Annotated in this window: 61 protein-coding genes and 1 pseudogene (1 of these 62 running past the window's edge); 38 read left to right on the top strand and 24 right to left on the bottom strand. The window is 62.2% G+C overall.

The annotated features are described in order from the left end of the window. Positions 1-617 carry the 3' portion of a 4-hydroxythreonine-4-phosphate dehydrogenase PdxA gene (gene pdxA / locus AC1DIJ_RS28815; protein ID WP_112390869.1) on the top strand. It extends 409 nt beyond the left edge of the window, so only the last 617 of its 1,026 coding nucleotides appear in the window; the start codon falls outside the window, past its left edge; it ends in the stop codon at positions 615-617. Beyond that, positions 617-1,444 carry a 16S rRNA (adenine(1518)-N(6)/adenine(1519)-N(6))-dimethyltransferase RsmA gene (gene rsmA, locus AC1DIJ_RS28810; protein WP_112390868.1) on the top strand — a complete coding sequence of 276 codons (828 nt, stop codon included), beginning with the start codon at positions 617-619 and terminating at the stop codon, positions 1,442-1,444. Before pdxA ends, rsmA begins: the two co-directional genes overlap by 1 nt. 222 nt (positions 1,445-1,666) lie before the next feature. Here the strand turns inward: rsmA and gmk are convergent, their stop codons facing one another. From gmk to fabD, 7 genes are all read right to left on the bottom strand, one after another. Beyond that, positions 1,667-2,329: a guanylate kinase gene (gmk, locus tag AC1DIJ_RS28805; protein ID WP_112390867.1), complete on the bottom strand. Its 663-nt coding sequence runs from the start codon at positions 2,327-2,329 to the stop codon at positions 1,667-1,669. 3 nt (positions 2,330-2,332) lie between these two features. Further along, the gene (locus tag AC1DIJ_RS28800) at positions 2,333-3,220 is read right to left on the bottom strand and encodes a YicC/YloC family endoribonuclease (protein WP_112390866.1); all 888 of its coding nucleotides are present in this window, start codon (positions 3,218-3,220) and stop codon (positions 2,333-2,335) included. A 14-nt stretch (positions 3,221-3,234) separates the two neighbouring features. Continuing rightward, positions 3,235-4,455 (bottom strand): endolytic transglycosylase MltG, encoded by a 1,221-nt coding sequence (mltG, locus tag AC1DIJ_RS28795; RefSeq protein WP_112390865.1) that lies wholly within the window; start codon positions 4,453-4,455, stop codon positions 3,235-3,237. Between the two features lie 116 nt (positions 4,456-4,571). Then, positions 4,572-5,834, bottom strand: a complete 1,263-nt coding sequence (gene fabF / locus AC1DIJ_RS28790) for a beta-ketoacyl-ACP synthase II (protein ID WP_112390864.1) — start codon at positions 5,832-5,834, stop codon at positions 4,572-4,574. Between the two features lie 93 nt (positions 5,835-5,927). After that, a complete protein-coding gene (locus AC1DIJ_RS28785; RefSeq protein ID WP_003502080.1) occupies positions 5,928-6,164 on the bottom strand; it encodes an acyl carrier protein in 237 nt (78 codons plus the stop codon). Positions 6,165-6,451: 287 nt separating this feature from the next. Continuing rightward, a complete protein-coding gene (gene fabG, locus AC1DIJ_RS28780; RefSeq protein ID WP_112390863.1) occupies positions 6,452-7,189 on the bottom strand; it encodes a 3-oxoacyl-[acyl-carrier-protein] reductase in 738 nt (245 codons plus the stop codon). Positions 7,190-7,219: 30 nt separating this feature from the next. Then, on the bottom strand, positions 7,220-8,164 hold the full coding sequence (gene fabD, locus AC1DIJ_RS28775; RefSeq protein ID WP_112390862.1) for an ACP S-malonyltransferase: 945 nt from the start codon (positions 8,162-8,164) through the stop codon (positions 7,220-7,222). Between the two features lie 205 nt (positions 8,165-8,369). Here fabD and AC1DIJ_RS28770 point away from each other — a divergent pair, with 205 nt between their 5' ends. After that, positions 8,370-9,413: an aldo/keto reductase gene (locus AC1DIJ_RS28770; protein ID WP_112390861.1), complete on the top strand. Its 1,044-nt coding sequence runs from the start codon at positions 8,370-8,372 to the stop codon at positions 9,411-9,413. 13 nt (positions 9,414-9,426) lie between these two features. Here AC1DIJ_RS28770 and AC1DIJ_RS28765 read toward each other — a convergent pair whose 3' ends face one another. Beyond that, positions 9,427-9,603 (bottom strand): hypothetical protein, encoded by a 177-nt coding sequence (locus AC1DIJ_RS28765; RefSeq protein WP_162706092.1) that lies wholly within the window; start codon positions 9,601-9,603, stop codon positions 9,427-9,429. Positions 9,604-9,906: 303 nt separating this feature from the next. On the opposite strand from AC1DIJ_RS28765, the gene rpsF reads away from it, so the two are divergent. The 4 genes from rpsF (at position 9,907) to rplI (ending at position 12,360) form a co-directional block, all read left to right on the top strand. Continuing rightward, a complete protein-coding gene (gene rpsF / locus AC1DIJ_RS28760) occupies positions 9,907-10,365 on the top strand; it encodes a 30S ribosomal protein S6 (protein WP_112390859.1) in 459 nt (152 codons plus the stop codon). A 12-nt stretch (positions 10,366-10,377) separates the two neighbouring features. After that, complete coding sequence (gene rpsR / locus AC1DIJ_RS28755; protein WP_004680498.1) at positions 10,378-10,626, top strand: 30S ribosomal protein S18; 249 nt, start codon at positions 10,378-10,380, stop codon at positions 10,624-10,626. Between the two features lie 156 nt (positions 10,627-10,782). After that, entirely contained in the window at positions 10,783-11,766 is a 984-nt protein-coding gene (locus AC1DIJ_RS28750) for a DUF2232 domain-containing protein (protein ID WP_112390858.1), read from the top strand. Between the two features lie 15 nt (positions 11,767-11,781). Beyond that, positions 11,782-12,360: a 50S ribosomal protein L9 gene (gene rplI, locus AC1DIJ_RS28745; RefSeq protein WP_112390857.1), complete on the top strand. Its 579-nt coding sequence runs from the start codon at positions 11,782-11,784 to the stop codon at positions 12,358-12,360. 54 nt (positions 12,361-12,414) lie between these two features. On the opposite strand, the gene AC1DIJ_RS28740 is transcribed toward rplI, so the two are convergent. From AC1DIJ_RS28740 to AC1DIJ_RS28730, 3 genes are read right to left on the bottom strand one after another with little or no spacing between them, the layout of a single operon-like run. Next, the gene (locus AC1DIJ_RS28740; protein ID WP_112390856.1) at positions 12,415-13,482 is read right to left on the bottom strand and encodes an HlyD family secretion protein; all 1,068 of its coding nucleotides are present in this window, start codon (positions 13,480-13,482) and stop codon (positions 12,415-12,417) included. Between the two features lie 18 nt (positions 13,483-13,500). After that, positions 13,501-15,171, bottom strand: coding sequence for an MFS transporter (locus tag AC1DIJ_RS28735; RefSeq protein WP_112390855.1), 1,671 nt, complete (start codon positions 15,169-15,171; stop codon positions 13,501-13,503). Positions 15,172-15,181: 10 nt separating this feature from the next. Beyond that, a complete protein-coding gene (locus AC1DIJ_RS28730) occupies positions 15,182-15,625 on the bottom strand; it encodes a MarR family transcriptional regulator (protein WP_112390854.1) in 444 nt (147 codons plus the stop codon). A 323-nt stretch (positions 15,626-15,948) separates the two neighbouring features. On the opposite strand from AC1DIJ_RS28730, the gene AC1DIJ_RS28725 reads away from it, so the two are divergent. The 4 genes from AC1DIJ_RS28725 to alr all read left to right on the top strand — a co-directional run bounded on the left by AC1DIJ_RS28725 (position 15,949) and on the right by alr (position 19,412). Next, entirely contained in the window at positions 15,949-17,445 is a 1,497-nt protein-coding gene (locus tag AC1DIJ_RS28725; RefSeq protein WP_112390888.1) for a replicative DNA helicase, read from the top strand. Positions 17,446-17,494: 49 nt separating this feature from the next. Then, positions 17,495-17,785 carry a toxin-antitoxin system TumE family protein gene (locus tag AC1DIJ_RS28720; protein ID WP_477831727.1) on the top strand — a complete coding sequence of 97 codons (291 nt, stop codon included), beginning with the start codon at positions 17,495-17,497 and terminating at the stop codon, positions 17,783-17,785. Then, entirely contained in the window at positions 17,782-18,144 is a 363-nt protein-coding gene (locus AC1DIJ_RS28715) for an HVO_A0114 family putative DNA-binding protein (RefSeq protein ID WP_112390853.1), read from the top strand. The genes AC1DIJ_RS28720 and AC1DIJ_RS28715 overlap by 4 nt, the downstream gene beginning before the upstream one ends. A 104-nt stretch (positions 18,145-18,248) precedes the next feature. Next, on the top strand, positions 18,249-19,412 hold the full coding sequence (gene alr, locus AC1DIJ_RS28710; protein WP_112390852.1) for an alanine racemase: 1,164 nt from the start codon (positions 18,249-18,251) through the stop codon (positions 19,410-19,412). A gap of 6 nt (positions 19,413-19,418) precedes the next feature. Here the strand turns inward: alr and AC1DIJ_RS28705 are convergent, their stop codons facing one another. Then, positions 19,419-20,054, bottom strand: coding sequence for a LysE family translocator (locus tag AC1DIJ_RS28705; protein ID WP_112390851.1), 636 nt, complete (start codon positions 20,052-20,054; stop codon positions 19,419-19,421). Positions 20,055-20,227: 173 nt separating this feature from the next. Continuing rightward, on the bottom strand, positions 20,228-20,917 hold the full coding sequence (locus AC1DIJ_RS28700; protein ID WP_112390850.1) for a PDZ domain-containing protein: 690 nt from the start codon (positions 20,915-20,917) through the stop codon (positions 20,228-20,230). 247 nt (positions 20,918-21,164) lie between these two features. Between AC1DIJ_RS28700 and radA the strand changes: the two genes are divergently transcribed. The 4 genes from radA (at position 21,165) to AC1DIJ_RS28680 (ending at position 25,902) form a co-directional block, all read left to right on the top strand. After that, a complete protein-coding gene (radA, locus tag AC1DIJ_RS28695) occupies positions 21,165-22,568 on the top strand; it encodes a DNA repair protein RadA (RefSeq protein ID WP_112390849.1) in 1,404 nt (467 codons plus the stop codon). A gap of 94 nt (positions 22,569-22,662) precedes the next feature. Further along, complete coding sequence (locus tag AC1DIJ_RS28690; protein ID WP_112390848.1) at positions 22,663-23,292, top strand: CvpA family protein; 630 nt, start codon at positions 22,663-22,665, stop codon at positions 23,290-23,292. Between the two features lie 173 nt (positions 23,293-23,465). Beyond that, complete coding sequence (purF, locus tag AC1DIJ_RS28685; RefSeq protein WP_112390847.1) at positions 23,466-24,956, top strand: amidophosphoribosyltransferase; 1,491 nt, start codon at positions 23,466-23,468, stop codon at positions 24,954-24,956. Between the two features lie 205 nt (positions 24,957-25,161). After that, on the top strand, positions 25,162-25,902 hold the full coding sequence (locus AC1DIJ_RS28680; RefSeq protein ID WP_112390845.1) for an SDR family NAD(P)-dependent oxidoreductase: 741 nt from the start codon (positions 25,162-25,164) through the stop codon (positions 25,900-25,902). A 1-nt stretch (position 25,903) separates the two neighbouring features. Here AC1DIJ_RS28680 and AC1DIJ_RS28675 read toward each other — a convergent pair whose 3' ends face one another. Next, positions 25,904-26,638, bottom strand: a complete 735-nt coding sequence (locus AC1DIJ_RS28675) for a glycoside hydrolase family 25 protein (RefSeq protein WP_112390886.1) — start codon at positions 26,636-26,638, stop codon at positions 25,904-25,906. 340 nt (positions 26,639-26,978) lie between these two features. Between AC1DIJ_RS28675 and cysS the strand changes: the two genes are divergently transcribed. The 7 genes from cysS (at position 26,979) to rarD (ending at position 33,964) form a co-directional block, all read left to right on the top strand. Then, positions 26,979-28,355 (top strand): cysteine--tRNA ligase, encoded by a 1,377-nt coding sequence (cysS, locus tag AC1DIJ_RS28670; protein WP_112390844.1) that lies wholly within the window; start codon positions 26,979-26,981, stop codon positions 28,353-28,355. A gap of 205 nt (positions 28,356-28,560) precedes the next feature. Beyond that, entirely contained in the window at positions 28,561-29,037 is a 477-nt protein-coding gene (locus tag AC1DIJ_RS28665) for a GFA family protein (RefSeq protein ID WP_477831726.1), read from the top strand. Beyond that, positions 29,034-29,522 (top strand): GFA family protein, encoded by a 489-nt coding sequence (locus AC1DIJ_RS28660; RefSeq protein ID WP_477831725.1) that lies wholly within the window; start codon positions 29,034-29,036, stop codon positions 29,520-29,522. The genes AC1DIJ_RS28665 and AC1DIJ_RS28660 overlap by 4 nt, the downstream gene beginning before the upstream one ends. Continuing rightward, positions 29,519-29,995 (top strand): GFA family protein, encoded by a 477-nt coding sequence (locus AC1DIJ_RS28655; RefSeq protein ID WP_112390841.1) that lies wholly within the window; start codon positions 29,519-29,521, stop codon positions 29,993-29,995. Before AC1DIJ_RS28660 ends, AC1DIJ_RS28655 begins: the two co-directional genes overlap by 4 nt. Continuing rightward, complete coding sequence (gene pip, locus AC1DIJ_RS28650; protein WP_112390840.1) at positions 29,992-30,951, top strand: prolyl aminopeptidase; 960 nt, start codon at positions 29,992-29,994, stop codon at positions 30,949-30,951. The genes AC1DIJ_RS28655 and pip overlap by 4 nt, the downstream gene beginning before the upstream one ends. A 363-nt stretch (positions 30,952-31,314) precedes the next feature. Beyond that, a complete protein-coding gene (gene cimA, locus AC1DIJ_RS28645) occupies positions 31,315-32,931 on the top strand; it encodes a citramalate synthase (RefSeq protein WP_112390839.1) in 1,617 nt (538 codons plus the stop codon). A 118-nt stretch (positions 32,932-33,049) separates the two neighbouring features. Continuing rightward, the gene (rarD, locus tag AC1DIJ_RS28640; RefSeq protein WP_112390838.1) at positions 33,050-33,964 is read left to right on the top strand and encodes an EamA family transporter RarD; all 915 of its coding nucleotides are present in this window, start codon (positions 33,050-33,052) and stop codon (positions 33,962-33,964) included. A 15-nt stretch (positions 33,965-33,979) separates the two neighbouring features. On the opposite strand, the gene AC1DIJ_RS28635 is transcribed toward rarD, so the two are convergent. Continuing rightward, positions 33,980-34,603, bottom strand: a complete 624-nt coding sequence (locus AC1DIJ_RS28635; protein ID WP_112390837.1) for an LOG family protein — start codon at positions 34,601-34,603, stop codon at positions 33,980-33,982. 156 nt (positions 34,604-34,759) lie between these two features. On the opposite strand from AC1DIJ_RS28635, the gene AC1DIJ_RS28630 reads away from it, so the two are divergent. The 5 genes and pseudogenes from AC1DIJ_RS28630 to AC1DIJ_RS28610 all read left to right on the top strand — a co-directional run bounded on the left by AC1DIJ_RS28630 (position 34,760) and on the right by AC1DIJ_RS28610 (position 40,939). Beyond that, positions 34,760-36,835, top strand: a complete 2,076-nt coding sequence (locus tag AC1DIJ_RS28630; RefSeq protein WP_112390836.1) for a LysM peptidoglycan-binding domain-containing protein — start codon at positions 34,760-34,762, stop codon at positions 36,833-36,835. A 227-nt stretch (positions 36,836-37,062) separates the two neighbouring features. Then, positions 37,063-38,937: an ABCB family ABC transporter ATP-binding protein/permease gene (locus tag AC1DIJ_RS28625; protein WP_112390835.1), complete on the top strand. Its 1,875-nt coding sequence runs from the start codon at positions 37,063-37,065 to the stop codon at positions 38,935-38,937. Between the two features lie 136 nt (positions 38,938-39,073). Beyond that, a pseudogene (locus AC1DIJ_RS28620) lies at positions 39,074-39,775 on the top strand (phosphatidylserine decarboxylase); the annotation flags it as partial. A gap of 18 nt (positions 39,776-39,793) precedes the next feature. Beyond that, complete coding sequence (gene pssA / locus AC1DIJ_RS28615) at positions 39,794-40,639, top strand: CDP-diacylglycerol--serine O-phosphatidyltransferase (protein ID WP_112390833.1); 846 nt, start codon at positions 39,794-39,796, stop codon at positions 40,637-40,639. A 159-nt stretch (positions 40,640-40,798) separates the two neighbouring features. Then, the gene (locus tag AC1DIJ_RS28610; protein ID WP_477831724.1) at positions 40,799-40,939 is read left to right on the top strand and encodes a hypothetical protein; all 141 of its coding nucleotides are present in this window, start codon (positions 40,799-40,801) and stop codon (positions 40,937-40,939) included. On the opposite strand, the gene AC1DIJ_RS28605 is transcribed toward AC1DIJ_RS28610, so the two are convergent. The 3 genes from AC1DIJ_RS28605 to AC1DIJ_RS28595 are packed head-to-tail and all read right to left on the bottom strand — an operon-like array spanning position 40,936 to position 42,720. Further along, positions 40,936-41,559 (bottom strand): LysE/ArgO family amino acid transporter, encoded by a 624-nt coding sequence (locus AC1DIJ_RS28605; protein ID WP_112390832.1) that lies wholly within the window; start codon positions 41,557-41,559, stop codon positions 40,936-40,938. The genes AC1DIJ_RS28610 and AC1DIJ_RS28605 overlap by 4 nt on opposite strands. A gap of 31 nt (positions 41,560-41,590) precedes the next feature. After that, a complete protein-coding gene (locus AC1DIJ_RS28600; RefSeq protein ID WP_112390831.1) occupies positions 41,591-42,352 on the bottom strand; it encodes an SOS response-associated peptidase in 762 nt (253 codons plus the stop codon). Between the two features lie 47 nt (positions 42,353-42,399). Beyond that, the gene (locus tag AC1DIJ_RS28595) at positions 42,400-42,720 is read right to left on the bottom strand and encodes a YnfA family protein (protein ID WP_112390830.1); all 321 of its coding nucleotides are present in this window, start codon (positions 42,718-42,720) and stop codon (positions 42,400-42,402) included. Between the two features lie 91 nt (positions 42,721-42,811). Here AC1DIJ_RS28595 and AC1DIJ_RS28590 point away from each other — a divergent pair, with 91 nt between their 5' ends. From AC1DIJ_RS28590 to AC1DIJ_RS28550, 9 genes are all read left to right on the top strand, one after another. After that, positions 42,812-43,237 carry an NUDIX domain-containing protein gene (locus AC1DIJ_RS28590; RefSeq protein ID WP_112390829.1) on the top strand — a complete coding sequence of 142 codons (426 nt, stop codon included), beginning with the start codon at positions 42,812-42,814 and terminating at the stop codon, positions 43,235-43,237. 36 nt (positions 43,238-43,273) lie between these two features. Continuing rightward, the gene (locus AC1DIJ_RS28585) at positions 43,274-43,732 is read left to right on the top strand and encodes a TIGR02301 family protein (RefSeq protein ID WP_477831730.1); all 459 of its coding nucleotides are present in this window, start codon (positions 43,274-43,276) and stop codon (positions 43,730-43,732) included. Positions 43,733-43,832: 100 nt separating this feature from the next. Beyond that, on the top strand, positions 43,833-44,090 hold the full coding sequence (locus AC1DIJ_RS28580) for a hypothetical protein (RefSeq protein ID WP_112390884.1): 258 nt from the start codon (positions 43,833-43,835) through the stop codon (positions 44,088-44,090). A 14-nt stretch (positions 44,091-44,104) separates the two neighbouring features. Continuing rightward, on the top strand, positions 44,105-44,866 hold the full coding sequence (locus AC1DIJ_RS28575; RefSeq protein ID WP_112390828.1) for a hypothetical protein: 762 nt from the start codon (positions 44,105-44,107) through the stop codon (positions 44,864-44,866). 80 nt (positions 44,867-44,946) lie between these two features. Then, positions 44,947-45,786, top strand: coding sequence for a CAF17-like 4Fe-4S cluster assembly/insertion protein YgfZ (ygfZ, locus tag AC1DIJ_RS28570; RefSeq protein WP_112390827.1), 840 nt, complete (start codon positions 44,947-44,949; stop codon positions 45,784-45,786). 26 nt (positions 45,787-45,812) lie between these two features. Then, positions 45,813-46,385, top strand: a complete 573-nt coding sequence (locus AC1DIJ_RS28565) for a YfbR-like 5'-deoxynucleotidase (protein WP_112390826.1) — start codon at positions 45,813-45,815, stop codon at positions 46,383-46,385. A gap of 41 nt (positions 46,386-46,426) precedes the next feature. Beyond that, positions 46,427-46,915, top strand: a complete 489-nt coding sequence (locus AC1DIJ_RS28560; protein WP_112390883.1) for a tyrosine phosphatase family protein — start codon at positions 46,427-46,429, stop codon at positions 46,913-46,915. 61 nt (positions 46,916-46,976) lie between these two features. Then, positions 46,977-47,888, top strand: coding sequence for a mechanosensitive ion channel domain-containing protein (locus AC1DIJ_RS28555; protein WP_112390882.1), 912 nt, complete (start codon positions 46,977-46,979; stop codon positions 47,886-47,888). A gap of 54 nt (positions 47,889-47,942) precedes the next feature. After that, positions 47,943-48,518 (top strand): hypothetical protein, encoded by a 576-nt coding sequence (locus AC1DIJ_RS28550; RefSeq protein ID WP_112390825.1) that lies wholly within the window; start codon positions 47,943-47,945, stop codon positions 48,516-48,518. A 6-nt stretch (positions 48,519-48,524) separates the two neighbouring features. Here AC1DIJ_RS28550 and AC1DIJ_RS28545 read toward each other — a convergent pair whose 3' ends face one another. Together AC1DIJ_RS28545 and AC1DIJ_RS28540 are read right to left on the bottom strand one after the other, a co-directional pair. Continuing rightward, positions 48,525-49,040, bottom strand: coding sequence for a superoxide dismutase family protein (locus tag AC1DIJ_RS28545; RefSeq protein ID WP_112390824.1), 516 nt, complete (start codon positions 49,038-49,040; stop codon positions 48,525-48,527). 113 nt (positions 49,041-49,153) lie between these two features. Continuing rightward, the gene (locus AC1DIJ_RS28540) at positions 49,154-49,465 is read right to left on the bottom strand and encodes a hypothetical protein (RefSeq protein WP_112390823.1); all 312 of its coding nucleotides are present in this window, start codon (positions 49,463-49,465) and stop codon (positions 49,154-49,156) included. Positions 49,466-49,729: 264 nt separating this feature from the next. On the opposite strand from AC1DIJ_RS28540, the gene AC1DIJ_RS28535 reads away from it, so the two are divergent. Both AC1DIJ_RS28535 and AC1DIJ_RS28530 read left to right on the top strand, forming a co-directional pair. Next, complete coding sequence (locus AC1DIJ_RS28535) at positions 49,730-50,374, top strand: HD domain-containing protein (protein ID WP_112390822.1); 645 nt, start codon at positions 49,730-49,732, stop codon at positions 50,372-50,374. Between the two features lie 15 nt (positions 50,375-50,389). Further along, positions 50,390-51,247, top strand: coding sequence for an MOSC domain-containing protein (locus AC1DIJ_RS28530; RefSeq protein WP_112390821.1), 858 nt, complete (start codon positions 50,390-50,392; stop codon positions 51,245-51,247). Here AC1DIJ_RS28530 and AC1DIJ_RS28525 read toward each other — a convergent pair. The 4 genes from AC1DIJ_RS28525 to AC1DIJ_RS28510 form a co-directional block, all read right to left on the bottom strand. Next, positions 51,244-52,239, bottom strand: a complete 996-nt coding sequence (locus AC1DIJ_RS28525) for an aldo/keto reductase (protein WP_112390881.1) — start codon at positions 52,237-52,239, stop codon at positions 51,244-51,246. The two genes, AC1DIJ_RS28530 and AC1DIJ_RS28525, sit on opposite strands and share 4 nt — an antisense overlap. A 105-nt stretch (positions 52,240-52,344) precedes the next feature. Continuing rightward, positions 52,345-53,115: a DNA repair protein RecO gene (gene recO / locus AC1DIJ_RS28520; protein ID WP_112390820.1), complete on the bottom strand. Its 771-nt coding sequence runs from the start codon at positions 53,113-53,115 to the stop codon at positions 52,345-52,347. A gap of 66 nt (positions 53,116-53,181) precedes the next feature. Then, positions 53,182-53,541 carry a response regulator gene (locus tag AC1DIJ_RS28515; protein ID WP_112390819.1) on the bottom strand — a complete coding sequence of 120 codons (360 nt, stop codon included), beginning with the start codon at positions 53,539-53,541 and terminating at the stop codon, positions 53,182-53,184. A 232-nt stretch (positions 53,542-53,773) separates the two neighbouring features. After that, entirely contained in the window at positions 53,774-54,526 is a 753-nt protein-coding gene (locus AC1DIJ_RS28510) for a Crp/Fnr family transcriptional regulator (protein WP_112390880.1), read from the bottom strand. Positions 54,527-54,839: the final 313 nt, after the last annotated feature.

The raw sequence follows: 54,839 nt of genomic DNA, 5'->3' as shown, positions 1-54,839 counted from the left end.
TTCCCGGGCATACCGAGTTCCTGGCCGATCTCGCCGCACGCGCGACCGGAAAGCCTCTCACGCCCGTCATGATGCTCGCCGGACCGAAACTGCGCGCCATTCCCGTCACCATCCATATTCCAATCAAGGATGTGGCCCACGCGCTCACTGGCGAATTGATCGCTGAAACCTGCCGCATCGCCCATGCCGATCTCAGAGACCGCTTCGGCATAGCGCAGCCGCGTCTTGCCGTCGCTGGGCTTAATCCGCATGCTGGCGAAAGCGGGCTGATGGGGCGCGAGGACGAGGACATCATCCATCCGGCCATCCAGCAGCTGCGTTCGGAGGGCATCGACGCCATCGGCCCCCTGCCCGCCGATACGATGTTCCACGATGAGGCACGCGCCCGCTATGACGTCGCCATCTGCATGTATCACGATCAAGCGCTGATCCCGGCCAAGGCGCTCGGCTTCGACGATTCCGTCAACGTGACGCTCGGCCTCCCCTTCGTGCGCACCTCGCCGGATCACGGCACTGCTTTTGGCCTCGCCGGCACGGGTATCGCCCGTGAGCACAGCCTCGTGGCAGCGCTGAAGCTCGCTGCACAGCTCGGGCGCAATGCCGAGAGCCATCGCTGATGGCCGCACTCGACGGCTTGCCGCCGCTGCGCGACGTTATCCAGCGTCACGGGCTCGATGCCCGCAAGGCGCTCGGCCAGAATTTCCTACTCGATCTGAACCTGACACAGAAGGTTGCCCGCACCGCCGGCAACCTTGAGAATGCGACCGTCTTTGAGGTCGGCCCCGGCCCCGGCGGCCTAACGCGGGCGATCCTGGCGCTCGGCGCCAAGAAAGTGATCGCCGTCGAGCGTGATCCCCGCTGCCTTCCCGCTCTTGCGGAGATCGCCGATCATTATCCAGGACGGCTCGAGGTCATGGAAGGCGATGCGTTGAAGACCGATTTCGAGGGCATGGCGCCTGAAGGTCCGGTCAAGATCATCGCCAACCTGCCCTACAATGTCGGTACCCAGCTACTGGTGAACTGGCTGCTGCCGAGAGAATGGCCACCGTTCTGGCAATCGCTGACGCTGATGTTCCAGAAGGAAGTCGGCGAGCGGATCGTCGCGACCGAAGACGACGATCATTACGGTCGCCTTGGGGTGCTCGCGGGCTGGCGAACGCAGGCGCACATGGCCTTCGACATCTCGCCGCAGGCCTTCACGCCGCCGCCGAAGGTGACGTCGACCGTCGTGCATCTGACGCCTCGCGAAAATCCGATCCCCTGCTCCGTCGCCAATCTGGAGCGCGTCACGCATGCTGCCTTCGGCCAGCGCCGCAAGATGCTGCGCCAGAGCTTGAAGCCGATTGGCGGAGAGGCATTGCTGGCCAAGGCCGGCATCGATCCGCAGCGGCGGGCGGAGACGCTTTCGGTGGATGAGTTTTGTTTGTTGGCGAATAGCCTGTAAGGGGACTTTCTACGCCGTCCCCTCATCCTTGTGCCCTTAGGGCTGCGCCCACGGGACATCACAGGGATCCAGTGCGCCCAAGTCCTTGGGCGCAGAAGACACTTCTTCAAACTGGAAATGAGTCATTCACCGCGCAGACGCGCGGTGGCTGGATTCCTGTGACGAGCACAGGAATGAGGGAGGGAATCGGGCATGCCGTCGAAACCGGCGCTCCAGTCGACCTCAGAGAACCGGCGTCTCTTCCAGCAGCTTGGTGACGAAATCGAAGACGCCGTGGCCGCGGTCGCGGCGGAGACGCTCGGCCTTGACGATCGACTGCACGGAATCGAAAGCTTTCTCGAGATCATCGTTGACGATCACATAGTCGTATTCGCGCCAGTGGCCGATTTCGGCGCGGGAATTGGCCAGCCGCTGAGCGATGACTTCTTCGGAATCTTCCGCACGGCGGTGCAGACGGGACTGCAGCTCGGTCATGGTCGGCGGCAGGACGAAGATCGAGACGACGTCGGCCGACATCTTCTCCTGCAGTTGCTGGGCACCCTGCCAGTCGATGTCGAAGAGCATGTCGCGGCCCTCGCCCATCGCCTTTTCGACAGGCTGGCGCGGGGTGCCGTAGAAATTGCCGTGGACCTCGGCCCATTCGAGCAGCGAATCGGAATCGCGCAGCACCTCGAATTCGCGGATGCTGACGAAGCGATAGTGGATGCCCTCGACCTCGCTCGGGCGGCGCTGGCGCGTGGTGACGCTGACCGACAGACCGATCTGGCTATCCTGCGCCAGGAGCGTGCGGGCAATCGTCGATTTACCGGCGCCTGACGGCGACGAGATGACAAGCATCAGGCCGCGGCGTGCGATCTGAATGGGCGACGTTTTCGTCGGTTGCATGGATCACTCCAGATTCTGGACCTGTTCGCGGAACTGGTCGATGACGACTTTCAGTTCAATGCCGGCGGCGGTCACCGCCGAAGCATTCGATTTCGAACAGATCGTATTCGATTCCCGGTTAAATTCCTGTGCAAGGAAATCCAGCTTGCGGCCGACAGGGCCACCTTTTGCCAGCAATTCGCGGGCAGCGGCGACATGCGCCTTCAGCCGGTCGATTTCCTCGCGAAGATCGGCTCGCGTCGCCAGCAGTGCGGCTTCAGCGTGAAGCCGGTCGCGGTCGAATGCGGCTGAACTCTCCAGCAGCAGGGAGACCTGCGCCTTCAGCCGCTCGGCGATTTCCTGCGGCGAGCGCGACGGATCGCTCTCGATAGTCCTGGTCAGTGTCTCGATGGTCGAGACATGATCAAGAAGGATGCGCGACAGCGCCGCGCCTTCGTGCTCGCGCATGAGCTTCAGATCGGCAAGGGCGGCAATGAGGCCGTTCATCACCTCAGCGTCGCGCGCCGCAACCGCTTCTTCGCTGTCTTCGGTTTCGCGGAACTCCACGAGACCGCGGATCGACAGCAGCGTATCGAGCTTCAGTGGCGCCGGATCGATGATGCCGGCCAGCTGATCGCGCATCGCCAGGACGGTCGCCAGCGCTTCCTGATTTAGGACGGTTTCGAAGCGGTTCTCACCGGCCGAGACGGAAAGGTTGGCCTGCATGTTGCCGCGGCTGAAGGCCTCGCCCGTCATGCGGCGAACATCCACCTCCATGCGCTCGAGGCCAGGCGGCAGGCGCAGGCGCAGGTCGAGGCCCTTGCCGTTGACGGACCGCAGCTCCCATGCCCAGCGCCAGCGGCCGCTCGTTCCCTCACGCCGCGCAAAACCGGTCATGGATTGCAAAGCCATCCGAATCTCCGAAATCAGTTGGTTTTCTTTTTCTTCTGGGCGGCAGGCGCATCCGCCTGTGCTTCGGGCTGACCGTCGACGGCGATGTTCGGGTCGGCGCCCTTGTCAGACTCCAGCTTGCGCCAGCGCTTGACGTTGGAATTGTGCTCGTCGAGCGTTGCTGCAAAGACGTGACCGCCTGTGCCGTCCGCGACGAAATAGAGATCCTCGGTCTTCCACGGGTTGGCGACAGCTTCGAGCGCATCACGGCCCGGATTGGCGATCGGCGACGGCGGCAGGCCCTTGATGATGTAGGTGTTGAAGGGCGTGTCCTTCTTCAGGTCCGACTGGTAGATCGGCCGGTCGGCCGGCTTTCCATCGCCGCCGAAGAGACCGTAGATGATCGTCGGATCGGACTGCAGGCGCATGCCCTTGCCGAGACGGTTGAGGAAGACGGAGGCGACATGGGCGCGCTCATCCGGCACGCCGGTTTCCTTCTCGACGATCGAGGCGAGCGTCACCATCTCTTCCTTGGACTTCAGCTGCACCGAGGGATCGCGCTTGTCCCAGATCTGGTCGAGCAGCTTCGTCTGCGCCGCTGCCATCTGATCGACGATCTCGCTGCGCTTGGTGCCGCGGGAGAACTTGTAGGTATCGGGGCGCAGGCTGCCTTCGGCCGGCAGCACGGTCGGCAGCTCGCCTTCCAGCACCTGGTCGTCATTCATGCGGTTGAACATCTGGCGGACGGTCAGGCCTTCGGGGAAGGAGATCGAATAGAGGATCGACTTGCCAGACTTCAGAAGCTCCATGATGTCGTTCATGGAGGCCTTGGCCTTGATCTCGTATTCACCGGCCTTCAGGCTCTCGCCCTCGTTCAGATGGGTCGCCGTCAGATAGCGGAAGATACGGGCGTCGGAGATGATGTTGTTACGCTCGAGGTTGCTCGAGATCTCGGAGAGACCGGCGCCGCTGCGAACAATGAAATTGGTGTTGGTTTCCAGAGGACCGGGATCCTGGTAGCTCGAGATCGCGTAATAGAACGCGAAGACGGCCGCCGCGCAGCCGAGCACCACGATGGTCATGACGAAATTCAGGAAGATGACGACCTGGCTGCGGGCCTTCTTGGAGCGCTTCGGCGGCTCGGGAACGCGTTCCGGGCGCAGCGCTTCAGTCGGCGATTTCGGAATGATCCGGCCGTTCTGCGCCTGCTGGTCGCCCTGACCCGGCGTTTCGTTCCCTTGGTTCGTGTCGCTCACCCGGCAATCCTCTATATTTGGCCCCGTCTGCTTTTTAAGAAGCAATACGGCAAAAAACAGGTGGGCCGTCTCCACAAGGGGCCGGCCCTGCCTTCGTGCTGTGCCAAAAAGCGCCGTTACGCGCTGTAGCGGCGCAGAACCAGCGATGCATTGGTACCGCCGAATCCGAAGGAATTCGACAGTGCCACATTGATTTCCCGCTGACGAGCCTTGTGCGGCACGAGGTCGATCGCCGTTTCCCGCTCCGGGTTGTCGAGATTGAGCGTCGGCGGCGCGACGTTGTCACGGATCGAAAGTGTCGCGAAGATCGCCTCGATGGCGCCGGCAGCGCCCAGCAGATGGCCGGTCGCCGACTTGGTCGAGGACATCGAGATCTTCGACGCGGCATTGCCGACGAGCCGTTCGACAGCGCCGAGCTCGATCGTATCGGCCATGGTCGAGGTGCCGTGGGCGTTGATGTAATCGACATCGGCAGGCGTCAGGCCGGCGCGCTTCAGCGCCATGGTCATGCAGCGCTGTGCGCCCTCGCCGTCTTCCGACGGTGCGGTGATGTGATAGGCGTCGCCGGAGAGGCCGTAGCCGACGACTTCGGCATAGATCTTGGCGCCGCGCGCGAGCGCATGCTCGAGCTCTTCGAGAACGACGATGCCAGCGCCTTCGCCCATGACGAAGCCGTCACGGTCCTTGTCGTAAGGGCGCGATGCCTTGGTGGGGCTCTCGTTGTGCTGCGTGGACAGCGCCTTGCAGGCGGCAAAGCCCGCCAGCGAGATGCGGCTAACAGGCGATTCCGTACCGCCGGCAACCATGACATCGGCATCGCCGAATGCGATCAGACGGGCAGCATCGCCGATGGCGTGCGCGCCGGTCGAGCAGGCGGTGACAACGGAGTGGTTCGGGCCGCGCAGCTTGTGGCGGATGGAAACCTGGCCGGACACGAGATTGATCAGACGGCCGGGAATGAAGAAGGGCGAAATGCGGCGCGGACCCTTGTCGCGCAGCGTGTAGCCGGCTTCGACAATGCCTTCGATGCCACCGATGCCGGAGCCGATCAGAACGCCGGTGGCGATCTGGTCTTCGTCGGTCTGCGGATGCCAGTTGGCATCCTTGAGCGCCATGTCGGCGGCCGCCATGCCGTAGATGATGAAGGGATCGACCTTGCGCTGCTCCTTCGGCTCCATCCACTCATCGACGTTGAATGTTCCGTTGGTGCCGTCGCCGACAGGAATGCGGCAGGCGATCTTGGCGGGAAGGTCTTCGACCTCGAATTCGGTCACCAGGCGGGCACCATTTTGACCTTCGAGCAGGCGCTTCCAGGTAATTTCAGTTCCGCATCCCAAGGGTGATACCATGCCGGTACCGGTGATAACGACCCGTCTCATCGAGTGCCCCCGCCTATCGTCTTTCTTTGAGTTGGGCCTAGCCCCAAATAAAAAGGGCGGACTCGTGGCCCGCCCTTTGAAAATCGCTCAGGATTAAGCCTGGGCCTTCTCGATGAACTTGACTGCATCGCCGACCGTCAGGATCGAGTCAGCTGCGTCGTCAGGAATTTCAACGCCGAATTCTTCTTCGAATGCCATGACCAGTTCGACGGTGTCGAGCGAGTCAGCGCCCAGATCGTCGATAAAGCTTGCGCCTTCGACAACCTTGTCGGCATCGACGCCAAGATGATCAATAACAATTTTCTTTACGCGTTCTGCGATATCGCTCATGTCGGTTTCCTCGACCTTATGTCCTGATCAGAGTGCCTTCTGGCACCCCTACCCTGTTTTCAGCCTACCGCGCCTTCTCGACGCGTTCAGCAAACTCGTTGGCCCGGCTTGCGGTGTCCCTGGCTGGCTGAAAGCCTGCCGGTTCGCCTTGTTTCCCGGGACGACTGTTCACAGTCATTGGCCCGCTTAACATGGTTTATGTCTGCCGCAAAGCCAGAAAATCAACCCCGCCAGATTGGTCAACACGCTATTGACGTGAAAATCGCCGAGAGGGGCGGTTTCCCGTTTCAGATCATGGCCATGCCGCCGTTTACGTGCAGCGTCTGGCCCGTCATGTAGCCCGCTTCGTTGGATGCGAGATAGGCGACCGCGGATGCCACTTCGGCCCCCGTGCCCATGCGCTTCATCGGGATCGCGCCCATGATCGCGTCCTTCTGCTTGTCGTTCAGCTTACCGGTCATGGCGCTTTCGATGAAGCCCGGCGCAACGCAGTTGACGGTGACGTTGCGGGTGGCGATTTCCTGCGCCAGCGACTTGGTAAAGCCGACCATGCCGGCCTTGGAGGCGCAGTAGTTGGCCTGGCCCGGATTGCCGGTCACGCCCACGATCGAGGTGATGTTGATGATGCGGCCGAAGCGGCGGCGCATCATCGGATGCGTCAGCTCGCGGGTCAGCAGGAAGGTCGAAGTCAGGTTGACCTGGATGACGCTGTCCCAGTCCTCATCGCTCATGCGCACGAAGAGACCGTCCTTGGTGATGCCGGCATTGTTGACCAGGATATCGACGCCGCCAAGCTCCTCTTCCGCCTTGGCGCCGAGTGCCTTGACTTCGTCGCGGTTCGACAGGTTCGCCGGGAAGATCTTGACCCGATCGCCGAGATCGGCTGCCAGCGCTTCCAGCTTCTCGACGCGCGTGCCGTGCAGACCGACGATGGCGCCCTGCTTGTGAAGGAGGCGGGCGATTTCCTCGCCGATGCCGCCGGATGCGCCTGTGACGAGAGCCTTGCGGCCGGTAAGATCGAGCATGGGGGCGTTCCTTATGTCTGGTGGGGCCGATCAGGCCATGAGGGCGGCGATGGCCGCGTCGATATCGGCGGCCGTGTTGACTGCGATGCCATTGACCGTCTTGTCGATGCGGCGCGCCAGACCCGTCAGCACCTTGCCGGAGCCGAGTTCATAGAGCGTCGTGACATTGTTGGCGGCAAACCATTCCACCGTTTCGCGCCAACGGACCTGGCCAGTGACCTGCTCGACCAGCAGCTTGGCGATCTCATCGGCATTGGTGACCGGTGCTGCGCGCACATTGGCGATAACAGGCACAATAGGATCGGACTTCGAAACGCCGGCAAGCGCCTCGCGCATGGCATCAGCAGCAGGTGCCATCAGCGTCGAATGGAAGGGAGCAGAGACCGGCAGCAGGATGGCGCGCTTGGCGCCCTTTTCGGTGGCAAGCGCTGCCGCCTTTTCGACGGGCGCCTTCTCACCTGAAATCACCAGCTGGCCACCGCCATTGTCGTTGGCGATCTGCACCGAACCGAGGGCCGAGGCTTCTTCGCAAACGGCGATCACATCGGCATGTTCGAGGCCGATGATCGCCGCCATGGCGCCGACGCCGACGGGCACGGCTGCCTGCATGGCGTTGCCGCGGATGCGCAGCAGGCGCGCGGTATCGGCCAGCGAGAACGTGCCAGCGGCACAGAGAGCGGAATATTCGCCGAGCGAGTGACCGGCGACATAGGAAACCTTCGACTTGAGATCGAGGCCCTTGGCCTGCAGCACGCGGATCACAGCCATGGAGACGGCCATCAGCGCCGGCTGGGCGTTTGCCGTCAGCGTCAGCGTCTCTTCGGGACCTTCGAACATGATGGACGACAGCTTCTCGCCGAGCGCCTCGTCGACTTCATCGAATACCGCACGGGCTTCGGCGAAGTTTTCGGCAAGCTCCTTGCCCATGCCGACAGCCTGGCTGCCTTGGCCCGGAAATGTAAAAGCGACCGTCATTTCAATATCCCTATTATGTCATTTGGGCGATTTCGCCTCCAATTGACGTTCTTTCCTGAGGAGTCAATAGCCCGTCCGCGGTCTCCAGAGCCTTTTGCAGGTGCGAGAAACCGGGCTTTTTGCACTTGCGCTCGCTCAATTCCCGCCTAAATTTGCGCCGCCCTCCCGTAGAGTATCCCCCTCTCACTGCTTTCAAGGTTTTCCGATGAAGTTCAATACATTAGGCCGTACCGGCATTTCCGTCTCGCAAATCTGCCTGGGCACCATGACCTGGGGCACGCAGAACAGCGAAGAAGAAGCTCATGAGCAGATGAATTACGCTGTCGAAAAAGGCGTAAACTTCTTCGATACGGCCGAACTCTACCCGACGACGCCGCTTTCGGCCGAAACATACGGTCACACCGAGCAGTTTATCGGCAGCTGGTTCGAAAAGACCGGCAAGCGCAAGGACGTGGTTCTCGCCACCAAGGTTGCCGGTCATGGCCGCTCCTATATCCGCGGCGGCGAAGGTGCCGATGCCAAGAACATGACGCTCGCCGTCGAAGCGAGCCTCAAGCGGCTGAAGACCGACTATATCGACCTCTACCAGATCCACTGGCCGAACCGCGGCCATTTCCACTTCCGCCAGAACTGGCACTACGATCCCTTCAAGCAGGACCGCGCCAAGGCTGCCGCCAATATTCTGGAGATTCTGGAGACGGCGGGCACATTGGTGAAGGACGGCAAGGTGCGCGCCATCGGCCTTTCCAACGAGACGACCTGGGGTATCCAGAAATATCTGACGCTATCGGAGCAGAATGGCCTGCCGCGCGTCGCCAGCGTCCAGAACGAATACAACCTGCTCTATCGCCATTTCGATCTGGATCTGGCCGAGTTGTCGCATCATGAGGATGTCGGCCTGCTCGCCTATTCGCCGCTCGCCGCCGGCATTCTTTCCGGCAAGTACCAGAACGGCGAAAAGCCCGCGGGATCACGCGCCTCGATCAACGGCGACCTCGGCGGCCGGCTGCAGCCGCTGCAGGAAGCGCCGACCAGGGCCTATCTGGAGATCGCCGCCAAGCACGGCCTCGACCCGTCGGCCATGGCACTCGCCTTCTGCCTCACCCGCCGCTTCATGGCCTCGGTTATCATCGGCGCGACGACGATGGATCAGCTGAAGACCGATATAGGCGCCACCGACGTGAAGCTCTCGCATGAGGTGTTGGACGAGATCGAGAAAGTGCACCGGCGGTATCCGATGCCGCTGTAAAACGAACCCTAGGTTATCGCAGATCGATCCCCTTATGCGGCTTTCTGTGTTCTGCGATAACCTGCTCAAGATCGATATCGTCCTCACCAGGACTTGCAAGGCGCCTATAAAATTGCTCAGCGGGCTCCCGCGGAGGCATGTCATTACCCTGATTGCTTTTGCCGTATTCGGAGTTCTTCGTCTCGTTCAAGAGCGCCTCCTCTGCAATGCCCTTCGGATAGATATAGCACAGCCTGTCCATCGGCCCTTGCCTTCTCCCGAAAAACCCGTATAAGCGCCCCTGTTCGCAAACCCGGTCTTCTGGCTGGTGGCTGAACGGAGGGCCGGTTTCCGCGAGGGAATCGTCGGAACGGAAGCGTTCCAGCCTCCCGTGTCTCCGCTCTCGACCGTCTCGGAAACGCTTTTCTTGCCTGGGTTCGCCCATCAGGAGCAGTCGTTGAGGCTTAGCCGCCGAAGTTCGGGTTGAAACAAACGCAAGAAAGGCAAAGCTGTCATGGCTCTTTATGAACATGTATTCCTTGCCCGGCAGGATATTTCCGCTCAGCAGGTTGATGCCCTCGTAGAACAGTACAAGGGTGTCCTCGAAGCTAACGGTGGTAAAGTCGGGCGCGTCGAAAACTGGGGCCTCAAGTCCCTGACCTACCGCATCAAGAAGAACCGCAAGGCTCACTACGTTCTCGTCGACATCGACGCCCCGGCTGCTGCCGTGCAGGAAATGGAACGTCAGATGCGCATCAGCGAAGACGTCCTGCGCTACATGACGATCGCTGTTGAAAAGCACGAAGAAGGCCCGTCTGCCATGATGCAGAAGCGCGACCGCGACGACCGTGGCCCGCGTGAAGGCGGCGACCGTGGCCCGCGCCGCGACTTCGGCGACCGTCCGCCGCGCCGTGACGGCGACTTCCAGCGTGGCCCGCGTCCGGACCGCGCTCCCCGCGAAGACCGCGCTTAAGGAGATCTGATAATGTCTGAAGCTTCCTCCGCACCGGTTCGTCGCCCGTTCCACCGTCGTCGCAAGACTTGCCCCTTCTCTGGTGCAAACGCTCCGCGCATCGACTACAAGGACGTTCGTCTCCTGCAGCGCTACATTTCCGAGCGCGGTAAGATCGTTCCTTCCCGTATCACGGCTGTTTCCCAGAAGAAGCAGCGCGAACTCGCTCAGGCGATCAAGCGCGCCCGCTTCCTCGGCCTGCTGCCGTACGTCGTCGCCTAATCGGCTGACGAGACCAAATCGAGGGAAGGCAGAAATGCCTTCCCTTCTCCCTTTCGCGATGGGCGCGGATCGGAACTCTTAAAACCCATGTTGAGGTCTTTCTGAAACAGATTCAGAAAAATCCCTCTAACTGCTTGATAAAGCAGGACAGCGATCGTGAACAAACTGAACTCTAAAACGCTATTGATCGGCGCTCTGGCCGGTTTGACCGCCGCACTTCTGGTGCTCGGCGCGAGCGTTCAATTGTCGTTCAGCGCCGTGCTTTACGCGGCTTCCGCGCTCCCCATTCTTCTCGTCGGCCTCGGCTGGGGCAATGCCGCCGCCATCTCCGCCGTCGTGACTGCCGGTGTTCTCGGCGCCGCCGCCATCTCGCCGACCTTCGCGCTGATGATGACGCTGGTGACGCTGCTGCCCGCCGGCTGGATCAGCCACCTCGCCAATCTGGCGCGTCCGGCTTCCGAACTCGGCGGCCCCGACAATCTGATGGCCTGGTACCCGCTCTCCGACATCCTGCTGCATCTCTGCGGCCTGGTGACGCTTGCGGTCATCGTCACCGGCTTCATGATCGGCTACGGCCCGGATCTCGTCAGCCAGATGGTCGACACGCTGTTCACCTCCTTTGCCCAGCAGCAGCCGGAGCTGAACATCGACGCGGCCGCCGCTGCGCAGACCAAGTCGCTGCTGGTGCTGATGCTGCCTGCCATCCAGGGATCGATGTGGTTGGTTCTGCTGTTTGCGGCCTATTATATCGCCACGCGGATCGTGAATGCTTCCGGCCGCGCGCTTCGTCCGCGCGAGGACATTCCGTCGGCGCTGCGCATGAACCGCAATTCGATCTTTATCTTCCTCGCCGGTCTGGCCGCCACTTTCTTCGGCGGCGTTCCGGCAATGATCGGAGCAACCGTCGTCGGCACGTTCGGCGCGGGCTTCCTGCTCTCCGGCTTCGCCTCGCTGCATTTCCGCACGCGCGGCAAGGACTGGCGCCTGCCGGCGCTGATCCTCTGCTACCTGGCATCGCTTCTCCTGATGCTGCCAGCCTTTTTCATCCTGGTCGTTGGTCTGTCCGATACGCGCAAAGCGATCGCTCTGACCCCCAACAAGGATGGTGATGCCCCTAAACCAACAGATTCGAACATCTAAGAAAGGAACTCTAACATGGACGTCATTCTTCTCGAACGCATCTCCAAGCTCGGCCAGATGGGCGAAACCGTAAAGGTTCGCGACGGCTTTGCCCGTAACTACCTGCTGCCGCTCGGCAAGGCGCTGCGCGCCAACGAAGCCAACCGCAGGCGTTTCGAAGCCGAGCGTGCAACGCTCGAAGCCCGTAACCTCGAGCGCAAGTCGGAAGCCCAGAAGGTTGCCGACGTTCTCGACGGCAAATCCTTCATCGTCGTCCGTTCGGCTGGCGAAACCGGCCAGATGTACGGCTCGGTCGCTGCCCGCGACGTCGTCGAAATCCTGGCTGCCGAAGGCTTCAACATCGGCCGTAATCAGGTTCACCTGAACACGCCGATCAAGGCAATCGGCCTGCACAAGGTTGCGATCCAGCTTCACGCCGAAGTCGAAATCCACGTCGAACTCAACGTTGCCCGTTCTGCCGAAGAAGCCGAACGCCAGCTCAAGGGCGAGACCCTGACCTCGGTTGACGCGATCTACGGCGTTGACGAAGACGCACTGCGTCCGGAAGACTTCTTCGATCCGGAAGCTGACGGCGTTGACGAAGACGAAGCATAAGCTTCGCATTCATCTGCTGATACGGAAAGCCCGGCCTTGCGCCGGGCTTTTTCGTTACTCGTTCTCCGCAACACTCTTCAGCGGTGCGGCGCTCTTGTCGATGCGCACCTCCACCGAGAGGCCGGGTGCCAGATCCTTTGCCAGCTCCTGGCCGGGGTCGATGCTGATGCGGACGCCGACGCGCTGGGCAACCTTGGTGAAATTGCCGGTGGCGTTGTCCGGCTTGATGACGGCGAATTCGGAACCGGCTGCCGGCGAGAAGCGCTCGACGCGGCCGGTCAGGCGGTGGTGGCCGAGTGCATCAACCGAGACGGATACCGGCTGGCCGACCTGCATGCCATCGAGCTGGGTTTCCTTGAAATTGGCGATCACCCAGACATCTTCGGGGACAACCGCCATCAGCTGCGTGCCTGACGTCACGTACTGGCCGATACGCACGCCGACCTCTCCGAGATGGCCATCTCGCGGCGCAACGATCGACGTGTTCTGCAGGTCGATCTCGGCGAGCTGCACCGCTGCCTCGGCGCCCGCGACATTGGCTTCCAGAGACGCGCGGTTGACGATGATCGTCGCCAGGCTCTGCCTGGAGACTTCGAGGGCCGCCTGCGCCTGATTGAGCGCAGCCTTCGCCTGATCGAGGGTTGCCTGGGCGGCTTCGGATTCGCTGGCCGAGGCGATGCCGCGATTGCTGAGATTGTCGACGCGATCCCAGGCGAGCTGAGCGCGTTTCAGCGCCGCGTTGGCGCTGTCGATCTGCGCCTGGCTGGAGGCAATGGTGGCTTGCGCGGAGAGCTCCTGCTGGTGCGAATTGGCGAGCGAGGCCTTCTGGCCGTCGAGTGCGGCGCGCGATTGGGCCAGCTTCTGCGCATAGATGCGGTCATCGATCTTGGCGAGGACCTGTCCTTGCTTGACGTGCTCGTAATCCTTGACCGGGACGTCGACGACATAGCCGCTGACCTGCGGGCTCATCAGCGTGACGTAGCCACGGACATAGGCATTGTCCGTCGTCTCCACCGAGGTGACGAAGGGCGGCAGGCGCCAGGCATAGAGCACCAGCAGAATACCGGCGGCGCCGGCGATCAGCACGACCAGCGAGGTGGGCGAGCGGAGGGACTTGAACATGCGGACGGGGCCTCTGGCTCAGGATTGCGCAAGGGCTGCCTCCGGCCCGTTCTGCCGGGGCCGGCGCTTCCATGCGAGATGAAGAAGAAGGACGACGAGACCTGCCAGGCAGGACAGGAAGATCATGTAGAAGGCGTCGTTATAGGCAAGGACATAGGCCTCCCTCGTTACCTGCTGGCCAAGCAGCGAGAGGCCTTCGGCATTCAGCAGCGTCTTGTCGGTGATGACCTTGCCGTATGCCGCCGAAAGCTGTGACACCCGCTGGGCGACGATCGGATCGGTGAGCAGGATATGCTCGACGAGAACGTTCGAATGAAACTTCTCGCGGATAACCACGAAGGTGCCGAGCACCGATGAAGCAAAGAGCGAGCCGATCGACTGGGTGAACAGGAAGATCACCAGGAAGTTGACGATATAGGGCATGCCCTTAGCGAGCACGGCGGCAAAGCCCTTGGACATCACCGGCGGCAGGAACATCGCGGCACCGGCGGCGACCATCGCCTGGCTCAGATACATTTCCGGCGGGCGTGTCAGGCTGGTCGACTGGCTGTCGATATAGGCACCAGCTGCAATCAGGATCAGCGCCAGCACATGGGCGGTCTCGACATAGCGCGTCACCATCAGATAGGCGCAGAAGAGCCCGCCTGCGAGCGAAGACAAGAGGATGATCCCGTAGAGGTGGATCGTCTGGTCGTTGAGCAGGCCGAGCTGCTGATAAAAATTGGCGGCCGTCGTCGATTGCTCCGAGGAGACGAAGCGGAAGAGCAGTAGCAGGCCGGCCATGCGCAGGTTCGGGCCTGACAGAACCCAACGCAGATCGATCATCGGATTGGCGCGCGGCAGCTCGATCAGGAACATCAGCGTGAGGGCGCCGATCGAAACAGCCAGCACGACGCCGAGCCAGGGTACTTCGAACCACCAGTAGAGCCGCCCGAGCGTGAGCACGACGGCGAGGCAGCCGAAGCTTAAGGCGAGCAGCAGATAGCTCAGGATGTCGAGCCGCTGAATGACATTGGCGCGCGGCGGCGCCGTCAGCGGCAGTAGGTAGATGACCGGCAGCGCAATCAGCGCCAATCCCATCTCGAACGTGTAGAGCGCGCTGTAACCGCCGAGATCGAGCAGCGAGGGAGAGATGATGCGGGCTATCGGCGCAGCAAACAGCGTGTTCATCAAGGCAAGGCTAAGCCCCACCGAAAGCTTCTTCTCCGGCGGGAAGGCTTCCAGCATATAGAGGAAGCCGAGCGTCGAGAGCGGAGCGGCCGCCATGCCGCTGATAGCGCGCACGACGATTGCCGAATGCAGATCGGTGATCAGCAGGTTCATCATCGAGGCGAAGAGGAAGCATATGATGCTGAATTCCGCGAAGCGCCGCAGGCCATATTGCGTGCGGATCTTGAAGAGCGCGATGGCGAGGCTGGCATAGGGCGCCATATAGGCGGCCGAGAGCCAGGACACTTCGATCGTGGTCGCCGAGAAGGAGCCCTGCAGCTGATAGATATTGGCCGTCAGCAGGTTCATCCCCAACCCCTGGGTCAGGAAGAACAGCACCGAGGAGGCCATGTAGAGCGGCACCTTCCAGCGGGCCAGCGGCGCCGGCAGGACAGGCGCTGCGGGCGGCGGCATAACGGCCTCTTCCTCGCCCTTGCGGGCGGGCCCAGCATTGTCGTTGATTGTCTCGGCGAGGCTCATGCGAGCATCCTCATTGCCCGCGAACGGCCGCCAGGTTTGCCTGCATCGCGCGGATAACATTCAAGGTAGTCCGGAGATCGCTTTCGGGAATACCGGAGATGATCTGGCCGCGAATATCCTCGGCCAGCGCCTCGACTTCGCCGGCAACCACCCGCCCGGAATCCGTCATGTAGATTTCCTTGGCGCGCCGATCCGAGCCGGCGACGCGTCGCTCGACATAGCCCTGCCCTTCCATCGCATCGAGAATGCGCACCAGCGTCGGGGTCTCCAGCTCCAGCCGGTCGGCGAGCTCGCGCTGGTTGATGCCGTCCTTCTTGTTGAGATTGAAGAACACCCGGGCGCGCGGCAGCGTCATGTTGCGCTCCCTCACCTTGGCGTCGAAAGTCGCTCTCAGCTTGCGGGTGAAGGCAGCGATATCTTCGATCAGTTCGCGGCCAAGCAACTTATTCGCCATAGATTCCAGTCCATTTTTGTTAGTGCACTAATTATATTACTACTATCTAAATCAAAATTTGTATTTTTTCAAGTGCTAACTCCAGGCGCTTGCGGGTAAAATGACCGCTATGGAATAGGCGCCTGAGTCGCAGTCTTCCTGCCGTGTCCCCAAGGTGACACGATAGCATATTTTGTCCACAGGCCCGAAGCCGCTGTGGACAAGTCGAACAACGTGCAAAGCGCAATGGATTTTGACGACCGGCAGGCGCTGTTGCAGCCATGCACTTGCATTTGCGGGTGGCTGTCTTCAAATCCGGGATAGAAACGACAGAACGGATGACGATGAACGACGCAGCGCGAAAGATTGCCGCCGTTGCTCCTGCCGAGCAGCATTACCGCGAAGCCCCCAACAATATCGAGGCGGAGCAGGCGCTTCTGGGGGCGATCCTGATGAACAACGACGCCTATTACCGGGTGTCCGACTTCCTCAAGCCGATCCATCTCTACGAGCCGCTGCACCGCAAGATCTTCGAGGTCGCGGGCGACATCATCCGCATGGGCAAGATCGCAAACCCGGTGACGATCAAGACCTTCCTGAAGGCCGACGAGAAGGTCGGCGACATGACGGTGTCGGAATATCTGGCCCGCCTCGCCCGCGAAGCCGTCACCATCATCAATGCCGAAGACTATGGCCGCGCCATCTATGATCTTGCGCTGCGCCGGGCGCTGATCACCATCGGCGAGGATGTCGTCAACATCGCCTATGACGCGCCGCTCGACATGCCGCCGCAGGCGCAGATCGAAGACACCGAGCGCCGGCTGTTCGAACTGGCCGAAAACGGCCGCTACGACGGCGGCTTCCAGTCGTTCAACGACGCCGTGGCGCTGGCGATCGACATGGCCGCCGTCGCCAAGGAGCGTGACGGCGGTCTGTCCGGCATCTCCACCGGCATCCATTCGCTCGACGGCAAGATGGGCGGGTTGCAGCGCTCCGACTTGATCGTGCTCGCCGGACGTCCGGGTATGGGCAAGACCTCGCTCGCCACCAACATCGCCTATAACATCGCCGCCGCCTATGAAGGCGAAGTGCAGGCGGACGGAAGCTTCAAGGCGAAGAACGGCGGCGTCGTCGGTTTCTACTCGCTCGAAATGTCGTCCGAACAGCTCGCCACCCGTATCATCTCAGAGCAGACGGAAGTCTCCTCCTCGAAGATCCGCCGCGGTGACATCAATGACGCCGATTTCGAAAAGCTCGTCGCCTGCTCGATGATGATGCAGAAGGTGCCGCTCTATATCGACCAGACCGGTGGTATCTCGATCGCCCAGCTATCGGCCCGCGCCCGCCGCCTGAAGCGCCAGCGCGGCCTCGATTGCCTGGTGGTGGACTATATCCAGCTGATGACCGGCTCCGGCAAATCGGGCGAAAACCGCGTTCAGGAAATCACCCAGATCACCACGGGTCTGAAGGCGCTCGGCAAGGAACTCAATGTTCCGATCGTGGCGCTGTCGCAGCTGTCGCGTCAGGTCGAAAGCCGCGACGACAAGCGCCCGCAGCTCTCCGACCTTCGCGAATCGGGCTCGATCGAGCAGGACGCCGACGTCGTGCTCTTCGTGTTCCGCGAAGAGTATTACGTGAAGAACCTCGAGCCCCGCGATCCCGCCGATCCGAAATACGCGGAATGGGAAGCGCTGTTCGACAAGGTCAAGGGCACGGCCGACGTCATCATCGCAAAGCAGCGCCACGGACCGACCGGCACCGTCAAGCTCGCCTTCCAGTCGGAGTTCACCCGCTTCGCCGACCTCGCCGAGCCTTCGTTCACACAGTACGAAGAGCATTGATCTTCGCCGTAATTTGACACTGAGCCCTCATGTTGGCACAATCGCCAACATGAGGGCTCAATTGCTTCGGCGTTCGAAAACGATGCTGTCGGATGGTGCAATCGTCGAGATTGTGATCTGGAAATTGCCTCAGCCTTTGCTGGGAAGTCAGCATAGCTACAAATACAGCCTGTTTTATGGATATCCGGGCAAACGTGTCGTCGGCTACGACAACGAAAGAGGCAAAGGCGACCACAAGCATCTCAAAGACCACGAAGAGCCCTATGACTTCACCACGATTAGGAAACTGATCGCTGACTTTCTTCGAGATGTAGAGATCAGGAGGCAACGCCGCCAATGACCACCGCCATCATCCGAATTCAACGGAACGACGAAACGGCTCTGCACGATGCGCTGGAGGGATTTGCCGCCGCGTGGGAGACCGGCGAAGAACAGGAACATGTCTTCAGCTTCGCCTCCCCTGAACAGTTGTTCGGCGTCTTGACGCCCAAGCGCTGGACGCTGATCGAGACACTGCAGAAACTCGGACCTTCAACCTATCGCGCCCTCGCCTCCGCGCTCTCCCGCGATGTCAAACGGGTTCACGACGACACCGCACCTCTCATCGAGTGGGGTCTCGTCGAACTTAATGACGAAGGCCGCATCCATGTACCCTATGACGTCATCCACGCGGATTTCGACCTACGCAGCGTCGCCTGACGGGGACGACATTGCTGCAATGCAGCGCCGGGCTTCCCCTCTGACGTCATGCGCTTTAGACTGGCCGGAGACTCCTCTCCGGCCTTTCTTTTTTGATGTGTGCGATGACCGATATTTCCGATGCCTTTGAAGACGATCATTTTGAATCCGCCGGTCTGCGGCTGACGGTGGATCTCTCCGCGCTTGCCCAGAACTGGCAGGACATGGCGCGGCGGTCCGGCAAGGCGCGGGCATCTGCTGTCGTCAAGGCGGACGCCTATGGCATGGGGATCGAGGATGCCGGTGAGACGCTTTACATGGCCGGTGCGCGCGACTTCTTCGTGGCGACCGTCGATGAGGGCGTGACGCTCAGGCTCTATGCGCCGGAGGCCCGCATTTTCGTGCTGTCGGGCATCTGGCCGGGCACCGAGCGGCGCTTTTTCGAAAACGATCTGGTGCCCGTGATCTCCTCCGAGGAGCAGCTTGCCTTCTGGATGGCGGTGCTGTCGGAATATGGCGATTATCCCTGCGCGCTGCATGTCGATACCGGCTTCAACCGGCTTGGGCTCCACATCGATGAAGCCCTGGCGCTGGCCGACGACGTGTCGCGTCCGGCAAGCTTTGCGCCCGTCCTCGTCATGAGCCATCTTGCCTGCGGCGATGATCAGCTTTCGCCGATGAACAAGCAGCAGCTTGAATCATTCCGCAAGGTTACCGCCGCCTATGAAGGTATCGATTCAAGCCTGGCGGCTTCCGCCGGCATCTTCCTCGGCGACAACTACCACTTCGACCTGACCCGCCCCGGCATCGCGCTTTATGGCGGCGAGGCGGTCAACGGCATGGCAAACCCGATGCGTCCGGTCGCCACCGCCGAAGCGCGGGTGATCCAGGTGCGCACCGTGCGCGCCGGAGAGAGCGTCAGCTACGGGCGAGCACTGAAACTCACCCGCGACAGCCGACTGGCGATTGTCGCCGCCGGTTATGCGGATGGCTACATGCGCAGCCAGTCGAGCGGCGGCGTGCCGCTGCGCAATGCGCTACCGCAGGGCGGCCAGGGCTTCTTCGAAGGATACACGGTGCCCGTTGCCGGGCGGATCACCATGGACCTGACGATCTTCGACGTCACCGACCTGCCCGACAATCTGATCCGCGCCGGAGACTATATCGAGCTGTTCGGCAAGAATATTCCCGTCGATGACGCGGCGCGCGCCGCCGGCACGATCGGCTACGAGATGCTGACCAGCGTTGGTCTGCGCCACGAACGGAAATACGTCGCCGACGAGGAATAGGCGCGCTTAGCGGGTGGTGAGCGCCAGGCGGACGCCGAGCGCCACCAAGAGCGCGCCGAGCCCGCGATCGAGCCACAGGCCGATCTTGCGATTGCCCTTGACGAGTTCGGCGAGCTTTCCGCCAGCAAGGATCAACGGCGGCTCGATGAGCATCGCCACCGCGATGATCAGAACGCCATGGACGGCAAGCTGTAGCCAGACCGGGCCAGCGCCTTCGACGACGAATTGCGGCAGGAAGGCGAGGAAGAAGATCGCCACCTTCGGATTGAGCAGCGAGACCAGCACGCCCTGCCGGTAGATCCGGTGCCAGCTCATCGTTTCCGCCGCCGCCTTGATGAAGCCCCCCTCGCCGCCCGACCGCAGAGCCTGAATGCCGAGCCAGACCAGATAGCCGGCGCCGACCCACTTGACCGCCGAAAAGGCAAAAGCCGATGCGGCCAGCACCGCCGACAGGCCGAAGGCGGCAAACAGCACATGCATGAAGGCGCCGCTCCAGACGCCGAAGACGGCAGAAAAACCGGCGCGCGTGCCGCTCTTGATCGTATGGCCGAGGATGAAGGCCATATCAGGCCCTGGCGACAGGTTCAAAAGAACGGCGGCTGTCAGGAAAGTAATCCAATGGGCGAGCGAATAATCGAGCATGAGCAATGTTCCATAAAATGAGCATTGCAACCTGCCACCGCGGCCGATGATAGGAAAATCATTAGTTTTGATTGGTGCCGCCAGCCTCAATTGAGGGAGCGCCGGTTGACGGCGGAGGCGGCGGGAAATAGGTGGCCGCGCTCTCGTGCGGCCACCCCGAATTCAGTTCTGGATTACTCTTCGTCCGAGCCGCCGTCTCCATCATCGCCAGAATCGTCGTCGCCGCCGTCATCGGCGTCGCTGGCATCATCCGCACTGGACTCGTCGTCCGTGGCCGACTCTTCCTGCGTCATCGCTTCTTCGACAACACTCTCCTCGCTCTCGTAGGAGGACTCGATGGTCTCCGATTCTTCGGACACGTATTCCGAATAGGAGAACGACGCATCGGAAGTGTCGCTTTCCCAGCTCGAAACCTCGGTTACCGATACGGCTTCGCTGTAGGATTCCATCGTGATGACGGCGGCAACCGCGACCACCGCGCCATCGCGCTCCAGCGAAAGCGCGACATCCGAATGACCTGCCTTCAGATCGCGACGAACCGCGACATCGACGTCGACTGGCTTATGAACCTTATGGCCATGGACCTCGGAAAGAACGTCGCCCGGCTTGATCCCTTGCTTGTCGGCAATGCCACCCGGCTTTACGGATAATACCAGAACGCCATGCTCTCCCTTGGCGAGCTTGAACTTCTTGACGACGGCCTTGTTGACCGGCAGCAGAAGCGCATCAAGCGCCTTGGAGATCGAGGGTTTCGGCAATCCGTCTGCAGGGGGCGTTGCAGCGGCTGCGGGATATATTGCGAGCGGCGAAGCGATGTTCGCGGCAATGACAAGCGCGCGAACAGCAAGGTATGATTTTCTCAAGTCAATCTCCACCATAGACACGAGCCGGCCGATGCCGGACTCCGCGTGCTATAAATGGCCCTCTCGGCTTAATAATTCGCCAATAGATCAGCAGATCATTAAACTAAAGTCGCATGCACGTGTGCTGCTCTGACCGCATGCCTATCGCCTGTTGCGTCGGGCGCCGAACGGACCGACATATGGATGAAAGAGCGAATCATCCGCGACCGGATGGCGGCGCCAACTCCAGAATTGAAAGTCCAACCTGATGGCGAAGGCCAGAACTCAATTCACCTGCCAAAACTGCGGCACGGTTCATAACCGCTGGGCCGGAAAGTGCGAAGGCTGCGGCGAGTGGAATACCATCGTCGAGGAAGATCCGATGGGCGGCATCGGCGGCGGACCGGCCAAAACGCCGAAGAAGGGGCGTCCCGTTGCCCTCACCGCGCTTTCGGGCGAGATCGAGGAAGCGCCGCGCATCCATACCGGCATCTCCGAACTCGACCGGGCGCTCGGCGGCGGCTTCGTGCGCGGCTCGGCGGTGCTCGTCGGCGGCGACCCCGGTATCGGCAAGTCGACGCTGCTGATGCAGGCGGCGGCGGCATTGTCGCGCCGTGGACACAAGATCATCTATGTCTCGGGCGAAGAAGCCGTCGCCCAGGTGCGCCTGCGCGCCCAGCGGCTGAACGCGGCCGATACCGCCGTGATGCTGGCTGCCGAAACCAATGTCGAGGACATCCTCGCGACGCTTGCCGAGGGCAAGCGCCCCGATCTGGTGATCATCGATTCCATCCAGACGCTCTGGAGCGACCTGGCGGAATCGGCGCCGGGCACCGTCACCCAGGTCAGAACCGGCGTTCAGGCGATGATCCGTTTCGCCAAGCAGACGGGTGCCGCTATGGTGCTCGTCGGCCATGTCACCAAGGACGGCCAGATCGCCGGACCGCGCGTCGTCGAACACATGGTCGATGCCGTCCTCTATTTCGAGGGCGATCGCGGCCATCACTACCGCATCCTGCGCACGGTCAAGAACCGCTTCGGACCGACCGACGAGATCGGCGTCTTCGAAATGTCCGACAAGGGCCTGCGCGAAGTTGCCAACCCTTCAGAGCTGTTCCTCGGCGAACGCAACGAAAAATCGCCGGGGGCGGCGGTGTTTGCCGGCATGGAAGGCACGCGGCCGATCCTCGTCGAGGTGCAGGCGCTGGTGGCGCCTACCTCGCTCGGCACGCCGCGCCGCGCCATCGTCGGATGGGACTCGGCCAGGCTTTCGATGATCCTTGCGGTGCTCGAAGCCCATTGCGGCGTGAAGCTCGGCCAGCACGACGTCTATCTGAACATCGCCGGCGGCTACCGGATCTCCGAGCCGGCAGCCGATCTGGCAGTCGCATCGGCCCTTGTTTCCTCGCTTGCCGGTATTGCTCTCCCGGCCGATTGCGTCTATTTCGGCGAAGTCAGTCTGTCGGGGGCCGTCCGACCGGTTGCGCACACCGCCCAGCGCCTCAAAGAAGCCGAGAAGCTGGGATTTTCTGCAGCGCTGCTTCCAACAGCGACCGCCGATCTGCCGAAGGGCACGGGCGGACGCTGGAACGAGATAGAGAGCCTGCCGGACCTGGTCGCGCGCATCGCCGGATCGAAGGGTGCGCTACGACGTGTGGAAGACGACGGTTGATCCTTTCATTGCCGCAAACGGTAGTGATATAGGATGCACACGAATGAGGCGCGGCCCGCTTGCGGAAACGTAAGGGCCCTGGAGTTGAATTTATATGCCCATTACGATTTTCGACGGTATTGTCATCGGCGTCGTACTCTTCTCCGCCGTATTGGCGATGGTCCGCGGTTTTTCCCGCGAGGTCCTGTCGATCGCAAGCTGGGGTGGCTCGGCTGCCGCAGCCTACTACCTCTACCACTACCTGGTGCCCTACGCGAAGAAGTACACCGATGACGACCGCATCGCGATCGTCGGCTCGGCCGCCGTCGTGTTCCTGATCGCGCTGATCGTCATCTCCTTCATCACCATGAAGATTGCCGACTTCATCATCGACAGCCGCATCGGCGCGCTTGATCGTACTTTGGGCTTCCTCTTCGGTGCTGCACGCGGCATACTGCTGCTCGTCGTTGCCGTCGCCTTCTGGAACTGGCTTGTCGATGCCGATCACCGTCCGGGCTGGGTCAACAACGCCAAGTCCAAGCCGTTCCTCGACTCGATGGTCGTGAAGCTGCAATCGGTCCTGCCGGAAGAATTCGCCCAAATGGTACGCACGAGCGTGATGGACAAGGTTCTTCCGCCGAGCGAAAATACGGGCAACGCCAATGCACCGGCCGCCGATCAGGCGCCGGCGGACGATGCAGCACCGGCCGCACCCGCAGCCCCTGCGCAACCGCAGTCGAATTGACACAGTGTTCAACAGCTTGACCTGCGCAATGGCAATTGCCATTTGAGCGGGACGTACAGTAAAGGTCCGGCCGGGCAACCGCTCTGCCGGGCCTCAGCCGTTTAAAACGCATGATCACGGCGTCATGCTATGGAAAAGCCGATCCATTCTTGTGAGAGCAAAGGCCCGCATCGATGAACCAGTCCTATTCCCTGACGCTCAATGACGAACTCGACGGGGATACGCTCCACGAAGAGTGCGGCGTCTTCGGTATTCTCGGCCATCCCGATGCGGCAACGCTGACGGCGCTTGGGCTTCACGCCCTCCAGCACCGCGGGCAGGAAGCCGCCGGTATCGTCTCCTTCGACGGACTGCGCTTCCACTCGGAACGGCATATGGGTCTGGTCGGCGACCACTATACCAACCCGACGACGCTGGCCCGCCTGCCCGGCAATATCTCGATTGGTCACAACCGCTATTCGACGACGGGCGAAGTGGCGCTGCGCAACGTGCAGCCGCTATTTGCCGAACTCGAAGTCGGCGGCATCGCCATTGCCCATAACGGCAACTTCACCAACGGCCTGACCCTTCGCCGCCAGCTGATCGCCGGTGGCGCCATCTTCCAGGCGACCTCCGATACCGAAGTCGTTCTCCACCTCATCGCCCGCTCGCGCTACACCTCGACCGCCGACCGCTTCATCGACGCCATCCGCCAGATGGAAGGCGGCTATTCGATGGTGGCGATCACCCGCACCAAGCTGATCGCGGCCCGCGACCCCACCGGCATCCGCCCGCTGGTGATGGGCGAGCTCGACGGCAAGCCGATCTTCGCATCCGAAACCTGTGCGCTGGATATCATCGGCGCAAAGTTCATCCGCGACGTCGAGAATGGCGAAGTCATCATCTGTGAGATCCAGCCGGACGGCTCGATCACCATCGACGCCCGCAAGGCCGGTAACGGCCAGCCGGAGCGCCTCTGCCTGTTCGAATATGTCTATTTCGCCCGTCCGGATTCGGTCGTCAGCGGCCGCAGCGTCTATGTTGCCCGCAAAAACATGGGCATCAACCTCGCCAAGGAAGCGCCCGTCGAAGCCGACGTCGTCGTCCCCGTTCCCGATGGCGGCACGCCGGCGGCACTCGGCTATGCGCAGGAGAGCGGTATTCCCTTCGAATACGGCATCATCCGCAACCATTATGTCGGCCGTACCTTCATCGAGCCGACGCAGCAGATCCGCGCCTTCGGCGTCAAGCTGAAGCATTCCGCCAACCGGGCGATGATCGAGGGCAAGCGCGTCGTACTCGTCGACGACTCGGTCGTGCGTGGCACGACATCGCTGAAGATCGTGCAGATGATCCGCGATGCCGGCGCCAAGGAAGTGCATCTGCGCGTCGCCAGCCCGATGATCTACTATCCCGACTTCTATGGCATCGACACGCCGGATCGCGACAAGCTGCTCGCCAACCAGTACGAGAGCCTGGAAGCGATGTGCAAATATATCGGCGCCGATTCTCTGCAGTTCCTGTCGATCAACGGCCTCTACCGCGCCGTCGGCGGCGAAGACCGCAACAACGCCCGCCCGCAGTTCACCGACCACTATTTCACCGGCGACTACCCGACCCGCCTGCTCGACAAGGATGGCGAGACGGTAGGCCGCAAGGTCTCGCTGCTGGCGACCAACGGGTAATACGATCTCATCCTCATTCCTGTGCTTGTCACAGGAATCCAGTCACGGCGCGTCTGCGCCGTGAAAGACTCTCAAGCGCGCAAGGACTTGCGCGCGCTGGATCCCTGTGACAAGCACAGGGATGAGGGAAGCGAGGCAGCCGCCTGTACCCATCCCAAGAATTCGATGATGAAATAGCCGCCCGATGCGGCTTCAGGACGGACCTATGACGATTGATTTGACCGGCAAGATCGCACTCGTGACCGGCGCTTCGCGCGGCATCGGCTACTTCACCGCGCTCGAACTCGCCAAGGCCGGTGCGCATGTGATTGCCTGCGCCCGCACTGTCGGCGGCCTCGAGGATCTCGACGATGCGATCAAGGCCGTGGGCGGCAGCGCCACGCTGGTGCCCTTCGATCTTGCCGACATGGACGCCATCGACCGCCTCGGCGGCTCGATCTTCGAACGCTGGGGCAAGCTCGACATTCTCGTCGCCAATGCCGGCGTGCTCGGCGTCATCTCGCCGATCGGCCATGTCGAGGCGAAGACCTTCGAGAAGGTCATGAACATCAATGTCAACGCGACCTGGCGGCTGATCCGCTCCGTCGATCCGCTGCTGACGCGCGCCGAAGCCGGCCGCGCCGTCATCCTGTCCTCGGCCGCCGCCCACAAGTGTCGCCCGTTCTGGGGCCCGTACTCCGCCTCCAAGGCTGCCGTCGAAGCACTGGCCCGCACCTGGGCCGGTGAAAGCCAGTCGACGCCGCTGCGCATCACCAGCGTCGATCCGGGCGCCACCCGCACCGCCATGCGCGCCCAGGCCGTTCCCGGCGAAGACCCGGCTAGCCTGCCGCATCCGTCGGAAGTCGCCAAGGCGATCCTGCCGCTCACCGGCCCCGATGTGACCGAAACCGGCAAGCTGTTCATCGTCCGCGAAAACAAGCTGGTCGATTACCACCTGCCGTCGTGAGCTAGCCCGACGGCCCGGAAAAATACGGCGCCAGCCCGCTCTCCGGGCATAGCGCGTTGAGATCGACCGCGCCCTCGATGCCTTCCACCGTCCCATCATCGGCGAATTGCCAGAGCGACCAGCGGCTGCAATCCGGCCGGTGTGCGATGCTGCGGATCCAGAGGTCGTGTGGCGGAAAGCGGTTTTCGTTGCCGGCGAAATATTGCTCGAAGAAACTTTCGTTCATGTAGAACAGCGGCCGGCCGGGATAGCGGGTGCCGAGGCGCGTGTAGAAGGCCGATAGCTCGGCGCTGAGTTCGTCCAGCGTCGGCACCTTGCCGCAATTGCCGGTGAATTCGAGGTCGAGCGCCAGCGGCAGGGCATCAGCATCGGCGGGGATGGTGGCGAGCACGTTATCCGCCTGCTCTGCGCCCGGGCGGCAGAAGGTGAAGAAGTGATAGGCGCCGCGGATGATGCCGGCGTCTTTGGCCGCCCGCCAATTGTCTGCGAATTTCCGGTCGCGATGATCCCCGCCTTCGGTCGCTTTCATGATGACGAAGCGGATGTTGGGCTGACCCTTCAGCCTAGCCCAGTCGATGTCGCCCTGATGGTGGCTGATATCGATGCCCTGGATCGGATAGTCGGCAAGTGATGGCGGCGAGAATGGCGTCATGGCCCGATCGTATGCCAGATAGGCGCCGGCGGCGACAACCGTCAGGATGATGGCGGTGATGAGCAGGCGGAAGACGCGGCGCACGGGATTGATCTCATCTGTTTCAGTTGCGGTGATAGCATGGAAATGGCACGCATTGATGCCCTGCCCTTCGCTTGGCGCTTCGGGCATTCGGCCCTGCGATCGATTCACGGGATCGATCGCAGCGGCTTTGCCGCACCGGGCCTCACCCCCACTTGACCAATGCCCGTTCCCGCGCCATAAAACGCGCCATGAAAACGGTTATCTGCATTAACTGCCGGAAGATTATTCGCTAGCGCGCTCGCTGGCCTGGCCGTTTTCGTCTCCCAAATACGCAAAGAGATAAACGCCCCGGCCCGCCGGTGGTGGCATTTTTCGGAACATTGCATTGGGAGAACAAGACATGGCCGGTTCGGCTGAACTTCGACTGTACAACACGCTGACGCGCGAAAAGACGGTGTTTGCGCCGATCGATCGCGACAATGTCCGCATGTATGTCTGCGGCCCGACCGTCTATGATTTCGCCCATATCGGCAATGCCCGCCCGGTCATCGTCTTCGACGTGCTGTTCCGGCTGCTGCGGCATGTCTATGGCGCCGACAAGGTCGTCTATGCGCGCAACATCACCGACGTCGATGACAAGATCAACGCCCGCGCTTTGCGCGATTATCCCGGCCTGCCCCTGAACGAGGCGATCCGCCGCGTCACCGAAAAGACCGAGACGCAGTTTCTCGACGATGCCAGGGCGCTCGGCTGCCTGGAGCCGACGCATCAGCCGCGGGCGACCGAGAATATCGGCGGGATGATCGAGATCATCGAGAAGCTGCTGGCCAATGGCCACGCCTATCAGGCCGAGGGCGAAGTGCTGTTCGACACCCGCTCGATGCGGGATTACGGCCAGCTCTCGAAGCGCAATCTCGACGAACAGCAGGCGGGCGCGCGCATCGCCGTCGATGCCCACAAGAAGAACCCCGGTGACTTCGTGCTCTGGAAGCTCTCGTCGCATAACGAACCCGGCTGGGAGAGCCCCTGGGGCCGCGGCCGTCCGGGCTGGCATATCGAGTGCTCGGCGATGAGCCAGCGCTATGTCGGCGAGGTCTTCGACATTCACGGCGGCGGGCTGGACCTGATCTTCCCGCACCATGAAAACGAGATCGCCCAGTCGCGCTGCGCCCACGGCACCGAGGTGATGGCGAATGTCTGGATGCATAACGGCTTCCTGCAGGTCGAAGGCCGCAAGATGTCGAAATCCGAAGGCAATTTCGTCACCATCTATGAGCTGCTGCACACCGAAAAATTCGGCGGTCGGACATGGCCGGGTGAAGTTCTGCGGCTGGCGATGCTGATGACGCATTACCGCGAGCCGATCGATTTCTCGATCAAGCGGCTCGAGGAAGCGGAGCGTCTGCTGGCAAAGTGGCCGGCGGTTGATGCCGGAAATGCCGAGCCAGATGCAGCGGTGCTGGCGGCGCTGGCAGATGACCTCAACACGGTCGCCGCGGTGCAGGCGCTGCATGCGCTGGCGCAAGGCGGTGATCCCTCGGTGTTTGCGGCCAGTGCGGCGCTGCTCGGCGTTTTGCCGGAGAAGACCGAGGTGGACGAGGCCGTCGCCCTCGACATCGACCGGCGCGTCGCGGCGCGGCTTGAGCTGTTGAAGGCGAAGAATTTCGCCGAGGCGGACAAGCTGCGTGACGAACTGCTGGCGGAAGGCGTGCAGCTGAAGGACGGCAAAGATGCGGTGAGCGGCGAACGTGTGACGACCTGGGAGTTGAAGCGGTGAGATCATGGGTCTTGGCCAAGTCCCCTCCCCAGCCCCTCCCCACAAGGGGGAGGGGCTTAGCGCTCGCCTCGCCTGGTTCTCACCTTTCAAATTGCGCCGATGCGATGACGATGTCTGCAAGCGGTGCCACAAGTAAGCCCTCCCCCTCGTGGGGAAGGTCGGGAGGGGTCTTTTTTCAGGGCCTGGGATCGCGGAGGACGATGCAATGACAGTCTACACCGGCGGATGCCAGTGCGGTGCCGTTCGCTTCCGGGTGGAAGGCGAGCTGACGCATTCGTCGATCTGCCATTGCCGCATGTGCCAAAAGGCGTCGGGCGGCTATTACGCGCCGCTGGTCTCTGCCCGTGGCGCCGAGCTCACCTGGACGCGCGGGGAGCGCAAACGCTTCAAGTCTTCCAACTTCGCCTGGCGCGGCTTCTGCGGCGATTGCGGTACGCCGCTGACCTACGAGGCGCCGGACGGCTTGGCGATCGCGGCTGGCRCCTTCGACGATCCGGCCGCGCTCCCGCCGACCGTTCAGTACGGCATCGAAGCCAAGCTTCCCTTTACCGACCGGCTGCATGACCTGCCGGGCATCCGCACCGAGGACGACCTCGAGGCGGCGGAGTTCATCAACGAGATCGTCTCCTACCAGCACCCGGATCACGATACGCAGGTCTGGTCGCAGGAGGGCCGATCGTGAGCGAAGCGCTGGTCCAGAGCGGCGGGTGCCAGTGCGGCGCGGTGCGCTACCGCACTACCGGCGAGCTCGGCTATCCGCATGTCTGCCATTGCCGCATGTGCCAGAAGGCAGCCGGAAACTATTCGCTGCCGCTCGCCGGTGTCATGCGTTCTGATTTCGACATCACGCGCGGTGAACCGAAATGGTTTCATTCATCCGATCTCGTGCGCCGCGGCTTTTGCGGCGAGTGCGGTACGCCGCTGTTCTACGATGTTCCGGGCGCAGAGTTCATCAACCTTACACTCGGCTCACTCGACGATCCGCAATCCGTCAAGCCGGTCGCGCAGTCGAACATGGCGAGCAAGATGCGCTGGTCGCATGAGCTTGACGCCCTGCCCGTCGAGCCGGAACCCGAAAGCAGCGAGCGCGAAGACGCGATCGCATCCAGCAATCACCAGCATCCCGACCACGACACCGATCATTTGCCCCCTGGAGAATCAAGATGAGTGAACCCATTCGAACGGGCGGCTGCCAGTGCGGCGCGATCCGTTTCCGCATCTCCGGCAAGCTCGGCCGCCCGTCGATCTGCCATTGCCGGATGTGCCAGAAGCAGTTCGGCGGCTTCTTCTCGGCGCTGGTGACGGCGCCCGAGGACGGCATCGAATGGACGCGCGGCGAGATCAGCTATTTCCAGTCGTCGATCAATATCGAGCGCGGCTTCTGCAGCGATTGCGGCACGCCGATGACCTACCGGCATCCGGGCGGTCTGGAGCTGGCGATCGGCAGTTTCGACGAGCGGGACGATCTGCAGCCGCAGGTCCAGGTGAACCACGACGCCCGGCTTCCCTGGATCGAGAAAATCTTCGATGCGTCGGTTCACACGGATCCGGATTTCTACGCGCGGCAGGAGGCGATCATCTCCTTCCAGCATCCCGATCACGATACCGAAAACTGGCCGGCGAAAGGCTTCAAGGCATGACCGAAGTGTTGCGGACGCTCTATCCCGAAATCGAGGCCTATGCGTCGGGCCATCTCGATGTCGGTGACGGCCACAGGATCTACTGGGAGCGCTCGGGCACGCCGGGCGCCAAGCCGGCCGTCTTCCTGCATGGCGGCCCGGGCGGCGGCTTCTCGCCGGTCCATCGCCGCCTCTTCGATCCCAAGCTCTACGACGTGACGCTGTTCGACCAGCGCGGCTGCGGCAAGTCCACGCCGCATGCGAACCTCGAGGCCAACACCACCTGGGATCTCGTTGCCGATATCGAACGGCTGCGCGAGATGGCCGGCGTCGACAAATGGCAGGTCTTCGGCGGCTCCTGGGGCTCGACACTGGCGCTCGCCTATGCCGAAAAGCACCCGGAACACGTTTCGGAACTGATCGTGCGCTGCATCTATACGCTGACCAGGGCGGAGCTCGACTGGTATTATCAGTTCGGCGTCTCCGAGATGTTCCCGGACAAGTGGGAGCGCTTTATCGCGCCGATCCCGCCGGAAGAGCGCCACGAGATGATGCAGGCCTATAACCGCCGCCTCACCGGTTCGGACCGGGCCGTGGCGCTCGAGGCGGCGCATGCCTGGAGCATCTGGGAGGGCGAGACGATCACCCTGCTGCCGGAGAAATCGACCAGCGGCAAGTTCGAGGAGGCCGAGTTCGCCTATGCCTTCGCCCGCATCGAGAACCATTTCTTCGTCAATGCCGGGTGGATGGACGAAGGGCAGCTGCTGCGCGATGCGCACAAGCTGAAGGACATTCCGGGCGTCATCGTCCATGGCCGCTACGACATGCCCTGCCCGGCCAAATATGCCTGGCAGCTGCATAAGGCCTGGCCGAAGGCGGAGTTTCATCTGGTCGAGGGCGCGGGACATGCGTTTTCGGAGCCAGGGATACTGGATCAGCTGATCCGGGCGACGGACAGGTTTGCGGGGAAGGTGTGAGGTGGCCATCCTCGTCCTTCGAGGCCCTTCGGGCACCTCAGGATGAGGATGGAGAGAGCCGGCCGGGCGCCTCATTTCGAGGACCTTAAGCTTCTCAGGATGAGGATGGAGGCTCGCGCCGCCGTGGATACAGAGCCGGGTGGCACAACGATCAACCCTCATGGTGAGGAGGCCCCAAGGGGCCGTCTCGAACCACGAGGCCGGTGAGCATGAAGACGACCAGGGTCATATCGAGGCCTGAGAGACATGCGTGCCCTAGGGCACAACGACCAGCCCTCATGGTGAGGAGGCCCGCAAGGGCCGTCTCGAACCACGAGGGCTGGTGACAGACACTCAACACCCGCTCAGCCGGGAGGAACGACAATGAGCAGAGAACGCATCTACCTCTTCGACACGACGCTCCGGGACGGGCAGCAGACGCCCGGCATCGACTTTTCGGTCGAGGACAAGATTGCGATCGCGGCGATGCTCGATGAATTCGGCCTCGACTATGTCGAGGGCGGCTATCCCGGCGCCAATCCGACCGACACGGCCTTCTTCAGCGAGAAGCGCACCAAGGACGCCCGGTTCGTCGCCTTCGGCATGACCAAGCGCGCGGGGATTTCGACCTCCAACGATCCGGGACTGGCGACGCTGCTGCAGGCCGAGAGCGACGCGATCTGTTTCGTCGCCAAGAGCTGGGACTACCATGTGAAGGTGGCGCTCGGCTGTACCAACGAGGAAAACCTGGAATCGATCGCCGAAAGCGTCAAGGCGGCGGTTGCAGCCGGCAAGGAGGCGATGGTCGATTGCGAGCATTTCTTCGATGGCTACAAGGCCAATCCGGAATATGCCATCGCCTGCGCCAAGACCGCCTACGAGGCCGGCGCGCGCTGGGTGGTGCTCTGCGACACCAATGGCGGCACGCAGCCGCCGGAAATCCGCGCCATCGTCGACGCGCTGATTTCGGCCGGCATTCCCGGCGGCTGTCTCGGGATCCATGCGCATAACGATACCGGACAGGCGGTCGCCAATTCGCTGGCCGCGGTCGAGGCCGGCGTGCGGCAGATCCAGGGCACGCTGAACGGCATCGGCGAGCGCTGCGGCAACGCCAATCTGGTGACGCTGATCCCGACGCTGGCGCTGAAAGATACCTATGCGACCCGTTTCGAAACGGCGATCGACGCGGAGCGGCTGCTCAATCTCACCCGCCTGTCCCATGCCTTCGATGAGTTGCTCAACCGCTCGCCCGATCACCAGATGCCCTATGTCGGCGCCTCGGCCTTCGCCACCAAGGCCGGCATTCATGCCTCTGCGCTGCTCAAGGATCCCCGCACCTACGAGCATGTGCAACCAGAAAGCGTCGGCAATTTCCGCAAGATCATGGTCTCCGACCAGGGCGGCAAAGCGAATTTCATCAATGCCCTGAAGCGCCGCGGCATCGAGGTCGGCAAGGACGATCCGAAGCTCGACCTGCTGATCTCCATCGTCAAGGAACGCGAGGCTTCGGGCTATGCCTATGAGGGCGCCGATGCCAGCTTCGAGCTGCTTGCCCGCCGCACCCTCGGCACCATCCCGGAATTCTTCGGCATCGACGGTTTCCGGGTGATGATCGAGCGCCGCTTCGACAGCCTCGGCCGCGTCAAGATCGTCTCCGAAGCGGTGGTGAAGATCACCATCGACGGCCAGACGCTGATGTCGGTCGCCGAAGCCGAAGGCCCGGTCAACGCGCTCGACCTGGCGCTGCGCAAGGATTTCGGCAAGTACCAGCATGAGATCGACGACCTCGTGCTCGCCGACTTCAAGGTGCGTATCCTCAACGGCGGCACCGAGGCGATCACCCGCGTCCTGATCGAATCGATCGATTCCAGCGGTGTGCGCTGGTGGACGGTCGGAGTGTCCGAGAACATCATCGACGCCTCGTTCCAGGCGCTGATGGACTCCGTCATCTACAAGCTGATGAAGAACCGGCAGCTGGCGGGAAAGATCGCGGCGGAGTGAGCGTTTCGGCTTCTGGCAAATCAAAACTCCTTCACATCCATTCACGGAAATGAATTGGCCTATTCATAGCGGTTAGGTTAGAGCGGGTTCCATAACGATAAATTATGGAAACGCCCCCATGTCCGTCGATGCGACCGCGCCGATCATCAAGAACGAAGACAGCCCGCGCGGCTTTGCCTTTGCGCTGACTGCCTATCTGCTGTGGGGCCTGCTGCCGATCTACATGAAGGCGCTGGCGCATATTTCGCCGGCCGAGGTTATCGCGCATCGCGTCCTCTGGTCGGTTCCGATCGCCGGCCTCGTGCTCCTGGTGCTTGGCCGCACGCAGGAAATCCGTGATGCGCTGCGCTCGCCGCGATTGATCGCCATGGCGACGCTGACCGCCGCGCTGATCACCGTCAATTGGGGCACCTATGTCTGGGCGATTGGCGCAGGGCATTCGCTCGATGCAGCGATGGGCTATTTCATCAATCCGCTGATCAGCATCTTCATGGGCTCGGTTCTGTTGAAGGAAAAGCTGCGGCCGCTGCAGATCGCGGCGATCGGCCTTGCTGCCATTGCCGTCGTCGTACTCGCCTTCGATGGCGGTGGCCTGCCGTGGATCGCGCTGACGCTCGCCTTCAGCTGGGCTTTCTACGCCTTCTTCCGCAAGACGCTGCCGCTCGGCCCGAACCAGGGTTTTCTGCTCGAAGTGCTGATCCTCAGCGTTCCCGCAATCCTCTACATCCTCTACCTGGAGCTCGTGACCGGCGAGGGCCATTTCATCGAGACCGGATGGAGCGATACCGCCCTGCTGCTCGGCTGCGGCCTCATCACTGCCGCGCCGCTGATGATCTATGCCAATGGCGCCAAGCTGCTGAAGCTATCGACCATCGGCATCATGCAGTATATCGCCCCGACGATGATCTTCCTGATCGCCATCTTCGCCTTTCACGAGCCGCTCGGCACGGCGCGCATGATCGCCTTCCCGCTGATCTGGGCGGGCCTGGTGCTCTATACGGTGTCGATGCTGAATGCGACGCGCGGGCGCTGAGGCGCCCGCTCACCATCACATTTTCGAAAGAACCTCGTCCTCGCCGCCACGATCGGCGGCGATTTCGGCGGCCTGCGCCATGATCGCCGGAACGATATCGGCGATGTTGTCGATCACGAGCGGCTGAACGCGATGGGCCGTGTGAATGAAACCCTCGTCCGTCATATGCTTCAGGAGCTCCATCATCGGATCCCAGAAGCCGTTGATATTGGCGAAAACCATCGGCTTTTCGTGACGGGCGAGCTGCGCCCAGGTCATGATCTCGACGATCTCCTCCAGCGTGCCGATACCGCCCGGAAGCGCCACGAACGCGTCGGAGCGCTCGAACATCATGTGTTTGCGCGCATGCATGTCAGGCGTTACAATCAGTTCGTTGAGCTGGCCGAGAGAATGGCGCGTCGCTTCCATGTCGATCAGGAATTCCGGGATGATCCCCGTCACCTGACCGCCCGCCGAAAGCACGCCGCTGGCAACCGCCCCCATGATGCCTTTGGTGCCGCCACCGTAGATGAGCCTTAACCCATATTCGGCAATTTCCTTGCCGAGTGTGCGTCCGGCAGTCATGTATGCAGCGTCGCGTCCCGGCCTGGAGCCGCAATAGACGCAGATGGATTTTATCGAGTGTGATTGATCGGTCATTGGGCCAAACAACTATTCCGGGGCTGCGCAGTCAAGAAAAATGAGGCAAAACCTACGTCTTAAGCGTAGGTGACGGGCTTGGATGCTTGTGAAAAGCACAGGGAATCGCTAGCAATTTCTGATTACTACGGCACATTTGCCGCCTGGGGAGAATGAATGATGAGAAACCGCGCCGGCTTGCTGGCCCTCGCAGTGCTTGCAATTGCAATCCTTTTGATGGTCTTCGTGGTGATGCCCCGGATCGGCGGCGACGCGTCAAAAGTTGGTGATGCGATCAATCAGGCTGGCTCCGAAGTCAAGAATACGGTCGAAGAAGCCGGCAAGACGGCCCGTAACGCCGTTGCCGACGCTGCTGAAACCACCGGAAAGGTCGGCCGCCTGACGGCTGACGCCGGACAGTCTCTCACAGAACTTAAGGCGCTGTTTGCCGACGGCAAGACCCCGGCTGCCGATGCGCTCACAGCCGCCAAGACCAAGGCGACCGGCGCGCTGCAGGCGATTGCCGGTTTCGCCGCGCCTGACGGTATCGACCCGGCAACCTCTGCCATCATCACCAAAGCCAAGGACGGCGCTGCGAAGGCACTGGCGACGATCCAGGCGCTGCCTGAAAATGCGGCCGACGCGCTCGCCGCCCTCCTCAAGGCCGAAGCCGAACTGACCGGCGCTCCGGCGGCCCAGCCTGCAGCAACGCAGCCCGCCGCTGACGCTACGGCCCAGGAGCCGGCCGCCGATGCGAATGCTCCGGCAACCGCGGCTCCGGCCGCCACCGACCAGGCCAATGCGGGCCCGAAGGTTCCCGCCTTCGACGTTCTGCGTGTCGAGCCGGATGGTTCGACCGTTATCGCCGGCTCCGCTGAGCCGAACGGCAAGCTTGAAGTCGTCGATGGCGACAAGGTGGTCACCACCACCGATGTCGGCCCTTCCGGCGACTTCGCAGCCGTGCTCGACAATCCGCTCGGCCCCGGCGATCACCAGCTGGTGCTGAAGGTGACCGGCAAGGACGGCAAGGTTCAGACCTCGGAAGAAGTCGCGACAGTTTCCGTGCCGAAGGACGGCAGCGGTGCCGAGCTGCTGGCCATGGTTTCCAAGCCGGGTGAAGCAAGCCGCATCATCACCGCTCCGAAGGCCGAGCAGCAGACCGCTGCGGCAACGCCTGCGGCGAACGGTGCAACACCCGCCCTGCCCGCAGCTTCCACCGATATCGCCAATACGGCACCGGCCGTTCCGGCAACACCGGCTGAAGTCATGGTCAATGCGGTCGAGATCGAAGGCAACAAGATCTTCGTCGCAGGCACGGCCAAGGCAAATGCCAACGTGCTCGCCTATGCCGACGACAAGCTGATCGGCAAGGCGAAGGCCGGTGGCGACGGCCACTTCGTCATCGACGGCGCGATGGATCTCGCGGTCGGCGATCACAAGATCCGCGTCGATGTCGTCGATGGTTCGGGCAAGGTTCTCGTGCGCGCCGCCGTCAATTTCAACCGTCCGGAAGGCGACCAGGTGACCGTCGCGGCGCAGACCACGGCGCCTGCCACGGGTGCCGCCACGACGGCTCCGTCGATGGTGCCGCTCGAAGAGGGTGAACTGACCAAGCTGCGCATGGATGCCGGCAAGGCATTCGCGCTGCTGAAGGGCCTGTTTGCCGATGCCAAGGTGCCGGGAGCCGAACAGCTCGCCGCCGCCCGCTCGGCAACGGAATTCGCGCTGCGCTCGATCTCCGAGTTCCGTCCGTCGGTGGACGCAGGCGCACCGTTCAAGGAAACGGCGGCAAAGGCATCGCAGTCGGCAGCATCCGCCTTGTCGGCGCTGCAGGCCCTGCCCCGCGATGCGAAATCGGTCGGTGCAGCCCTCGAAAAGCTGTCGGCGATGATCGATACGCTGACCACGGTTCCGGCCGCTCCCGCAGCGCCGGCTCCGGCGACGGCCGCCGCACCTGCTCCCGCCACCAACGAAGTGGCGTCGGGCAACAGCAGCGAGCCGAAGACGATCGAACAGGCGCCGCTGACGACGAGCAACAACACCGTCATCATCCGCCGCGGCGATACGCTTTGGCAGATCTCGCGCCGCGTCTATGGCGCGGGCGTGCGCTATACGACGATCTACATGGCCAACGAGGACGAGATCAAAAACCCCGATCGCATCCTGCCCGGCCAGATCTTCGGCGTTCCCAAGGACGCGCTGCCGAATTCGGAAGAGCTGCATCGCAAGCTGAAGGCGGGCGAACACCTCTAAACAGTTCGAAAGATCTGCGACTATTGATAATAGGCCGGGCGAATATAGCGCCCGGCCTTTTCTCTTTGGCGGTTTGCCGTTGCATTCGCCGCCGTCAAATCCTATGTGGCGGGGGACGGCGAGACTGTCTGGCGGAGGCCCTCGAAAGGGCCGTTCCGCCTTTTGCAATTGCCGCTATCGAAACGATGCATTCGTGGTCAAAGCCCACCCCCGGGCTGGAGATGGGCATGGCAAACAAGACGGTTTCTGATTCCAACCTGCTGCGCACGCTGTTCAATCTCTGGCCCTATATGTGGCCGAACGAGCGGCCGGACCTGAAGATGCGCGTCGTCTGGGCGTCGGTCTACTTGCTGATCTCGAAATTCGTACTGCTGCTCGTCCCCTATTTCTTCAAGTGGTCGACCGATGCGCTGAACGGCAAGACCGATCTCCACACCAGTCTTCCGCCGCTGCTGACCGGCGCCATCGCGCTGATCATCGCCTATAACCTGACGCGGCTGATCCAGCTTGCGCTCAACCAGCTGCGCGACGCGCTGTTTGCCAGTGTCGGCCAGTATGCGGTGCGCAAGCTCGCCTTCAAGACGTTCGTCCACATGCACGAGCTGTCGCTGCGCTTCCATCTGGAGCGCAAGACCGGCGGCCTGTCGCGGATCATCGAGCGAGGCACCAAGGGCATCGAGACGATCGTCCGCTTCACGATCCTGAACTCGGTCCCGACGGTCATCGAGTTCCTGCTGACCGCTTTCATCTTCTGGTGGGGCTACGGCTTCTCCTATCTCGCCGTCACCGCGTTTACCGTCTGGGCCTATATCTGGTTCACGATCCGGGCCAGCGACTGGCGCATCTCGATCCGCCGATCGATGAACGACAGCGATACCGACGCCAACACCAAGGCGATCGATTCCCTCCTCAACTTCGAGACCGTCAAATATTTCGGCAACGAAGAGATGGAGGCCAAGCGCTTCGACAAATCGATGGAGAAATACGAGAAGGCGGCGACCGATGTCTGGACCTCGCTCGGCTGGCTGAACTTCGGCCAGGGCGTGATCTTCGGTCTCGGCACCACCGTCATGCTGGTTCTCTCGGGCCTTGCCGTGCAGCGCGGCGAACAGACGGTCGGCGACTTCGTGTTCGTCAATTCGATGCTGCTGCAGCTTGCCGTGCCGCTGAACTTCATCGGCTTCGTCTATCGCGAAATCCGTCAGGGCCTCACGGACATCGAGCAGATGTTCGATCTTCTGGAGGTGAAGGCCGAGGTGACGGATGCGCCGGATGCCAACCCGCTTTCGATCGCGCAGGGCGCCATCAGCTTCAAGGACGTGCATTTCGCCTACGATGCGGCACGGCCGATCCTGAAGGGCATTTCCTTCGATGTCCCGGCGGGCAAGACGGTGGCCGTCGTCGGGCCATCAGGGGCCGGCAAGTCGACGCTGTCTCGCCTGCTCTACCGCTTCTACGATATCCAGAGCGGCGCGATCACCGTCGATGGCCAGGATATCCGCGGACTGACGCAGAAAAGCCTGCGCTCGGCGATCGGCATGGTTCCGCAGGATACCGTGCTCTTCAACGACACCGTGGCCTATAACATCCGCTATGGCCGCCCCGGCGCCAGCGACGCCGAAGTGAAGACCGCGGCCGAGATCGCGCAGATCGCCCATTTCATCGATCTTCTGCCTGAGGGTTTCGAGACCAAGGTCGGCGAACGCGGGCTGAAGCTCTCGGGCGGTGAAAAGCAGCGCGTGGCGATCGCCCGGACCGTTTTGAAGGCGCCGCCGATCCTGATTCTCGACGAGGCGACATCGGCGCTCGACACGACGACCGAAGGCGAAATCCAGACGGCACTCGACGCCGTCTCGAAAAACCGCACGACGCTTGTCATCGCCCACCGCCTGTCGACCGTCATCGGCGCCGACGAGATCATCGTCTTAAAGAGCGGCGAGATCGCCGAGCGCGGAACGCATGCGGCGCTGCTCGCCAAGGACGGTCTCTACGCCTCGATGTGGAACCGCCAACGCGAGGCGACACAGGCCGAGGAACATCTGAAGCAGGTGCGCGAGAGCGACGATCTGGGCGTTGTCACGCGCCTTGCTCCAGCCACCTAACCACCTGAACAAAACGGCCGATCCGCCGTTTTGCTGTTTAGAACCCTTTCATGAAGGCCGCCGCAGCGGCCACGGCATTGCCCCGGCCGGAGTTTTTCTATAACCAGCGGTAACGAAAAAACCGAGGAGACCGGCGCATATGAGCCTGCTTGATACCGTTCGAAACACCATCGTTCCGGTCCATAAGGAAGGCTATCCCTTTGTCGCCGCCTTCTTCGTCGCATCGCTGCTGCTTGGCTGGCTTTTCAAGCCGCTGTTCTGGGTCGGCCTGATCCTGACGCTGTGGTGCGCCTACTTCTTCCGCGATCCCGAGCGCATGACGCCGCAAGACGACGATCTGGTCATCTCGCCTGCTGACGGCAAGGTGTCGTCGATCCAGATGGTGACGCCGCCGGCCGAGCTCAATCTCGGCAGCGAGCCGATGCTGCGCATCTCGGTGTTCATGAACGTCTTCAACTGCCATGTGAACCGTTCGCCGGTGCGTGGCCGCATCGTCAGCATCAATTACCGCTCCGGCAGCTTCGTGAATGCCGAACTCGACAAGGCCAGCGAGGACAACGAGCGCAACGGCCTCGTCATCGAAACCGCCCATGGCAATATCGGCGTCGTGCAGATCGCCGGTCTGGTCGCGCGGCGCATCATCTGCTGGGCGAACACCAACGAGCCGCTGGCCGCTGGCGAGCGCTTCGGCCTGATCCGCTTCGGTTCGCGCCTCGACGTCTTCTTGCCTGCCGGTTCGGCGCCGCGCGTCGCGCTCGGCCAGACGGCGATTGCCGGTGAGACGGTACTTGCCGAATTCGCCTCCGCCAAGGGTCCTGTCATCAGCCGCCGCAGCTAAGACGATCAGGAGCGCCACATGGAGACGCCTTTTCCGCCTTTCGAACCCAACGGCCCGAACGATTCAGCGCGCGGGCCGAGGCTGCGTGAAATTCCGCTCCGGCTGGTCGTTCCCAATCTCATCACCATCCTGGCGATCTGCGCCGGCCTGACCGGCATCCGTCTTGCCTTCGAAGGGCGCTACGAGCTTGCCGTGATGATGGTGTTGCTCGCCGCCTTCCTCGACGGCATCGACGGGCGCATCGCCCGGTTGATGAAGGCGACGTCGAAATTCGGCGCGCAGATGGATTCGCTGGCCGACATCGTCAATTTCGGTGTTGCCCCTGCCCTCGTCGTCTATGTCTATGCGCTGGATCAGGCGCGCTCGATCGGCTGGATCGCGGCGCTGATCTATGCGATCGCTGCCGGCCTTCGCCTTGCCCGCTTCAACGTCATGTCGGAGCGCGAAAACCGTGCGCCCTGGCAGTCGGAATATTTCGTCGGCGTTCCGGCACCCGCCGGCGCGATGCTGGTGCTGCTGCCCGTCTATCTCGGCTTCCTGGGAATGGAGAGCGACCGGCTGTTTGCCTATATCTCCTCGGCCTACACCGTGCTGATCGCCTTCTTTCTGATCAGCCGCCTGCCGGTCTGGTCCGGCAAGCAGGAGGGCAGCCGTCTGCGCCGCGATCTGGTGCTGCCGCTGATGCTCGGCGTCGTCCTCTATGTCGCGCTGCTGATGAGCTACACCTGGGAGATCATGGTCTTCACCGTGGCCATCTACCTGGTTTCGCTGCCCTTCGGCGCACACCGCTGGAAGAAGAAATACGGCACGCTGACGATCGAGGAACCCGGCGTCGGCGAAGACGACATGGGACGCCACATCTGAGATTTGATTAGCACGCTACCCATGCGTGCTTTTCTGCATCAAGCCTCGCGCAAAGTTTTCGCCTTACACACTTCCTGATGATCGATGCCTCTCTTTTGTCGTTTTTCGCGACAAAAGAGCAAATCAGAACACATCCAGGGAACACGTAAGGAGAGTATCGTGACCTCGCAGAAAACTGGTGCAGCGGAACAGCCGGCCAAACAGGATCTCAGCACCCACTACCGGCCGCTCGGCCTGAAGGCCGTACTGGCAGCAGCACTGATGCTGAAGAAGCCTGCCCTCATCAAGAAGCCTGCTTAAGCAGCCGCGAAGAAGCGCCAGAGCAGGCTGATTGCCAGCAGGCTCATGACGACGCCGATGATGACGTCGAGAACCCGCCAGGCGGCGGGTTTTGCGAAGACCGGCTGCAGCAGCCGCGCTCCATATCCCAGACCAAAGAACCAGACGAAGGACGCGATTGCGGCGCCCGCGCCATACGCGATCCGGTCCTGCCCCTGATAGGCCGCCGACAGGCTGCCGAGCAGCACCACCGTATCCAGATAGACATGCGGGTTGAGGAAGGTGAAGGCCAGGCAGGTGGCAACCGCTGCCTTCAGCCCCAGCGCCTGCGGCGATCCCGCCTGCATGGCGCCAGGATGCAGCGCCCGTCGAAAGGCCATGAAGGCGTAGGAGCCGAGGAAGACGGCGCCGCCGAGCGTGACCACCGAAATCAGCACCGGCGACTGCGAGACCAGCGTGCCCAGACCGCCGACACCGGCGGCGATCAGCAGCGCATCCGACAGCGCGCAAATCAGGCAGAGGATGAAGACATGCGAGCGCAACAGCCCCTGGCGAAGGACGAATGCATTCTGCGCGCCGATGGCGATGATCAGGGATGCGCCGAGGAAGAAGCCCGAAAGGGCAGCCGAAATCGAGATCATAGTATGGTCCGGGAAATGAGAGAATTTTGGATCAGAAGAAGCTGAGCTGCCCGTCGCCGGGTTTGGCGGCAGCAGGCTTCGGGGGCTTCTCGGGGACGACAGGCGTCTGCAGGTCCTCACCCATGTTCGAAACCTTGTTGACCTTGTCGGACACCGGGATCGCTTCGAAGAAGTCCTCCTCGACCGGCTTCATCAGATCCGCAACCTCGCGCGGCTCCTGCGTCTTGCAATCCAGCCAGCGGGAAAAGTCCTCGGGCTTGATGACGACAGGCATCCGGTCGTGGATCGGCGCGATCGCCGAGTTGGCCGCGGTCGTCAGAATCGCGCCGGTATCGACTTCCGAGCCGTCGGCGGATGCCCAGGTCTCCATCAGGCCGGCAAAGGCGACTATGCCGCCGTGCTTCGGCTTGATCCAATAGGCCTGCGATTTCTCGCCGCTTTCCTTGGAAGGGCGGTGCCATTCGTAGAAGCCCGATGCCGGAACCAGAACGCGGCGATGACGCATGGCGGCGCGAAACGACGCCTTGCCGATCGCCGTCTCCGAACGCGCATTGATCAGCAGCGGAAACTGCTTGGGATCCTTGACCCAGGAGGGCGTGAACCCCCAGCGCACGAGGACGGCGCGGCGATCCGGCTGGTTGCTGCCCTTCTCCGGCGTCTCGCCCGAAACGACGACCAGGATCGGCTGCGTCGGGGCGATATTGTAGCGCGCCGGAAAGTCCTCCAGCTCGACCACTCCCAGCAGGTCCTGCAGCTCTTCCGGGGTCAATGTCAGGGCATAGCGTCCGCACATGAGATTGTCTTTGCACCCCGTCAGGCGACGGTCAAGGGTCGGTTGCGTCAGCTGCGCGGCGCAAAGAGGATGATCGCCGTGCCCGCCAGGCAGACCGCCGCGCCACCAATATCCCAGCGATCGGGCACCCGGTTTTCGGCCAGCCAGAGCCAGAGGATCGACGCGGCGATATAGATGCCGCCATAGGCCGCGAAGGTGCGCCCGGCCGCCTCGCTCGGCACCAGGGTCAACAGCCAGGCAAACAGCGCCAGCGACACCATGCCGGGCGCCAGCCACCAAGCGGACCTGCCCATTTTCAACCAGGCCCAGAAGACAAAGCAGCCGGCGATCTCGAAGAGGGCAGCAAAGGCATAGATCAGGTAGGTCAGCGGTCTTTCCTTCGAATCGAACGTCCGGTACTCAGGCTAATATCCACGTTCGGCGATCGGAACATGGGGCGCAACCTTGAAAGCGGCTGACATGACAGAGACGGCATCGACGGCCAGGGCGGCATCCTCTGCCATTCTTGAGCGTGACGGCAGGTTCCTGCTGGTGCTGCGCCGCAATCCGCCCTCTGCCGACATGTACGCCTTCCCCGGCGGCCGGGCCGAACCGGGAGAGACGCCGGATCAGACGGCGCTTCGCGAGTTCCACGAGGAAACCGGCATTGCAGCCCGCAATCCGAGGCTGTTTTCAGAGTATGATCTGAAGACCCACGCGCCCGACGGCAGCGTCAGCAGCCATTTCTATCTTTCGGTCTTCACGGTGGAGGCAGACGCGGACGCGGTTGCGGAAGCTGCCGACGATGCGGCAGCCATCGGCTGGTACAGTCTCGACGAGATCCGGCGGCTGCCGGTTCCGCAATCGGTGCTCGAATGCGTGGAACGGCTGGCGCTTCGACAATAACCGCGTGGAAACATGGCGCTGCGCCTTGTTCCCGACATCGCTTGCGTATCAACTATCAGCATGATTCCCGTACGACGCGTTTTCTTGTCCCTGTTGTTATGCGCCGGTGTGGCGATGTCTGCACCTGCGTGGGCCCAGGGCAAGAAGGCACCGCCTGCGGTTCCCGAGGCGCCGCCGCCCCCACCGGCTGCTGTGCCCTATGACGACAAGCTGCTGCGCTTTGCCGAAGTGATCGGTTCGGTGCATTATCTGCGAACGCTGTGCAAGGCCCCGGGCGGGGACGAATGGCGCGATGAGATGCAGCAACTGCTTGATTCTGAAGCGAAAGACGAGCCTCAGCGCAAGGAAAGACTGACCGCGGCCTTCAACCGTGGATACCGTGCCTTCGCCTCCGTCTATACCGATTGCACGGCATCCGCGATCGTGGCAGAAGAGCGCTACCGTAACGAAGGTGCAACACTGGCCACAGAAATTACTTCGCGTTTTGGAAATTGACGTTTAATTAACCTGTTTTCACTCCCGCGCGTGTCGTTTTGGGAAAAGGCTGATAGAGTTGTTAACCAGGCAGTAAGGCATGCAGTTCGAGGAAAAGAAAATGGAACCAAGCCTCAACGACATCGACGACATGATCGTCCACGAAAAGATGCAGGCGGCTTTGGAGTACCACAACGAGGCTTGGGCTGACGGCATGGCCGACGGCATCGAGCCCGAAATCATTGCCGACACCGCCATCATCCATGCCCTGCGCGAGACGATTCGCCTCCACGGCGAGAACAACGCGGAAGCCTTGCTCGATTCGCTGCGCGAACGGATGCTTGCTGGTGAGTTTTCTCCCAACCGCAGACTGCAGTAGAATTAGAGAGCCCGATGCAAACCGGTAAGGACAAGGCCCCGCGGCGGCTGATGGCGCCGCTTCTCGTTGCTTTATGCGTTGGTGCCGGTGTTCTGCCAGCGCCGGTGGCGCATGCGCTTTCCGAGCTGCACAAGGTTCCGGGCCAGCCCGACCCGCAGGCGACCGACCAGAAGAACAGCCAGCAACAGCAGCAGACGCAGACCCCGCCGGCAACGGCGCCGGGCGTGCCGATGCCGGATCCGCTTGTTAACAAGGACAATGCCGGCAAGAGCACCGACAAGACGCCTGGCGCCACCGACGACGCCAAGCCTGTCGAGGTGATCTACGACATCAACAAGGCGCCGGAGCCGGTGCGCAAAATGCGCCAGCAGATCGTCGAGGCGGCGGCTTCCGGCGATCTGGAGCGGCTGCGCCCGCTGATGGGCACAGGCGCACAGCAGACGCAGGTGACTGTCGGCGAGCCGACGGACGACCCAATCGGAACGCTGAAGGATCTCTCCGGCGATCCTGACGGCGACGAGATCCTAGCCATCATGCTCGACGTCATCTCCACTGGCTTCGTGCATGTCGGCGCAGGAACGTCCGATGAAGCCTATGTCTGGCCCTATTTCGCCGAAAAGGACCTGAAGGCGCTGACGCCTCCCGAGCGCGTCGAGCTTTTGCGCATCGTCACCGCTGGGGATCTCTCCGACATGCAGGAATTCGGCGGCTACAATTTCTACCGCCTGGGCATCACGCCTGACGGCAAGTGGAAATTCTTCACCGCAGGCGATTGATAGCAAGCCCTCCCCCGCCGCTTGCAGCGGCGGCGCGGAAGACTTAACTCTGAGCGACAACGAACGCGACAGGTCTCGCCATGCCATCCGTCTTTCTCCCGCACCGCGCGCTTTTCCGCATCGGCGGCGCGGATGCCGAATCCTTTCTGCAGAACCTGATCACCACCGATATCGTTTCGATGGCGCCAAACGAGGCGCGCCCCGGCGCGCTGCTGACGCCGCAGGGCAAGATTCTGTTCGACTTCATGATCTGGCGCGACGGCACGGATTTCATCATCGAGACCGATCGCGATCAGCATGATGCGCTGGTGAAGCGGCTGACGATGTACAAGCTGCGCGCCGCCGTGACGCTAGCGACCATCGAGGCCGACGGTGTGACCGTTTCCTGGGATGATGCGACCGCTGAGGGCACTGCCGACAGCCGCTTTGCCAAGGCTGGCATCACGCTGCACCGCCGCGAGGGCAAGCATGGCGCGGATGACGCCTTGCTCTACGACGCCCTGCGGGCGGCACATGGCATCGTCACTTCAGGCCCCGATTACGCGCTGCAGGATATCTTCCCGCATGACGCGCTGATGGACCTCAATGGCGGCCTGTCCTTCAAGAAGGGCTGCTATGTCGGCCAGGAAGTCGTTTCCCGCATGCAGCACCGCGGCACCGCGCGCCGGCGTGTGGTGACCGTCACTGCGGCTGGCGTCCTCCCGGCACCGGGCACGGAAATCACGGCTGGCGGCAAGCCTGTCGGCACACTCGGCACCGTCAGCGGCCGGACCGGCCTTGCCATCGTCCGTATCGATCGCGCCGGTGAAGCCATGACTGCGGGCACGCCGCTGATGGCAGGCGATACCGCGGTGTCGTTGACGCTGCCCGCCTGGACCGGCCTTACCTTCCCGGCCGCCTCCGACGAGGCAAGCGCGTGACAAAGCCGCCCCGTGCCTGGCAACGCATGCTCTCCGGCAGGCGTCTCGATCTGCTCGATCCCTCGCCGCTCGATGTTGAACTCAGCGATATCGCCCATGGCCTTGCGCGTGTTGCGCGCTGGAATGGCCAGACCTCGGGCAATCATGCATTTTCGGTGGCCCAGCACAGTCTTGCCGTCGAGGATATCTTTCGCCGCCTCAATACAGCGAGCCCCGACGACTGCCTGATGGCCCTGCTGCACGATGCGCCGGAATATGTGATCGGCGACATGATCTCGCCGTTCAAATCCGTCGTCGGCGGTGGCTACAAGACGGTGGAGAAGCGGCTGGAAGCCGCCGTTCATCTGCGCTTCGGCCTGCCGCCGCACCCCTCGCGCGAGCTGAAGGACAAGATCAAGAAGGCCGACACGATCGCCGCCTATTTCGAGGCCACCTGCCTGGCAGGCTTCACACCAGCCGAGGCGCAAAAATTCTTCGGCCAGCCGCGCGGGATTACCCGCGAGATGTTACCGATGGAGCCACTTCCGGCGGTCGAGGCGCAGCGGCTGTTCTGCGAACGGTTCGAGGCGATCGAAGCTCTCCGGAGCGCCAGGCCGTGACGCCCCATATCGTCGTTTCACCACTACTGCGGATCGCCGAGATGGCGGTGCGCCACGGCTCCCGCGAGATGGTCAGCCTGATGGCCAAGGAACAGGCCTTTCACCGGCCGGGCGTCATCGCCGCCGACCGCCATCTGCTGCTGCACATGAACGACATCGCCTTCAAGGGCACCGGCAATCTCGTTGCGCCCGATGAGGCCCATGTGCAGAAGATCATCGATTTCGCTGCCGGCTGGGATGACAGCGCCCCGCTGCTTGTCCATTGCTGGATGGGCGTGTCGCGCTCACCTGCCGCAGCACTCGTTGCCGCCCTTGCGCGGGTGCCCGATCAGGACGACCGGGAGCTTGCGCAAAGGCTGCGCAACGCCTCGCCCCATGCGACGCCGAATACCCGGATCATCGAGATCGGCGACGGGCTGCTGAAGCGCGATGGCAGGCTGATTGCCGCCGTTCGCGCCATCGGCCGCGGCGCCGATGCCGACGGCAACGCGCCTTTCGTGCTCCCCATCGCTCCCGATAAAACTGGTTGACGCCCCGGTACCCTGCCCCATCTAGCGAAGGGCAATGGAAATTCGAGGTATGACAGCAGGCATGGAACAGGCAACAGACGTCATCGTCGCAACGCGCACGGCGCTCAGCCAGGCAAGCGCGCTCGCAGTTCAATATTCCTTTTCGATTCTCGGCGCGATCATTCTGCTGATCGTCGGCTGGGCGATGGCGAGCTTTCTCAGCCGCTGGGCCTATGAGGGGATTTCCCGCGTTCGCGGCATCGACGAAACGCTGGCGCGCTTCTTCACCAATGTGCTGCGCTATGCGCTGCTCATCCTCGTCTTCATCACCGTGCTCGGCCAGTTCGGCGTGCAGACGGCCTCGATCATCGCCACCCTCGGCGCTGCCGGTCTGGCCATCGGGCTGGCGCTGCAAGGCACTCTGCAGAATATCGCCGCGGGGATCATGCTGTTGATCCTCAGGCCGTTCCGGGTGGGCGAGTATATCGAAACCAGCAGCATCTCCGGCACAGTCCGTGAGATCGGCCTGTTTGCGACGGAGTTCAAGACCGGCGATGGGCTCTACAGGCTGGCGCCGAATTCCATTCTCTGGAACACGCCGATCACCAATTACAGCCGCGAACCGACGCGCCAGAACGAGGTGAAGGTCGCGGTCGCCTATGCCGACGACCTGGATGCGGCGATGGAGCGGCTGGTGTCTCTGGCCAAGCAGGATCCGCGCGTGCTGAAATCGCCGGCGCCCAGCGCTTTCGTCGATACGATCGGCGGCGCGACGATCAGCGTGACGCTGCGCTATTGGGCGAAGACCGGCGACTGGTGGCTGCTCAGCCGCGATATGGTGAAGCGGATCAAGCTCAGTTTCGACGAAGGCGGCCATCTGCTGCCGGTGACCGCGGCCAATGGCAACGCGCTTCCCGAAGCCACTCCTGTCGAGGAGAAGACAACAGGTCCGAGCAGACGCGCAGCGGCCAAGAACCAGCCGTCCAGGCCATAGCGCGAACGGAACGTTTTGACTCGCTGCCGGTTAATCTCTCAAGGAGATTGATCGATGCCACTGCCGAACTACCGCGATACATTTTTGCAAAGCCTGCAGACGCTCAAGGGGTTGACCAGCGATTCCGGCGAGTATGTGCGGTTTCGCTGGCAGGCGATCTATCTGACACGCGGCCAGTTCTCCTATTTCTTCCGCGGTGCGCTCGATGGCACCAGCGCCGGGTTTTCGGGCCAGCAGATCGACCTCGTCAGCGGCGAGGTCAGCGTCATCCCGGCGCAATCGGTCGGCCTCTATGGCGCGACCTTCGGGCTCAACGAGGCAATCACCGCCTATAGCGGGCCGCAGAAATCGGTCATCGAAGTCGCCCATGCCTTCACCGAGGCGAGCGAGATGGATTACCACCCGGAATTCTTCTACGTCAGGATGAACCTGCTGCACACGGCCAACGACAGCAAGATGGGCTTCGCCCGCGACCCGAGGCTCAGGGAAAACACCAACCTGATCTTCGTCGGGCTGGAAGATCAGATGACGTCGGAACGGCTGGAGGAAAGCGACATCGCCCGCTGGGTGGCGCAGGAAAAGCCGATGGCATCGGCCGATTGGTATGCGGAGCGGTATTATTATGGATGAGGGAGATTATTTAATCACCCCACACGCCAGCCTCTCGCCCGCATCGCCCGACGGCTGGCTGCGATAGTCATCCGAATTTGCGTGGATCATCAGCGCCCGCCCGCGGATGCCGTCCTTCTTGCCATCCAGCGTCACCATGCTGTCGAAGACTTGGGCGCGGAGGATGCCGTCCTGACCGACATACTGGTTCGGCATGTCGCCGGCATGCGGACCCTTTGCCGCCAGGAAGCCGTGTTCGGCATCTGTCGGGTTGAAATGCTTGCCGGCCGATTCGTGATGGGTGGCGGCGTCGCATTTGCCGGTTTCGTGGACGTGGAAGGCGACCCACTTGTTGGCGGGCAGACCGGAGACCTCGACTTCGAGCATCACGCCGCCATTGGCGGCGGCGGTCAGCGTTGCCCGGCCGCTCTCCTTGCCCTTGCCGTCGACGAAATTGGCGGTCGCGGTCTGCTTGTCCTGCGCATTGGCGGCGAAGGCCGGGGCCGCGAGCGTCAACGCAGCAATGACGATGGTCGTTTTCATGAGGATTCCCTTCCGCTTGGCTGTCGTTGTCCAACGCCTCACTGCCGAAGGGGTTCCGGCAAAAACAAAAGCCGGCCAAATGGCCGGCTTCGTGAATACGGTCTGCGTTCGCCTCAGGAGGCGATATCGAGATCGTATTGGCCGTAGGTGCTGCGATAGAGATCCGGCGAACCATCATCATTGGATGCCGCGAAGGTCATATCGGTACCGGTCGTACGCATGCCCATCATCAGGGCAAGAACATTGTCGGTTGCTGTCGAGCGCGGCTCATGCTTCGGCTCTTCACTCAGTTCAGCGAGAATACCAGGCTTCTCGTCAGCTGCACGTTCGCCACGGCTCAAAACGCCGTCGCCATTCGTGTCGAGCCGGGAAAGCGTTGCCAAATAGGCATATGCCGTGTCTGAAACAGATGTAACTTGGGCCATACAAACCTCCGTCCACCGCCTTAATTCTTCGGTGCTGTCTGTACGCAATACAAATGGGGAAAATCGAACTGGTCCGGGGATACCCCGAATAGTGAGTCGGGTCAACAAGCTGTTAACTTCCCATTAAGGAAGGTTGACAAAGCGTTCAGAGGTGATCCCGCCGCCGGGTTTTCCACGGCTTCGCACCTCATGCGAAAGGCGCATTGCAACTCTCTGCCCGAAGCCCTATTCCGGGCCTTCATACCAACGATTGCGGTGACGAGAATGCATCAGGCCGAAGCCTTTGCCCCCTTCGAGAGCCTTGCGGCTGAGCTTATTCCATTTGCCACCGAGGGCGACGACGGTTCGCATGATCTGGCGCATGTGCTGCGCGTCTTCAAGAACGCCATGCGCATCCAGAAGAGCGAAGGCGGCGATGCGCGCATTCTGGCCACTGCCGTGCTGCTGCATGATTGCGTTGCCGTCGAGAAGAGCTCGCCGCTCCGCTCCAAGGCCTCGACGCTGGCGGCACAGAAGGCATCCGGGATCCTGCAGAAGCTTGGCTGGACGGCAGAGGATATCGCAGCCGTTGCCCATGCGATCACCGCGCACAGCTTCTCCGCCAACGTGACGCCCGAGACGCTGGAAGCGAAGATGCTGCAGGATGCCGACCGGCTCGACGCGATCGGTGCTGTCGGCGCTGCCCGCTGTTTCTACATCGCCGGGCGCATGGTCTCCGGGCTCTACGACCCCTTCGATCCCGGCGCCACGCAACGCCCGCTCGACGACAAGCGCTATGCAATCGACCATTTCCAGACCAAACTGTTCAAATTGGCCGACGGCTTCCAGACGGGAGCGGGACGCGGACTGGCGGCGGAACGCGACAAGCGGTTGCGTGATTTCCTCGCCGACTTCATGGACGAAATCTAGGCTTCAGGAGACAGCATGCAGGTCAGCGATCTCTTCATCTACCCGCTCAAGAGCGCCAGGGGCATTGCGCTTCCCTCTTCTGCGATCGACGCATTCGGCCTGCCGGGCGACCGGCGGGCGATGATCACGGACGCTGACGGACAATGCATCACCCAGCGCGAACTGCAGGATCTGGCGCGCATCGACGTCCGTCCGGAAGCCGCAGCGTTCCGTCTGCTGATGGATGGCAAGGGCGAGATCGCGGTTCCGCCGCTGCAACCGGACAGGCGGATGGATGTCGTCATCTGGAAGACGCCCGTGAATGCAGCCATTGCCGATGACGGGAGCAACAGACGGCTGTCGGAGTGGCTGGGGCGCGAGGTCAAGCTGGTGTTCTTCGATGCCGCTGCCGAGCGAATTGCTAGCCCGGAATGGGCCGGGCCGGACACGCCGGTGACCTTTGCCGACGGCTATCAGATCCTGGTGACGACGACGGGATCGCTGAAGGCGCTGAATGCCGATCTGGCCAGCCATGCGGAAGGCGAAATCGGCATGGAGCGCTTCCGCCCGAACATCGTCATCGATATCGACGAACCCTGGCCCGAGGACCGCTGGGCGGCGATCGAGATCGCCGGCATCCGGCTCGATCTCGTCAAGCCCTGTGCCCGCTGCATCATGACAACCCAGGACCAGGTCACCGGCTCGCGCGACGTGCCGAACCCAATGCCGGCGATGGGCCGTGTGCGCATGTCGGCGGACCGGCGCGTACCTGGGCCGCTGTTCGGTTGGAACGCAACGCCGCGCGGCACCGGCACGATCGCCATCGGCGACACCGTGACGGTGATCGAGGAACGGCCGGAAGGCTGGGCCTTCAAGGTGCGCAACCGCGCCTAGAGGCCGGAGAGCGCCTCGTCGATCCTGCTCATCACATCTGATGGCAACGGGCCCTTCGCCAGGGCGCCGGCATTTTCCTCGACCTGGGCGACCGTCCGGAAACCGGGGATCGGCAGGGTGCGGGGCGAGCGGGCCCAGAGCCAGGCGAGCGCGCCCTGCGTCAGCGTCCTGCCGCCATCGGTCAGGAGATTTCTGACCGCCTCCAGACGGGCGGCGAATTCGGGGGCGATCTTTCCGTCCTTGAAATAGATCATCCAGTCGAGGCTTGCGCCGCGAACGTCCTTTTCGCCGACAGTCTTGCCCGGCGTGAACTTGCCGCTGAGCAGCCCCATGGCCAGCGGGCCGCGGTTGATCGAGATCAGGCCGTTCTTCTCGATGAGCGCGATCATCTCCGGCACCGGCTCGAAGACATTCATCGTATGCTGCACGGAGACGAAGCCGTTGCGATCGAGATGGCGGGCCGCCCGGTCCGGATAGTCGGTGCTCCAGCCGAAAGCGTCGATCTTGCCCTCGGCCTTCAGGGTCTCGAGTGTCTCGAACACCTCGTCTGAGGCTTCCAGCGGAAAGTCGTTCAGATGGAACTGCAGCAGATCCAGCCGCTCGCGGCGCAGGCGACGCAGCGAGGTTTCCGCCGATTGCCGGATGAAGGCCTGGTCGGCAAAAGCGCCGGTCGCCTGCCTGGTCTTTTCGTCGGTCGCATGGCCGAACTTGGTGGCGACGACGATATCGTCGCGATTGCCGATGGCACGGCCGACCACCTCCTCGGAATGCCCTGCCCCGTAATTCGAGGCGGTATCGAAAAAGCGGATACCGAGATCGACCGCACGGTTGATGGCGCGAATCGATTCGTCGTCGTCCACCTCCCCCCAGCCGAGCGGGACATCGCCGGCATAGAACGGCCCGCCGATCGCCCAGCAGCCCATGCCGAGGCGCGGAATATCACGTCCGTTCCAGAGAGTGATCGCGGTCGTGTTGTCAGGTTTGGTCAGCATATCGTTTTCCTCCACCATCTGCCGTTGCCGAAGAGATAGGGAGCGAGAGCGGCGTGGTAAACTGTCAAATCCGCAGCATATCTTTCACCGGTGAAAAACCACGCTTCAGGCGGAGAGCTTGCCACCCGGCGGCAGGGCTGCTGCCGAGGCGTTGATCGCCTTCAGTGCCGACTGGATGAAACCGTCGCGGGCCGATGCCGCCTCGATGCCGCGCGGCTCGTAGACATGGCGGTGGAGAAAGAAGCTGGTCAGGCGGAAGGCGGCGGCGAGATTGTCGTAATCGGCCGCGTGATTGCCCTCGCCCGCCAGAAACGACGGCAGCAGCAGCATCTTGTCGGCATAGGGCCTGCCTGCTGCGCGGCAGACGGCGCGGCCGGATTTCGGCGAGACGTAGGCGAGATCGGTCTTGACGCCGGTCGCTGCACATTCACTGAGATCGATGCCGTAACCGAGATCATTCAGCACCGCGAGTTCGAAGCGGACAAAGAGCTCGCCGGCATCGGCAGGATTGTGGAGATTGTCGAGAATGACCTCCAGCGCGTCGTAGAGATGCGGATGCGGATCACGCTCGGGCAGCAGGCGCAGCAAAGCACCCATCGCCTGCACGCCATAGACGGCGGTGGCACTCTCCATCAGCCGCGCGGCGCGAAGCTGCAGCGGCTCGATCCTGAATTCGCCGAGGTGCTCGTCAAGGCGCGCTCGCCAGATGACATCGACTTCATTGCCCGGCTGCAGCACCGGCTGCATGCTGCGCGAACGGCCGGAGCGGACGAGACCGAGATGGCGGCCGCGATCGCGCGTCATCACCTCGGCGATGACGCTTGTCTCGCCGTGGCGCTTCACGCCCAGAACGATTGCATGATCCTGCCATTGCATCGGCAACAAACCTCAGACTTCAGGAATCGATCCTAGAGCAAGGCTTCGCAAATGTCATGGAAGCCGTCATTCGCCCGGAAAGAGCTTGCCCAGAAAATCGCGCATCGCGCCTTCGTCGAAGGGCTTTACAAGCAGAGGCACCTGCTGCACGTCGGCTGGAAAATCCTGGCTGTCGGAATAGCCGCTGACGAAGCCGAAAGGAATGCCGCGGTCATTCAGATGGCGGGCAAAGCCAAAGCTCATGGATTCGCCGAGGTTCACATCGAGAAGCGCGAAATCGTAGCTCTCGGCGTTCACAGCCTCCATGGCCTGATCCAGGCTGTTGGCAATGTCGATTGTCTCGACGCCGACGGCGCGCAGAATGTCTTCTGCTTCCATGGCAATGATAAGACTGTCTTCCAGAACCAGAACACGGGTTGCGTTCATGATTTATGCCCCTCGCTGTGCGCCGCTGACGGCGCGCACCGTCTTATCAAACCGCATTTTTACCTCAGATGCCCTCTTGGACGGGTGCTCGCCGCACCGGAAACGGTTCGGCCTGCAACCCGACGTCCCGTTCGCTCCATAAGACAGCGAACCGGGAGAAAAAGTGGCATGTCCGGACCTTATTTTCCATAGCACTGATTTGCATTTAAAAAAGACATAGTTGCTGAAACGCTTATATAAAAGGGCGTTTCCCGCCGGGCAGGCCTTCCCAGCCGGCGATATCCAGCAGCCCCTCGCCGTTCAGCACTTCGCAGCCCCGTTCCTGCCAGCGGATCAGCCCGCGCTCGGCAAGCTTCTTCAACGTCTTGTTGGTGTGGACGATCGACAGGCCGAGCGTATCGGCGATGTGCTGCTGGGTGATCGGAATGAATTTCCGCCCGTTGAAGAGATTGAGCCGCTTGCCACGCTCATAGAGGAAGGCGACGAGATAGGCGGCGCGCTCGAGCGCGGTGCGACGGCCGATGCTCAGCAGATGTTCGTCGAGGATGCGCTCCTCCTGCGCGGCGATCCAGGTGATGTCGAAGGCGAGCGAGGAATGCTTGTTATAGAGCGTCATCAGCTTGTCGCGCTCGAAGACGCAGAGCGAGACCGGCGACAGGGCCTCGACGGAATGCTGCATTTCCCCCATGATCGTTCCCTGCAGACCGATCAGATCACCGGGCATGATATAGTTCAGGATCTGGCGGCGGCCGTCTTCCAGCGACTTGTAGCGGAAGCCCCATCCCGAAAGAACCGTGAAGAGATGGGCGCTGTTGGCGCCCTCGACGAGGATCGTCGCACCGGCATCGGCGGCCAGTTCCCCCTTCTTGAAGCGCGAGACGAAATCCAGTTCGTCACCGCTGAATTCACGAAAATGCGGCAAGGGCCGCAAAGGACACTGCTCGCACGGTGTCTTGAAGGAGTGTGTCGGTTTTGACGTTGCCATCCCAGCCCTGCGCCCGAAAAAGCGGCGCATCATGTCCAGCGCGCCGTTCAGGGCGCACAATGCGCGGGATGGCGGTTTTGTTCCGCGAACGGCTGGGATTTTTTATTGAAAAACAAGGATGTGGGTGGGGCTAGATGGTTTTCCTGCCAGCGGAGCGTGCGGAGCCCCCTCATCCGCCCTTCGGGCACCTTTGTAACTTCCCTTTATCCGCTATCGAGGCTGTAATGCCGATCGCGGTGGCGGATGGAAGACCGACGCACCTTTGGGACACCAAGCCCGTGGGAGAGCCTGGGTCTCCGTCCGCCGTTCCATT

The sequence above is a fragment of the Rhizobium sp. 10N427 genome (assembly GCF_056394605.1).
This window is presented reverse-complemented; position numbering and strand designations above follow the sequence as displayed.

Excerpts from the sequence above, each read along its gene's own strand:
- AC1DIJ_RS28580 (WP_112390884.1), top strand. The coding sequence starts at position 43,833 with ATGGAACCAAGCCTCAACGACATCGACGACATGATCGTCCACGAAAAG.
- AC1DIJ_RS28565 (WP_112390826.1), top strand. The coding sequence starts at position 45,813 with ATGCTCTCCGGCAGGCGTCTCGATCTGCTCGATCCCTCGCCGCTCGAT.
- AC1DIJ_RS28715 (WP_112390853.1), top strand. The coding sequence starts at position 17,782 with ATGACCACCGCCATCATCCGAATTCAACGGAACGACGAAACGGCTCTG.
- AC1DIJ_RS28720 (WP_477831727.1), top strand. The coding sequence starts at position 17,495 with ATGAGGGCTCAATTGCTTCGGCGTTCGAAAACGATGCTGTCGGATGGT.
- ygfZ (WP_112390827.1), top strand. The coding sequence starts at position 44,947 with ATGCCATCCGTCTTTCTCCCGCACCGCGCGCTTTTCCGCATCGGCGGC.
- pip (WP_112390840.1), top strand. The coding sequence starts at position 29,992 with ATGACCGAAGTGTTGCGGACGCTCTATCCCGAAATCGAGGCCTATGCG.
- AC1DIJ_RS28590 (WP_112390829.1), top strand. The coding sequence starts at position 42,812 with ATGACAGAGACGGCATCGACGGCCAGGGCGGCATCCTCTGCCATTCTT.
- AC1DIJ_RS28530 (WP_112390821.1), top strand. The coding sequence starts at position 50,390 with ATGCAGGTCAGCGATCTCTTCATCTACCCGCTCAAGAGCGCCAGGGGC.
- fabF (WP_112390864.1), bottom strand. The coding sequence starts at position 5,834 with ATGAGACGGGTCGTTATCACCGGTACCGGCATGGTATCACCCTTGGGA.
- AC1DIJ_RS28740 (WP_112390856.1), bottom strand. The coding sequence starts at position 13,482 with ATGTTCAAGTCCCTCCGCTCGCCCACCTCGCTGGTCGTGCTGATCGCC.
- AC1DIJ_RS28730 (WP_112390854.1), bottom strand. The coding sequence starts at position 15,625 with ATGGCGAATAAGTTGCTTGGCCGCGAACTGATCGAAGATATCGCTGCC.
- AC1DIJ_RS28555 (WP_112390882.1), top strand. The coding sequence starts at position 46,977 with ATGGAACAGGCAACAGACGTCATCGTCGCAACGCGCACGGCGCTCAGC.
- AC1DIJ_RS28625 (WP_112390835.1), top strand. The coding sequence starts at position 37,063 with ATGGCAAACAAGACGGTTTCTGATTCCAACCTGCTGCGCACGCTGTTC.
- rarD (WP_112390838.1), top strand. The coding sequence starts at position 33,050 with ATGTCCGTCGATGCGACCGCGCCGATCATCAAGAACGAAGACAGCCCG.
- AC1DIJ_RS28550 (WP_112390825.1), top strand. The coding sequence starts at position 47,943 with ATGCCACTGCCGAACTACCGCGATACATTTTTGCAAAGCCTGCAGACG.
- AC1DIJ_RS28705 (WP_112390851.1), bottom strand. The coding sequence starts at position 20,054 with ATGCTCGATTATTCGCTCGCCCATTGGATTACTTTCCTGACAGCCGCC.
- AC1DIJ_RS28785 (WP_003502080.1), bottom strand. The coding sequence starts at position 6,164 with ATGAGCGATATCGCAGAACGCGTAAAGAAAATTGTTATTGATCATCTT.
- AC1DIJ_RS28800 (WP_112390866.1), bottom strand. The coding sequence starts at position 3,220 with ATGGCTTTGCAATCCATGACCGGTTTTGCGCGGCGTGAGGGAACGAGC.
- AC1DIJ_RS28515 (WP_112390819.1), bottom strand. The coding sequence starts at position 53,541 with ATGAACGCAACCCGTGTTCTGGTTCTGGAAGACAGTCTTATCATTGCC.
- AC1DIJ_RS28545 (WP_112390824.1), bottom strand. The coding sequence starts at position 49,040 with ATGAAAACGACCATCGTCATTGCTGCGTTGACGCTCGCGGCCCCGGCC.
- purF (WP_112390847.1), top strand. The coding sequence starts at position 23,466 with ATGAACCAGTCCTATTCCCTGACGCTCAATGACGAACTCGACGGGGAT.
- alr (WP_112390852.1), top strand. The coding sequence starts at position 18,249 with ATGACCGATATTTCCGATGCCTTTGAAGACGATCATTTTGAATCCGCC.
- rpsF (WP_112390859.1), top strand. The coding sequence starts at position 9,907 with ATGGCTCTTTATGAACATGTATTCCTTGCCCGGCAGGATATTTCCGCT.
- AC1DIJ_RS28540 (WP_112390823.1), bottom strand. The coding sequence starts at position 49,465 with ATGGCCCAAGTTACATCTGTTTCAGACACGGCATATGCCTATTTGGCA.
- radA (WP_112390849.1), top strand. The coding sequence starts at position 21,165 with ATGGCGAAGGCCAGAACTCAATTCACCTGCCAAAACTGCGGCACGGTT.
- AC1DIJ_RS28725 (WP_112390888.1), top strand. The coding sequence starts at position 15,949 with ATGAACGACGCAGCGCGAAAGATTGCCGCCGTTGCTCCTGCCGAGCAG.
- AC1DIJ_RS28575 (WP_112390828.1), top strand. The coding sequence starts at position 44,105 with ATGCAAACCGGTAAGGACAAGGCCCCGCGGCGGCTGATGGCGCCGCTT.
- rpsR (WP_004680498.1), top strand. The coding sequence starts at position 10,378 with ATGTCTGAAGCTTCCTCCGCACCGGTTCGTCGCCCGTTCCACCGTCGT.
- AC1DIJ_RS28510 (WP_112390880.1), bottom strand. The coding sequence starts at position 54,526 with ATGGCAACGTCAAAACCGACACACTCCTTCAAGACACCGTGCGAGCAG.
- recO (WP_112390820.1), bottom strand. The coding sequence starts at position 53,115 with ATGCAATGGCAGGATCATGCAATCGTTCTGGGCGTGAAGCGCCACGGC.
- AC1DIJ_RS28560 (WP_112390883.1), top strand. The coding sequence starts at position 46,427 with ATGGCGGTGCGCCACGGCTCCCGCGAGATGGTCAGCCTGATGGCCAAG.
- AC1DIJ_RS28680 (WP_112390845.1), top strand. The coding sequence starts at position 25,162 with ATGACGATTGATTTGACCGGCAAGATCGCACTCGTGACCGGCGCTTCG.
- fabD (WP_112390862.1), bottom strand. The coding sequence starts at position 8,164 with ATGACGGTCGCTTTTACATTTCCGGGCCAAGGCAGCCAGGCTGTCGGC.
- AC1DIJ_RS28735 (WP_112390855.1), bottom strand. The coding sequence starts at position 15,171 with ATGAGCCTCGCCGAGACAATCAACGACAATGCTGGGCCCGCCCGCAAG.
- fabG (WP_112390863.1), bottom strand. The coding sequence starts at position 7,189 with ATGCTCGATCTTACCGGCCGCAAGGCTCTCGTCACAGGCGCATCCGGC.
- AC1DIJ_RS28535 (WP_112390822.1), top strand. The coding sequence starts at position 49,730 with ATGCATCAGGCCGAAGCCTTTGCCCCCTTCGAGAGCCTTGCGGCTGAG.
- rsmA (WP_112390868.1), top strand. The coding sequence starts at position 617 with ATGGCCGCACTCGACGGCTTGCCGCCGCTGCGCGACGTTATCCAGCGT.
- AC1DIJ_RS28690 (WP_112390848.1), top strand. The coding sequence starts at position 22,663 with ATGCCCATTACGATTTTCGACGGTATTGTCATCGGCGTCGTACTCTTC.
- AC1DIJ_RS28605 (WP_112390832.1), bottom strand. The coding sequence starts at position 41,559 with ATGATCTCGATTTCGGCTGCCCTTTCGGGCTTCTTCCTCGGCGCATCC.
- cimA (WP_112390839.1), top strand. The coding sequence starts at position 31,315 with ATGAGCAGAGAACGCATCTACCTCTTCGACACGACGCTCCGGGACGGG.
- AC1DIJ_RS28770 (WP_112390861.1), top strand. The coding sequence starts at position 8,370 with ATGAAGTTCAATACATTAGGCCGTACCGGCATTTCCGTCTCGCAAATC.
- AC1DIJ_RS28655 (WP_112390841.1), top strand. The coding sequence starts at position 29,519 with ATGAGTGAACCCATTCGAACGGGCGGCTGCCAGTGCGGCGCGATCCGT.
- AC1DIJ_RS28635 (WP_112390837.1), bottom strand. The coding sequence starts at position 34,603 with ATGACCGATCAATCACACTCGATAAAATCCATCTGCGTCTATTGCGGC.
- AC1DIJ_RS28630 (WP_112390836.1), top strand. The coding sequence starts at position 34,760 with ATGATGAGAAACCGCGCCGGCTTGCTGGCCCTCGCAGTGCTTGCAATT.
- AC1DIJ_RS28525 (WP_112390881.1), bottom strand. The coding sequence starts at position 52,239 with ATGCTGACCAAACCTGACAACACGACCGCGATCACTCTCTGGAACGGA.
- rplI (WP_112390857.1), top strand. The coding sequence starts at position 11,782 with ATGGACGTCATTCTTCTCGAACGCATCTCCAAGCTCGGCCAGATGGGC.
- pssA (WP_112390833.1), top strand. The coding sequence starts at position 39,794 with ATGGAGACGCCTTTTCCGCCTTTCGAACCCAACGGCCCGAACGATTCA.
- gmk (WP_112390867.1), bottom strand. The coding sequence starts at position 2,329 with ATGCAACCGACGAAAACGTCGCCCATTCAGATCGCACGCCGCGGCCTG.
- cysS (WP_112390844.1), top strand. The coding sequence starts at position 26,979 with ATGGCCGGTTCGGCTGAACTTCGACTGTACAACACGCTGACGCGCGAA.
- AC1DIJ_RS28600 (WP_112390831.1), bottom strand. The coding sequence starts at position 42,352 with ATGTGCGGACGCTATGCCCTGACATTGACCCCGGAAGAGCTGCAGGAC.